The sequence below is a fragment of the Acinetobacter sp. SFB genome (assembly GCF_001647545.1).
In the GTDB taxonomy this organism is placed as follows: Bacteria; Pseudomonadota; Gammaproteobacteria; order Pseudomonadales; family Moraxellaceae; genus Acinetobacter.
On record NZ_LSZH01000004.1, the window covers coordinates 1 to 50,100 of the forward strand.

General features: G+C 40.8%; 46 protein-coding genes and 1 pseudogene. 22 read left to right on the forward strand and 25 right to left on the reverse strand.

Features of this window, described 5'->3' with window-relative positions:
• Window positions 1–255: 255 nt before the first annotated feature.
• Complete coding sequence (locus AY606_RS04025) at window positions 256–825, reverse strand: peptidylprolyl isomerase (protein WP_067865126.1); 570 nt, start codon at window positions 823–825, stop codon at window positions 256–258.
• Window positions 826–927: 102 nt separating this feature from the next.
• Between AY606_RS04025 and AY606_RS04030 the strand changes: the two genes are divergently transcribed.
• Window positions 928–1,596, forward strand: a complete 669-nt coding sequence (locus AY606_RS04030) for an acetoacetate decarboxylase family protein (RefSeq protein WP_067865129.1) — start codon at window positions 928–930, stop codon at window positions 1,594–1,596.
• Between the two features lie 55 nt (window positions 1,597–1,651).
• On the opposite strand, the gene AY606_RS04035 is transcribed toward AY606_RS04030, so the two are convergent.
• A complete protein-coding gene (locus AY606_RS04035) occupies window positions 1,652–2,722 on the reverse strand; it encodes an alpha/beta hydrolase (protein WP_067865132.1) in 1,071 nt (356 codons plus the stop codon).
• Between the two features lie 202 nt (window positions 2,723–2,924).
• Between AY606_RS04035 and AY606_RS04040 the strand changes: the two genes are divergently transcribed.
• Window positions 2,925–3,395 (forward strand): hypothetical protein, encoded by a 471-nt coding sequence (locus AY606_RS04040; protein ID WP_067865135.1) that lies wholly within the window; start codon window positions 2,925–2,927, stop codon window positions 3,393–3,395.
• 326 nt (window positions 3,396–3,721) lie between these two features.
• Here AY606_RS04040 and AY606_RS04045 read toward each other — a convergent pair whose 3' ends face one another.
• On the reverse strand, window positions 3,722–3,943 hold the full coding sequence (locus AY606_RS04045; protein ID WP_067865141.1) for a hypothetical protein: 222 nt from the start codon (window positions 3,941–3,943) through the stop codon (window positions 3,722–3,724).
• A gap of 631 nt (window positions 3,944–4,574) precedes the next feature.
• Between AY606_RS04045 and grpE the strand changes: the two genes are divergently transcribed.
• The 4 genes from grpE (at window position 4,575) to AY606_RS04065 (ending at window position 8,720) form a co-directional block, all read left to right on the forward strand.
• Window positions 4,575–5,123, forward strand: coding sequence for a nucleotide exchange factor GrpE (gene grpE / locus AY606_RS04050; protein WP_067865143.1), 549 nt, complete (start codon window positions 4,575–4,577; stop codon window positions 5,121–5,123).
• Between the two features lie 122 nt (window positions 5,124–5,245).
• Window positions 5,246–7,189 carry a molecular chaperone DnaK gene (gene dnaK / locus AY606_RS04055; protein ID WP_067865146.1) on the forward strand — a complete coding sequence of 648 codons (1,944 nt, stop codon included), beginning with the start codon at window positions 5,246–5,248 and terminating at the stop codon, window positions 7,187–7,189.
• 121 nt (window positions 7,190–7,310) lie between these two features.
• On the forward strand, window positions 7,311–8,222 hold the full coding sequence (locus tag AY606_RS04060; protein ID WP_067865149.1) for a matrixin family metalloprotease: 912 nt from the start codon (window positions 7,311–7,313) through the stop codon (window positions 8,220–8,222).
• Between the two features lie 120 nt (window positions 8,223–8,342).
• Window positions 8,343–8,720, forward strand: coding sequence for a hypothetical protein (locus AY606_RS04065; RefSeq protein ID WP_155858119.1), 378 nt, complete (start codon window positions 8,343–8,345; stop codon window positions 8,718–8,720).
• A 94-nt stretch (window positions 8,721–8,814) separates the two neighbouring features.
• Here AY606_RS04065 and erpA read toward each other — a convergent pair whose 3' ends face one another.
• The 4 genes from erpA to AY606_RS04085 all read right to left on the reverse strand — a co-directional run bounded on the left by erpA (window position 8,815) and on the right by AY606_RS04085 (window position 12,767).
• Complete coding sequence (gene erpA / locus AY606_RS04070) at window positions 8,815–9,150, reverse strand: iron-sulfur cluster insertion protein ErpA (RefSeq protein ID WP_067865154.1); 336 nt, start codon at window positions 9,148–9,150, stop codon at window positions 8,815–8,817.
• A 117-nt stretch (window positions 9,151–9,267) separates the two neighbouring features.
• The gene (locus AY606_RS04075; protein ID WP_165494327.1) at window positions 9,268–10,278 is read right to left on the reverse strand and encodes a putative solute-binding protein; all 1,011 of its coding nucleotides are present in this window, start codon (window positions 10,276–10,278) and stop codon (window positions 9,268–9,270) included.
• A gap of 238 nt (window positions 10,279–10,516) precedes the next feature.
• Window positions 10,517–11,527, reverse strand: a complete 1,011-nt coding sequence (locus AY606_RS04080; RefSeq protein WP_067865166.1) for a putative solute-binding protein — start codon at window positions 11,525–11,527, stop codon at window positions 10,517–10,519.
• Between the two features lie 232 nt (window positions 11,528–11,759).
• Window positions 11,760–12,767: a putative solute-binding protein gene (locus tag AY606_RS04085; RefSeq protein ID WP_067865167.1), complete on the reverse strand. Its 1,008-nt coding sequence runs from the start codon at window positions 12,765–12,767 to the stop codon at window positions 11,760–11,762.
• A gap of 239 nt (window positions 12,768–13,006) precedes the next feature.
• Between AY606_RS04085 and AY606_RS04090 the strand changes: the two genes are divergently transcribed.
• On the forward strand, window positions 13,007–14,941 hold the full coding sequence (locus tag AY606_RS04090; protein WP_067865169.1) for an ATP-binding cassette domain-containing protein: 1,935 nt from the start codon (window positions 13,007–13,009) through the stop codon (window positions 14,939–14,941).
• A 321-nt stretch (window positions 14,942–15,262) separates the two neighbouring features.
• Here AY606_RS04090 and AY606_RS04095 read toward each other — a convergent pair whose 3' ends face one another.
• The 5 genes from AY606_RS04095 to dnaA all read right to left on the reverse strand — a co-directional run bounded on the left by AY606_RS04095 (window position 15,263) and on the right by dnaA (window position 22,073).
• Entirely contained in the window at window positions 15,263–15,628 is a 366-nt protein-coding gene (locus tag AY606_RS04095) for a hypothetical protein (protein WP_067865172.1), read from the reverse strand.
• 173 nt (window positions 15,629–15,801) lie between these two features.
• Window positions 15,802–18,273: a DNA topoisomerase (ATP-hydrolyzing) subunit B gene (gene gyrB, locus AY606_RS04100; protein WP_067865175.1), complete on the reverse strand. Its 2,472-nt coding sequence runs from the start codon at window positions 18,271–18,273 to the stop codon at window positions 15,802–15,804.
• Window positions 18,274–18,327: 54 nt separating this feature from the next.
• The gene (gene recF, locus AY606_RS04105; RefSeq protein ID WP_067865177.1) at window positions 18,328–19,410 is read right to left on the reverse strand and encodes a DNA replication/repair protein RecF; all 1,083 of its coding nucleotides are present in this window, start codon (window positions 19,408–19,410) and stop codon (window positions 18,328–18,330) included.
• Window positions 19,411–19,437: 27 nt separating this feature from the next.
• Window positions 19,438–20,583 carry a DNA polymerase III subunit beta gene (gene dnaN / locus AY606_RS04110; RefSeq protein WP_067865179.1) on the reverse strand — a complete coding sequence of 382 codons (1,146 nt, stop codon included), beginning with the start codon at window positions 20,581–20,583 and terminating at the stop codon, window positions 19,438–19,440.
• A gap of 110 nt (window positions 20,584–20,693) precedes the next feature.
• Window positions 20,694–22,073, reverse strand: a complete 1,380-nt coding sequence (dnaA, locus tag AY606_RS04115) for a chromosomal replication initiator protein DnaA (RefSeq protein WP_067865181.1) — start codon at window positions 22,071–22,073, stop codon at window positions 20,694–20,696.
• A gap of 661 nt (window positions 22,074–22,734) precedes the next feature.
• On the opposite strand from dnaA, the gene rpmH reads away from it, so the two are divergent.
• From rpmH to mnmE, 5 genes are all read left to right on the forward strand, one after another.
• The gene (gene rpmH, locus AY606_RS04120; protein WP_067865183.1) at window positions 22,735–22,869 is read left to right on the forward strand and encodes a 50S ribosomal protein L34; all 135 of its coding nucleotides are present in this window, start codon (window positions 22,735–22,737) and stop codon (window positions 22,867–22,869) included.
• A 29-nt stretch (window positions 22,870–22,898) separates the two neighbouring features.
• Window positions 22,899–23,288, forward strand: a complete 390-nt coding sequence (gene rnpA / locus AY606_RS04125) for a ribonuclease P protein component (protein WP_067865185.1) — start codon at window positions 22,899–22,901, stop codon at window positions 23,286–23,288.
• 9 nt (window positions 23,289–23,297) lie between these two features.
• Entirely contained in the window at window positions 23,298–23,618 is a 321-nt protein-coding gene (yidD, locus tag AY606_RS04130; RefSeq protein WP_067865188.1) for a membrane protein insertion efficiency factor YidD, read from the forward strand.
• Window positions 23,619–23,623: 5 nt separating this feature from the next.
• Complete coding sequence (gene yidC / locus AY606_RS04135; RefSeq protein ID WP_067865191.1) at window positions 23,624–25,378, forward strand: membrane protein insertase YidC; 1,755 nt, start codon at window positions 23,624–23,626, stop codon at window positions 25,376–25,378.
• Window positions 25,379–25,477: 99 nt separating this feature from the next.
• Window positions 25,478–26,833, forward strand: coding sequence for a tRNA uridine-5-carboxymethylaminomethyl(34) synthesis GTPase MnmE (gene mnmE / locus AY606_RS04140; RefSeq protein ID WP_067865194.1), 1,356 nt, complete (start codon window positions 25,478–25,480; stop codon window positions 26,831–26,833).
• Window positions 26,834–26,877: 44 nt separating this feature from the next.
• Here mnmE and AY606_RS04145 read toward each other — a convergent pair whose 3' ends face one another.
• Together AY606_RS04145 and AY606_RS04150 are read right to left on the reverse strand one after the other, a co-directional pair.
• On the reverse strand, window positions 26,878–28,050 hold the full coding sequence (locus tag AY606_RS04145; protein WP_502692106.1) for an MFS transporter: 1,173 nt from the start codon (window positions 28,048–28,050) through the stop codon (window positions 26,878–26,880).
• A gap of 120 nt (window positions 28,051–28,170) precedes the next feature.
• A complete protein-coding gene (locus AY606_RS04150; RefSeq protein ID WP_067865200.1) occupies window positions 28,171–28,437 on the reverse strand; it encodes a metal/formaldehyde-sensitive transcriptional repressor in 267 nt (88 codons plus the stop codon).
• A gap of 55 nt (window positions 28,438–28,492) precedes the next feature.
• Between AY606_RS04150 and dmeF the strand changes: the two are divergent.
• Together dmeF and AY606_RS04160 are read left to right on the forward strand one after the other, a co-directional pair.
• A pseudogene (dmeF, locus tag AY606_RS04155) lies at window positions 28,493–29,457 on the forward strand (CDF family Co(II)/Ni(II) efflux transporter DmeF).
• A 109-nt stretch (window positions 29,458–29,566) separates the two neighbouring features.
• Window positions 29,567–30,268 (forward strand): DsbC family protein, encoded by a 702-nt coding sequence (locus AY606_RS04160; protein ID WP_067865203.1) that lies wholly within the window; start codon window positions 29,567–29,569, stop codon window positions 30,266–30,268.
• 87 nt (window positions 30,269–30,355) lie between these two features.
• Here the strand turns inward: AY606_RS04160 and AY606_RS04165 are convergent, their stop codons facing one another.
• The 5 genes from AY606_RS04165 to AY606_RS04190 form a co-directional block, all read right to left on the reverse strand.
• Complete coding sequence (locus AY606_RS04165; RefSeq protein WP_067865206.1) at window positions 30,356–30,613, reverse strand: GlsB/YeaQ/YmgE family stress response membrane protein; 258 nt, start codon at window positions 30,611–30,613, stop codon at window positions 30,356–30,358.
• A gap of 179 nt (window positions 30,614–30,792) precedes the next feature.
• Window positions 30,793–31,320 carry a hypoxanthine phosphoribosyltransferase gene (hpt, locus tag AY606_RS04170; protein WP_067865208.1) on the reverse strand — a complete coding sequence of 176 codons (528 nt, stop codon included), beginning with the start codon at window positions 31,318–31,320 and terminating at the stop codon, window positions 30,793–30,795.
• A 200-nt stretch (window positions 31,321–31,520) separates the two neighbouring features.
• On the reverse strand, window positions 31,521–32,858 hold the full coding sequence (gene guaD, locus AY606_RS04180) for a guanine deaminase (protein WP_067865211.1): 1,338 nt from the start codon (window positions 32,856–32,858) through the stop codon (window positions 31,521–31,523).
• 204 nt (window positions 32,859–33,062) lie between these two features.
• Window positions 33,063–34,019: a TerC family protein gene (locus tag AY606_RS04185; RefSeq protein WP_067865213.1), complete on the reverse strand. Its 957-nt coding sequence runs from the start codon at window positions 34,017–34,019 to the stop codon at window positions 33,063–33,065.
• Between the two features lie 315 nt (window positions 34,020–34,334).
• Complete coding sequence (locus AY606_RS04190) at window positions 34,335–35,525, reverse strand: sugar transporter (RefSeq protein ID WP_067865217.1); 1,191 nt, start codon at window positions 35,523–35,525, stop codon at window positions 34,335–34,337.
• Window positions 35,526–35,699: 174 nt separating this feature from the next.
• On the opposite strand from AY606_RS04190, the gene AY606_RS04195 reads away from it, so the two are divergent.
• Together AY606_RS04195 and AY606_RS04200 are read left to right on the forward strand one after the other, a co-directional pair.
• Window positions 35,700–35,984, forward strand: coding sequence for a GNAT family N-acetyltransferase (locus AY606_RS04195; RefSeq protein ID WP_081408356.1), 285 nt, complete (start codon window positions 35,700–35,702; stop codon window positions 35,982–35,984).
• A 65-nt stretch (window positions 35,985–36,049) separates the two neighbouring features.
• A complete protein-coding gene (locus AY606_RS04200) occupies window positions 36,050–36,334 on the forward strand; it encodes a GNAT family N-acetyltransferase (protein ID WP_067865219.1) in 285 nt (94 codons plus the stop codon).
• 54 nt (window positions 36,335–36,388) lie between these two features.
• Here the strand turns inward: AY606_RS04200 and AY606_RS04205 are convergent, their stop codons facing one another.
• Together AY606_RS04205 and AY606_RS04210 are read right to left on the reverse strand one after the other, a co-directional pair.
• Window positions 36,389–37,471: a zinc-dependent alcohol dehydrogenase family protein gene (locus tag AY606_RS04205; RefSeq protein WP_067865223.1), complete on the reverse strand. Its 1,083-nt coding sequence runs from the start codon at window positions 37,469–37,471 to the stop codon at window positions 36,389–36,391.
• 483 nt (window positions 37,472–37,954) lie between these two features.
• The gene (locus tag AY606_RS04210) at window positions 37,955–38,272 is read right to left on the reverse strand and encodes a hypothetical protein (RefSeq protein ID WP_067865227.1); all 318 of its coding nucleotides are present in this window, start codon (window positions 38,270–38,272) and stop codon (window positions 37,955–37,957) included.
• 218 nt (window positions 38,273–38,490) lie between these two features.
• On the opposite strand from AY606_RS04210, the gene AY606_RS04215 reads away from it, so the two are divergent.
• Window positions 38,491–38,964 (forward strand): BLUF domain-containing protein, encoded by a 474-nt coding sequence (locus AY606_RS04215; protein WP_067865230.1) that lies wholly within the window; start codon window positions 38,491–38,493, stop codon window positions 38,962–38,964.
• 43 nt (window positions 38,965–39,007) lie between these two features.
• On the opposite strand, the gene mpl is transcribed toward AY606_RS04215, so the two are convergent.
• Window positions 39,008–40,372 (reverse strand): UDP-N-acetylmuramate:L-alanyl-gamma-D-glutamyl-meso-diaminopimelate ligase, encoded by a 1,365-nt coding sequence (gene mpl / locus AY606_RS04220; RefSeq protein WP_067865232.1) that lies wholly within the window; start codon window positions 40,370–40,372, stop codon window positions 39,008–39,010.
• Window positions 40,373–40,625: 253 nt separating this feature from the next.
• On the opposite strand from mpl, the gene AY606_RS04225 reads away from it, so the two are divergent.
• From AY606_RS04225 to AY606_RS04240, 4 genes are all read left to right on the forward strand, one after another.
• Entirely contained in the window at window positions 40,626–40,964 is a 339-nt protein-coding gene (locus AY606_RS04225) for a DMT family protein (RefSeq protein ID WP_067865258.1), read from the forward strand.
• Between the two features lie 218 nt (window positions 40,965–41,182).
• Window positions 41,183–41,695, forward strand: a complete 513-nt coding sequence (gene purE / locus AY606_RS04230; protein ID WP_067865235.1) for a 5-(carboxyamino)imidazole ribonucleotide mutase — start codon at window positions 41,183–41,185, stop codon at window positions 41,693–41,695.
• A gap of 27 nt (window positions 41,696–41,722) precedes the next feature.
• Window positions 41,723–42,844, forward strand: a complete 1,122-nt coding sequence (locus tag AY606_RS04235; protein ID WP_067865238.1) for a 5-(carboxyamino)imidazole ribonucleotide synthase — start codon at window positions 41,723–41,725, stop codon at window positions 42,842–42,844.
• Between the two features lie 656 nt (window positions 42,845–43,500).
• Window positions 43,501–44,787, forward strand: a complete 1,287-nt coding sequence (locus tag AY606_RS04240; RefSeq protein WP_067865241.1) for a lytic murein transglycosylase — start codon at window positions 43,501–43,503, stop codon at window positions 44,785–44,787.
• A gap of 69 nt (window positions 44,788–44,856) precedes the next feature.
• Here AY606_RS04240 and AY606_RS04245 read toward each other — a convergent pair whose 3' ends face one another.
• Window positions 44,857–45,984: an anhydro-N-acetylmuramic acid kinase gene (locus AY606_RS04245; RefSeq protein WP_067865244.1), complete on the reverse strand. Its 1,128-nt coding sequence runs from the start codon at window positions 45,982–45,984 to the stop codon at window positions 44,857–44,859.
• Window positions 45,985–46,064: 80 nt separating this feature from the next.
• Here AY606_RS04245 and tyrS point away from each other — a divergent pair, with 80 nt between their 5' ends.
• On the forward strand, window positions 46,065–47,279 hold the full coding sequence (gene tyrS / locus AY606_RS04250; RefSeq protein ID WP_067865248.1) for a tyrosine--tRNA ligase: 1,215 nt from the start codon (window positions 46,065–46,067) through the stop codon (window positions 47,277–47,279).
• Between the two features lie 639 nt (window positions 47,280–47,918).
• Here the strand turns inward: tyrS and AY606_RS16745 are convergent.
• Window positions 47,919–48,041 (reverse strand): hypothetical protein, encoded by a 123-nt coding sequence (locus tag AY606_RS16745; protein WP_283234611.1) that lies wholly within the window; start codon window positions 48,039–48,041, stop codon window positions 47,919–47,921.
• 476 nt (window positions 48,042–48,517) lie between these two features.
• Window positions 48,518–49,147: an SOUL family heme-binding protein gene (locus AY606_RS04260; protein ID WP_067865254.1), complete on the reverse strand. Its 630-nt coding sequence runs from the start codon at window positions 49,145–49,147 to the stop codon at window positions 48,518–48,520.
• Window positions 49,148–50,100 lie beyond the last annotated feature (953 nt).

Below are 50,100 nucleotides of genomic sequence, written 5' to 3' on the forward strand. Positions count from 1 at the left end.
TTGCTCTTCGTCAGAGACAAGAAACAACAAGATAATCTCAACAACTCAGCGCTTCGCGCTTCGTTCGTTTCAACATATCTCGTTGGTATGCGCCCATTATAGGGCAATTTCTTACACGTGCAAGCGCTTTTGACTGCTTGCTTTATCGAGTGTGTTTTTTTTATGCACCAAATTGGGTCAATTTTATACAAAACAACTATAAGATATTGTTTTAAAGCAAAAATATTAATTTTTATATTTCTGCTTTAGTTTGTATTAATTTTTCTCGGGTGCTGCTTTAACAGTCACACTCACGATTTTTACTGCTTGCTTGGGTACATTTTGATGCATGCCAAAGTTTGCAGTCGGTACTTGAGTAATTTTATCGACCACATCCATACCTTTGGTCACTTTACCAAACACGGCATAGCCTGCATTCATCTGGCTTTTATTTAGGAAGTCATTATCTACAGTATTAATAAAGAATTGGCTGCTTGCAGAATTTGGATTATTGGTACGCGCCATCGCTAAAGTGCCACGTATATTTTTCAAACCATTATACGATTCATTTTGAATGGGAGCTTTGGTTTGCTTCTCTACCATGTTGGCATCCATTCCTCCCCCCTGGATCATGAAGCCTGGAATCACGCGATGAAAAATGGTGCCGTTATAAAAGTTATCCTTTATATAGCCTTCAAAATTTTTCGCTGAAATAGGTGCTTTATCATTAAAGAGCTCTATTTCAATATTCCCCATAGATGTTTTCATTTCTACAATCGAGTTTGCCGCGATTGCTTGTCCACTCATAAAAATAGCAGCAACAGCGAATAAGGTTGGTTTTAACATTTCTTTACTCTTCTACTTCAAGTTGTAATTGTGAATATCTATATATTAATCGTTCACTATAAATAAAACAGCATCTCTTTTTGAGAACAAACGAGAATAAAAATGAGTGAAGAATTAACCACTACAACTTTGCGTCACCACCCACCTTGGCATTTGCAGGGTGATGCCTTTATTTTAAATTATTGGTTAACGCCGAATTTTATTAAATGCAATCAGACTTTCCAACTTGCTCCCTCTCCCTTGGGTCGATTAGTTCAGGTGATGTTGGTTCGTTATCAAGAATCCCCGGTAGGTCCTTATGATGAACTGTTGATTCTAGATCATCCTTTAATGAGCAAAAGACGCTTGTCTTCAATTCCCAAAATTTATGTATCTACCGAAGCCTCTATGCTACATGGTCAACATTTTTGGGGAATCCCGAAACAGTTGGCTCAATTTGAATGGTTGATGAAAGATAATGTGGTGTATTGCAATATTTCATTTGGGCAGCAAGACATGAGCTTATGCCTACAGAAGTATAAGCACAGCAAGGATTTTTACATTAATAGCCATCATATACCCGCGCGGCTGCTCGGTATCCATCAGACCTGGCAAGGTTTGCATTATCAGTTCAGCCCTCAATTTCGTGGCAAACTATCCAAGCTCAAACAGGCTTCGTGGAAAAACACGTTGGAGATCTTTCCAGATTTTTCCCAAGCCAAATATTTACAGAGCTTTTATGTTCCAGAATTTAGACTTATTCTGCCTACCGCCAAAATTGAGAACAAATAAAAGGTGTTTCACGTGAAACACCTTAGAACTACAGAGTCGAATTTGTTAAAAAGGCTTAAGCGTGTTTATCCCAAAACTTTCTATAGTTCTTACTAATTTCAATGAAGTACTTTTTGGCTCGATAAGAAACCGGGGTAAGATTCACGAAACCATGCGCTTGATCACTATATTCCTGATAATGCACTTTCACGCCACGATGGCGTAACTTGTAGGCATAAATTTCCCCTTCATCATGCAACACATCATGACCCGCTGTAATCACAAAGGCAGGCGCTAATTTGTCATGTTGGCCGTAAGTCGGGGAAATAATCGGATCATCCAGTTTAACTTGATGTGTATCTGCATAATATTGCGTTACAAAATCGATATCAGTACCGGTCAGAACCAAACCTTCTTTATATGCATGGAACGATGGATGACGACTTTTAAAATCGACCGCAGGATAAAGCAATAATTGGGCTTGCGGTGCATAAACTTTATTGACACTACGCTGAGCAACCACTGCACTAATATTGCCGCCCGCACTATCCCCGGCTACCGAAATTCTGTTCTTTAAAATTTTAAGCTGTTTTCTATTTTGATATACCCATGCCAGTGCATCTTCACAGGTTTGGATCAGTTTTGTCGGGCTGGTTTCAGGCGCTAGAGGATAATCGATGCTCAGCACCTGAACCTTTGCATGCACTGCAAGTAAGCGACACACCTCATCATGAGAGTCCAGACTCCCCACCACAAAACCACCACCATGATAGAACACCACCAGCGGAAGTTTTTTATTCGGTGCAGGATGATAATGCCGCGCGAAAATGGTGCCGCTATGTAAAGGAAGCCGTATATCTTCAACTCGCTTTACGGGCGTGGACTTGCTCTTAATTGCCTGCATTTGTAAATCAAAAGTTTTACGCGCGTGGACAACATCTTCGCCGATGAAACCGCTATTGCCCTGTTTTAACTGGGCCGCCATCATGCATTGAATTAAAGGATCCAGTTCAGGATATTGATGTGGATATCTTAAAATTTTAACTAAAGACTTTTGTGCAAAACTCGGCAATCGATCCAAGGTACGTGCTGCCGTGCCTTGCCCTTTTTCTATCATTGTCTGTAGCGTTCGATTAAAAGCAACCATTAATATCCCTTCCTTTTATTATATTCTTCACATTTTCTACATGATCAGCAAATAAGTGACCATACTCTTATATAAGTCTAATCATCTGTATACACAGTAAAAACATTCATACGCTAATCTTCTTATAATAACTTGTCATTGACAATTTTCATGTATATTTCGGAGTTTTTTGCTACTCCTTAAAAGAAGAAGGGTGCAAACCATGACTAAAAAACTGATTATACTCTGTTTAGCGACTACATTTTTAGCTGTAGGTTGTGTGGCATTTCCAGAAGATGGCGGTTATTACAATGGGGGTTATGATAATCGCTATGACCGTCGTTATGACCGAGATTACGACAATCGATATGACCAAGAACGCAATCGTCAACGTTGGGAATATCAACAGCGTCAAAACCGAATTGAACTAGAACGTAAAAAACGTGAGCTTGAGCGTCGTCAGTGGGAACAAAATCGGCAAAAACAGTCTGATTGGGAGCGTAAAAAACGTGAACAGCAACACCAATTAGAACAGCGTAAAAGATCTGCCGAAAAAAATCGAAATACCCAATCCGATTGGGATCGAAAAAAGCGTGAACTTGAACGCCAGCGCTCAGAACAACTGCGTAAAAAAGCTAATACGCAAAATGGTCAAAAAATGCAACAACAACGTAAGTCTCAAGCAAGAACGTAAGTCTCAAGCAAGCCGTTGGGATGAACATCGTCGCTCTAACGAGAAACATGATCGTCGGGACAACTGATCCGTTTACACTCGCTTCATTTTAATTAACTCAATGCCCTTTATTGAAAGGGCATTTTTATTGAATTAAAATAATCCAGCTCAGATCCCTATACCTTGTTACTGAAATGATGATTCAAGCCATCCCATATTTAATTTGCGATATCGCTTAAATAGAGGATAGAAGTCTCCTTGCTACCATCTAGGCTGAATCCTTCAGCTGAAGACACTGTTCTGAGCTTATAAATTATCTCATCCTTTAGCTCTCTATAATCTGGTAATTACTGCACGGCTTGCGAACTTTGATGAGTAGAACCAGAGTGGGTAGCATCTGCTTGGACCGAAGTATCTGCCTGAACACCACTACCGCCTAGTTGCACTTGAGTTGAAACGCCTAGATCTGTAGTAATTTTAACAATCTCAGGATTTTGTGTCGTTTCATTAGAAGTACAACCTAGTAAAAATAGCAGGAATAATTCATTTAACCCTCCTTTACCTTTCATTGCTCTCTAAAAATTCTTGCTCAACAGATTCATAAATTCTATTCATGCTGGATTTGGCAAATTTAAGGCAAAAAAAAGCTTACCCAGAGGTTGGATAAGCTTAGAAAACAAATTTCAAAATACCAAGAAGAAACTACAGCGATAGAATCTAGATGAAATAATAATCAATCTAATTTATTTTGTAAAATACATAATTCATTCAATATTGATCGTTTTTAAGTCTAAGTTTGATATTACAGCTCACAACATTCATCGCCTTTGCATTTTTCTTCCTCATCCGCCCTAATTCATTACTCGATACACACTGAGCTAGAACAAAAAAACTTGATTATTCCAGCAACTGATGCGCAAGTTTTCATATCAGCCGCTTTGTTGTTTTATCTATTCGCTCACTATTGACTACAAAGAACCTTACAATTTTTGCCTAAATGTTCCAAAAAGCAGAATTTTTGCTGATTTTGATTAAATTAAACAGATTTAATTGATTGTCTCGCTTGAATTTTTATCGCCTGCCCCGACCTTTGTACTAATCATGAATTTTATCACTCATGGCAGTTCAGAATTAACCCAGTTAACACTGAAGCCAAAAGGACTGTACATGTTTAAGAACCCATTTAAACGGAGTAAATCTATGGCGGCTGAGCAAAACGAACAAGCTCAAGATCTAGGGCAAGAGCAAGCTGATCAACAAACAGCACAAACTCAAGCTGAAACTGAGCAGGCTGAAGTTTCAGTTGAAGATTTACAGGCACAGATTACAAATCTGGAAGAAAGTTTAAAGCTTGAAAAAGCACGTACCGCCAATGCGGTATATGAAGCGCAAAAAAGTGTGGAACGCATTCAACGTGATGCTGAAAAGCATAAAGAAATTGTGATTGAAAAATTCGCCAAAGAATTACTCGACACCGTCGATAATTTAGAACGCGCCATTCAAGCTGCTGGTGATACGGAATCTCCATTGCTTGAAGGTGTACAACTTACATTGAAATCACTACTTACCACACTAGAAAAATTCGGTGTAGTCGAAGTGAATATGAATAACGGTTTCAATGCAGACTTGCATCAAGCAGTGGGTATCGCACCTGATGCTAAAGCAGGTGAAATTGGTACTGTACTGCAAAAAGGTTATACCTTGTCGAACCGTTTGCTTCGTCCAGCAATGGTCTTAGTCGGTCAATAAGGTAAAGAAATTCGAGAGTTTTTCACTTTTTTTGATGAAATAAACTTGAAAAAATTTGAATGGCTCTCATATCGGATAACAAGCAAAAGCATTGCAAAAAATAATTTTGAGGAAGCATCCAAATGGCTAAAATCATTGGTATTGATTTAGGTACTACAAACTCTTGCGTAGCAGTACTTGAAGGCGACAAAGTTAAAGTTATCGACAACGCTGAAGGCGCTCGTACAACTCCATCAATTATTGCTTATAAAGATGGCGAAATTTTGGTGGGTCAATCTGCTAAACGTCAAGCGGTAACCAACCCTAAAAATACATTATTCGCGATCAAACGTTTGATCGGTCGTAAGTATCAAGACCAAGCGGTTCAAAAAGATATCGGTCTGGTACCTTACAAAATCATTCAGGCAGACAATGGTGATGCTTGGGTTGATGTAAACGATAAAAAATTGGCACCACAACAAGTTTCTGCTGAAATCTTGAAAAAGATGAAAAAAACTGCAGAAGATTATTTGGGTGAAACTGTTACAGAAGCGGTGATTACCGTTCCTGCTTACTTTAATGATGCACAACGTCAAGCCACTAAAGATGCAGGCCGAATTGCCGGTCTTGATGTTAAACGTATCATCAACGAACCAACTGCTGCGGCTCTTGCGTTCGGTATGGACAAAAAAGAAGGCGATCGTAAAATCGCGGTTTACGACTTGGGTGGTGGTACTTTCGACGTATCCATCATTGAAATTGCTGACCTAGATGGCGACCAGCAAATTGAAGTATTGTCGACCAACGGTGATACTTTCCTAGGCGGTGAAGACTTCGATAACGCAATCATTGAATACTTGGTTGAAGAGTTCAAGAAAGAACAAGGCTTTAACTTAAAACAAGATCCACTTGCGTTACAACGTTTGAAAGAAGCTGCGGAAAAAGCAAAAATCGAGCTTTCTTCTTCTAACGCAACTGAAATCAACCTTCCGTACATCACAGCTGATGCGACTGGTCCTAAACACTTGGTGATCAACGTAACTCGCTCAAAACTTGAAGGTTTAGTTGCTGATTTAGTTGCGCGTACCATTGAGCCTTGCCGTATTGCACTAAAAGATGCTGGTCTTTCGACTTCAGACATCTCTGACGTAATCTTGGTAGGTGGTCAATCACGTATGCCAATGGTTCAACAAAAAGTTCAAGAATTTTTCGGTAAAGAGCCACGTAAAGATGTGAATCCTGACGAAGCAGTTGCGATGGGTGCGGCGATTCAAGGTGCAGTATTGTCTGGTGACAAAACTGACGTATTGCTTCTAGACGTAACGCCGTTGACCCTTGGTATTGAAACCATGGGCGGCGTGTTAACAGCAATCATCGAGAAAAACACCACGATTCCTGCGAAGAAATCTCAAGTGTTCTCAACTGCTGCTGACAACCAACCTGCTGTAGACATTTCTGTGTTCCAGGGTGAACGTAAAATGGCGCAGCAAAACAAATTGTTGGGTAACTTCCAATTGGGCGACATTCCACCTGCTCCACGTGGTGTGCCACAAATTGAAGTATCTTTCGACATCAATGCGGATGGTATTTTGAAAGTGTCTGCCAAAGACAAGAGCACGGGTAAAGAACAATCCATTCAAATTAAAGCAAACTCAGGTTTGAGCGATGCTGAAATTGAAGCGATGATTAAAGATGCTGAAGCGAATGCTGAAGAAGATCGTAAGTTCGAAGAACTTGCTAAAGCACGTAACGAAGCAGATGCTCTTGTTGCTAGCGCGCAAAAAGCAGTGAAAGATCTTGGCGAACAAGTCACTGCAGACGAAAAAACTGCAATCGAAACTGCGGTTTCTGAGCTTGAAGCTTCAACGAAAGAAAATGATGTTGAAGAAATCAAAGCGAAAACTGAAGCGCTGCAAAACATCATCATGCCGATTAGCCAACGTGCTTATGAAGCTGCGCAAGGCGCTCAAGGTGGCGCTGAAGGTTTTGACCCGAGTGCCTTCCAAGGTGATGCAGGTCAATCTCAAAAAGCGGACGACGGCGTTGTAGATGCTGAGTTCACTGAAGTTAAAGATGACAAAAAATAATTTGTCGCTTTAATTTGATTTGAAAAAGTTAAAAAAGACCGCGCGAAAGCGCGGTTTTTTTATTTCTACAATTCGAATAAATGTTATACAGTAATTAAAATAAATAACTTTTTAAGCCCTTATGCGCTTGGTTGTGCTCTGCCTTTTGGTCATGTTCTTTTTGCTCATGACTTATCAAACTCGAAACCATCCACAAACTCGGCACAATAATCTGTTGGACCGTATTCAGCATCCATTCGATACACGGCTGCGTTATCGTATTGCAGAAGTCGATCCGCGTTTTGGCTTAACTGAAAATGAAGTGCAGCTCATTAGCCAACAAGCCACGGATATTTGGAAACAAGGTACAGGCAAAGATTATTTTGTCTATGATCCGGATGCCACACTGGCGATTCATTTAATTTATGATCAACGTCAAGATGAATCGAATCAACGCCGCCAACAGCTAGGCCATATCGAACAAGATCAGCAAATCTGGTCGAATAAGAATCAAAATCTCAAACAATTTAAACAAGAACTAAACCGTGCTAATGGTCTGCTGGAGGCTAAAAAAACCCAGCTTGATATGCAATTAGGTCAATATAATCAGAAAATTGCCATGATCAATCACAATGGGGGTGTAAATCCTGCGCAACGCGATCAGTTCATACAACAACATCATCAATTACAACAACAAATTTTTGCCCTAGAGCAGGAAATCAATTTGTATAACCAAAAAATTCAGCAACTGAATAGCCATGTGGATGAACTGAATCAAATTAACCATCAGTTAAATCAATCTGTCGAGCAATTTAATCAGCGCTTTCAACCGCATTTATTTGATAAAGGCTTATTTAATGGTAAGCAAATTAATATTTATGAATTCGAGTCAGCAGACGATTTACGTCTAACCCTAGCACATGAATTTGGACATGCACTCGGCTTAGAACACAATCAAGATCCTCAAGCGCTGATGTATCCGGTAATGAAAGATCAACAGATGCAAAATTTTAGATTATCGGCAGCGGATTTAGCCTTATTACGGGCACGTTAAGATTAAACTCGGATACAATGCAAAAATCCCTTACTTTTTATAAGCATATACAGGGCAATAGATCGGAAATCAGGCTCATTTCATGCTATTGTGATGTCAATAAATGACAACATAAAATCTCTGGAGACGCGTGTGAGTTACTACCATATTCTGATTGAAATGAATGATCACATTAGTACAATTGAGCAAACTCGTGAGATTGAAATCTTTGATATTATTGAGATTCAACCCTACCTCCATTCTATTTTATTGCCATTTTTAAACGAACAACTGATTGAACTGGAAGATGAAAATCTTGAGTTCAAAGATATTCTGCATTTAGAAATAAAACAGACCTTATTACCCATTCAGCAGTTGATTGAAGAAGAACAACGCTTACTGCCAAGTGATACAGATGTGACCATTACGGCGCATGAAATTTTTAACAATCGTGATTTAAGCCAAGATGTGACGACGGTTATTTTTGATATTTTGCAAGCCGCAAAACTAGAAGCATAATTTTTTAATGATGTTTTCACACTAGCTTACTTAATTTCTGTTTTTAATGAAAAAAAGCCCTCTCAATAAGACGGGCTTTTTTTTAAATTTTTTATTAAAGTGAGAAAGAAGAACCACACCCACAAGTTGTAGTTGCATTTGGGTTTTGAACCACAAAACGTGATCCTTCTAAACCTTCAATATAATCGACTTCTGAACCGACAAGATATTGGTAACTCAAAGAATCGACCAGCATTTTCACATCGCCATTGATAAATTCGGCATCATCTTCATTCATGCTTTCAGCGAAATTAAAGCCATAAGAGAAACCAGAACAGCCACCACCTGTAACATAAACGCGTAACATTAATTCTTGGTTGCCTTCACTATCACGCAATTGGCGTACTTTATTCGCAGCATTGTCGGTCAGCACCAGAGCTTGGGCATTCATGTTGGATTCCTCTGTTCAATTCAGTTGTCTTTAAAAGATAAAGACCATATTTCAAGTATAGCATACCCAATATATGGTCAGTCTCTACAGATTTAAAGTCAAATCCGAGTATTTTTATCAAGATTGTTTGTAGTTCTCATCTTGAAGACTACATTCAAAATTTTTCGGGTCTTCTTTACAACGGAATTGCCATAACAATTTCATCATCCGTTTATCATAAATACCACGTTTGGTTAAATCGACACGTGATTCGCGCATCATTTTTTGATAGCCCGGCTTATCCGCTGCAGGAATTTGCATCCAATATTTTTGTGGAATATCCGCTTTCATTTTCCCCAAAATACCAAATGCACGCGGTAGCTGACCTCTCACCCATTCACGTGATTTTTGGCCATAACCTTCCGGGAATTTATCTGGACGGATAATAATATTACCGGTCACCTGTAAAATTGGATAATTTACAATCGCACCTTTATTACCCAAACCTTTATGCAATTCTAGCGGTTTAAATACAGCAGCCGGTGCGCCAATAATATCGACCTGACCATTATTAAATTTGGCCCCAAAATTGGTAACATCGGCACTGATCGCCTGTGCCCCAATTTGCTGAACCATAATTTTTTGTGCTTCATCATAATCCAAGACTGCAATTTTTTTACCCGCTGCTTTAGCAATCGTGTTAATGCTACGGTCATTGACCATTAAAAATGCATCCCCCACTGGAATGACACCCACCACTTCATATTTTCCCCGCAGCATATGTTTGGCAAAAGTCGGGCTGGCTAAACCTTGCATTACTTTAACCGCAAGTTTTAAATCAGGGATCGCACCAATGGCATCTAAAGATCCGGTAAAATCGTTAAACTGGCGCCCACGCATACCTGTAACACTAATCGCATCACATTTACCTGCTTTAAAATCTTCAGCAATGACCGCTTCATTCTGGCCGACACGTAACTCAATATCCGCACCCCAATTTTTGGCTGCTAACTGATAATCTTTCATCAGGGTAAAAACATCACCACTTTTACCGACCAAATCGAATACACACATCACCTGTTTTGCTTGACTCATACCGGTTACAGCACACAGACCTATACCCAGTAGCAACGCTTTAGACCATTGCATCATAACTTTTTCTTCCTTGTTTTTTGTTTTTATTCAGTTTTAGACTGAATCTTTTGAGTTTTTATTCATCATGAATTACAAGCTTTTTATACTTGCTTTCATGTTTATGATAAAAAAAATTTATATCATTATTTTTTAAGATTACGCGTTTTTTGACCAACAACAATGGCGAAAATGACATATTTAACTCGATAAAAAAGCCTAGAAATAATCTAGGCTTTCTTTTTAAAAATCAAAGTTATTCACCACCAAGTGAACATTCAAAATTCGCTTTATCAACAGAACAGCGTGCTTTTTTCAATACCGTCATCATGCTGGCATCATAAACCCCACGTTTAGTCATATCCATACGGCCTTCGCGTAACATTTTTTGATATTTAGTTTTATCTTCTGCAGTTAGGTTCATTTTAAACTTGGCAGGAATACTGGCTTCAAGACGATTAATCATCGCAAAACTTTTTGGCAAGTTTTTCACAAACCAGTCACGCGATTTTTGCCCAAAACCCGCTGGGAACTGGTCAGGACGGATAACAAAATCTGACGTCACTTGAAGTACAGGGAAATTAAACATTGCACCATTGCTACCTAAACCTTTATAGATTTCTAGAGGCTTGTACGCATAAGCAGGTGCACCCACCATATCCACCTGACCATTATTAAATTTCGCCACAAAGTTCGATACATCCGAGATTACAGCTTGTGCACCTACACGTTGCACCATAATTTTTTGCGCATCGTCATAGCCCAATACTGCAAATTTTTTACCTGCTGCTTTTTCTATTGAATCAATACTCTTATCACGTACAAAAATAAAAGCTGAACCTAACGGTGCAATACCCGCAACTTCATATTTTTTTCCGCTTAAATTACTGACCATTTTCGGAGCATTACGTTTATCCAGTGCAAATGTAATCGCACGTTGAGCAATGGCATTGCTGGGTGCGCCACCCAAAGCATCAATTGAACCTACAAATTTATTGTATTGACGTGCACGCATCGCTGTCATAAAAACGCCGTCACATTTGCCAGCTTTAAAATCATTATCAGCCACAGCTTCGTCTTGACGTGGAATTAAATTAATATCAGCGCCCCAGCCTTTGGCAGCCAGCGCCCATTCCTGCGCCATTTGATAAGACTCACCAGATTTGCCCAGTAAATCAAATACGCAAACATCCACTTTTGCTGCTTGTGCTGTGGTCGCTAAACCAATAGTAGCCAATGCAGCTACTGCCAGAATCGTTTTTTTCATTAGAGTGGTCCTTTCAGAATCTTGTTGTTTGACGAGTTTCCATCCATGGCACAAATATTATGCAAGTTTATTAAAAAAAAATAGAGTATTTACTCCATTTTTTTCCGACTTAAATGTCAGTTGATTTATATTTTTTAAAGTTAATAATAAAATCATATAGTTAATAAATAATATTTTTATGGGTCATTTAGAAAACTGTAGATATTTTACAAATTACTACACAACACTCGAATTATTCACCACTTAAAGAGCACTCAAAATTGGTTCGCTCCACGGTACAACGGGCTTTTTTCAATACCGTCATCATGGCCGGCTCATAAATTCCTTGTTTGGTTAAATCAATTCGTCCTTCACGCAGAATTTTTTGATATTTTACTTGGTCTTCTTTGCTTAAATTCATGCGGTATTTTGCCGGTATTTCAGCTTCCATACGTTTAACCATGGCAAAGCTTTTGGGTAATTGTTTTACGAACCAACTACGCGATTGCATGCCAAAGCCTTCGGGAAATTTATTTTTACGTATAATCAAATCAGCAGTGACATTCACCACCGGAAAATTGATCATCGCTCCTTGGGTACCTAAACCTTTATAAATTTCTAGCGGTTTAAAGGCATAAGCGGGTGCAGCAACAATCTCAACTTCAGCTTGATTAAATTTTTTGATAAAATTTGAAATCTCAGACATTACGGGAACAGCGCCAACACGCGTTACCATAATTTTTTGAGCATAATCATAATGTAATACAGCGAATTTTTTACCTTCTGCGCGGGCTAAAGAATTAATCGAACGATCACGGACAAAAATATAGGCCGAACCAATTTGTCCAATCCCGACCACTTCAAAGGTTTCTTTACCCATGGTATTGATCAGACGTTTTTCATTACGTTTATCGAGCACATAGCTAATGGATTTTTGCGCAATATCATTACTGGGTACGCCACCAATCGCATCAATCGAACCAGCAAATTTATTGTAGGCACGCGCACGCATTGAGGTCATATAAAAGGCATCACATTGCCCCGATTTAAAATCTTGTTCAACTTTGGCTTCATCTTGATAAGCTATTAAATTGGCATCTACACCCCAGTTTTTACTGGCCAATGCCCACTCTTCAATCAATTTATAAGATTCCCCGGCTTTTCCCAACAGATCAAATACACATATATTATGTTTTGCCTGAGCAAAACTTGAAAAACTGAACAACAGTCCGGTTGATAAAATTAAAATCCTTTTTTTCATGAGAGCGCCTAATTCTTATTCACATATTCCTTTATAAACTGACTATAGATTTGTTTTCATAGTAAAAATAGAGATTTAATTCTGTTTCTGATGAAAGGCTATTTTTTGTATAACTTGTCACATTTTTATTTATTTACTTAAAGCCCATCTTTTATCCAAATAATAATGTCTCAGTCTTTTTCTTTTCTCCGCCACTTCCTTTAGAATACGCACACCATTCTTCTCATTTAGATATTTTAATGATTCAGTTAGATCAACTTTCTATACGTCGCAGTGGACGTGTTTTATTTCAAAAAGCATCCATGCAACTCCATCCAGGCTGGAAAATTGGTTTAACTGGTGTAAATGGTGCAGGAAAATCCACGCTATTTTCTGCACTGCTCGGTGGTATGGAATCGGATGGGGGGTCTTTAACTCGCCCTGCAGTTTGGACTGTTGCTCATATGGCACAGGAAATCAAAGCTTTAGATATGAAAGCCATTGATTTCGTCTTGTCTGGTGATGAAGAGTTTTGGGAAATTCAAAATAAATTAGATCAGCCAGAAAGCTTAAGCGATGATGAGCTTGCACATTTATACGGTCGTTTTGACGAAATTAATGGCTATTCTGCACCGTCTAAAGCATCACAATTGATGGCAGGTTTAGGCTTCTTTGAACACCAATCACAACTTGATGTTTCAAGCTTTTCCGGTGGTTGGCGTATGCGTCTGAACCTTGCGCGTACCTTGATGAGCCGTTCAGACCTGTTGTTACTTGATGAACCGACCAACCATTTAGACTTGGATGCCATTTTATGGCTAGAAGACTGGTTAAAAGCCTATGAAGGCACCCTGATTCTGATTTCGCATGACCGTGATTTCCTCGATGCAATTACCGATCATATTTTACATATTGAAAATCAAGAACTTGTTCTGTATACCGGGAACTACTCTACTTTCGAGCGTACCCGTAGCGAACGTTTGGCGCAGCAACAACAGGCTTATGAAAAGCAATTAGAAACACGCGCACATTTGCAGAAATATATTGATCGCTTTAAAGCACAAGCCACCAAAGCCAAACAAGCGCAAAGCCGGATTAAGCAGCTTGAACGTATGCAAGAATTGTCTGCTGCGCATGTCGATACACCGTTTACCTTCTCCTTCCGTGAACCGACTAAAATGAGTTCACCGCTGCTTGAACTTGAGCATGCGGATATTGGTTATGGTGACAAACTGATTGTGACCAATGTGAGTTTACAAATCACGCCTAGCAGTCGTATTGGCTTACTCGGGATGAATGGTGCAGGTAAATCGACACTGATTAAATCATTGGTCGGTGACTTACAACTGCTGCAAGGGACGCGTAAAGATTCTGAACTGCTCAATATCGGTTACTTTGCACAGCATCAAATGGATGCTTTGGATGGTAATGCCAGTCCAATGCTGCAATTGTCGCGTATTGCCGATAAAAAAATCAGTGAAGCAAGCTTGCGTTCTTTCCTCGGCAGTTTTGGCTTTAGTGGCGAACGCATGGATACCCCAAGTGAAAGTTTCTCGGGGGGTGAACGTGCCCGTCTAGCGCTTGCACTGATTGTATGGCAACGTCCAAATGTCTTGATTCTAGATGAACCGACCAACCATTTAGACTTGGACATGCGTCATGCATTGACCATGGCATTACAAGATTTTGAAGGTGCTGTGGTGCTGGTATCGCATGAACGTCAACTGATTGCCAGTGTGTGTGATGAATTGATTTTGGTTCATGGTGGTCAAAGCCGTGAGTTTGATGGTGATTTGACTGCATATGCAGACTGGTTACGCCAAGCCCGTATTGAGATGATGAAGTCCGGTCAACAACCTGCTGCACCGGTGAAATCTCAAGTGGAAGTTAAACCGACGATTTCTAAACTGGATAAAGAGGCACAACGTAAAGAAGCTGCACGTCGTCGTGAACTCAGCCGTCCTGTTCGCAAGAATATTGAAAAAATTGAAGCTCAGATTGCCAAAACGCAACCTCGCTTAGCGGAGATCGAAACATTACTCGGTGACAGTGCATTATATGAAGCAAATCATAAAGATGATTTGTTGAAGCTGATGAACGAACAAACCGAGTTAAAAGTGAAATTGGTTCAAGCTGAAGAACAAATGTTAGAGCTGATGATGGAGTTGGAAGAACTGGAAGGTGCTTTCGAATAAGCCAATCCACCACTCTTAAGCAAAACTAAACTGATGCTTATTTTATGATCGCAGTACAATTTAAAACCTGTACTGCGATTTTTTAATTTTTCTACACAACACTTTTACAGCGATATTACTCATAAAAATAACAGTGTCTTTAAATTTAAAAAATCACGATCTATCAAGTTTAAATTCAAAACGTACTTTTAATTTTAAAAATGCTTATCCACAATAGAAATAAAACCAAGATTGAATTTAAAATAAAATCGCCATTTAAACTGTGGATAAATTAATTTCCATATTTTCATTCAATAAAATAAACTTATCCACAGTGGTATTTTATTCGTCCTGCTGTAGTTTTTGACGTTTTAAAAACCTCAGTTCAACAATTTTCCAAGCACCTTCATTGACCCATAATTCCTGAATTTTTCTTTGATCTTCTAAACCAATTAAAACCTTACAGCGCTTCAAATCTCGATCAAAATCAAACTCTTCAAATTCTATCAATGGTTGTTGCGGTTTCCATACACCATTTTTCACTGCATGAGCAATACGTTCATAGCGGGTAAAATTGCTCTCAACTCGACCTTCCTGCTCATAAACCACCTTAAACTGTTCATGTTCATACTGAGCTAACACCTCAAAATTACCGGTAAAAAATGCATTGCTCCAAATGTCGCGGATCTGTTCCAGTTGATTATCCATTGTGCTAACCTCGTAATATTGCATGATGATATTCCGTATATATGATTCATCATGACAGAGGAATAAGTCATTTTTATAAAACAAAGATGGCTAAAAGTTAATCGTATTTAAATAAAAATAGCATAAAAAAAGCACCCCGAAGGGTGCTTTTTACAATTTAACTTATCAATACACTAAGCGTCGATATCTGCATTTAATGCGTTTTCTTCAATAAAGGCACGACGTGGTTCTACATCGTCACCCATTAAGCAAGAGAACATACGATCGGCTTCAATCGCGTCATTAATGGTGACTTGTAACATGTTACGGTTTTCAGGATCCATGGTGGTTTCCCAAAGCTGGTCCGCATTCATCTCACCCAAACCTTTATAGCGCTGGATCATCATGCCGCGACGTGAATCAGCTAAAATATGCTGCCATACTTGATGGAAAGTTATGACATTAATTTTACGCTCACCTTTCTGCAAATACGCACCATCTTCAAGCAAACTAAACCAGCTCTTCGAATTTTGCAGTAAACGCTTATATTCACCAGAAGCCAATAGTCCAGAATCAAGTAAATAGGAGTGCGGCAAGTTATGTACATAGATGGTCACACGTGGCCAGAAATGTGCCACCTTAGAACCATCAGCATGTTCTTTCTCAAACACTTCCAAACTGATTTCAGGACGTAAACTTGGCTGATATTTTTCAATCGCAGCACGTAACTGTTCAGACCATTGTTTCACATAATCTTCATCATGATTTTGATCAAGTTTGAATGCATCGAGACCCAGTAAACCATCCAGCAAACTTGCAGGATAGCGTACGGTTAAACGGTTCAAACTTTTCTGTGAAACCTGGTAATCTTCAATCACTTTTGCCAGTGCTTGACCGGTAATTGCAGGAGATTCAGCACTGATATGCAAAGATAAATCATCAATCGCATTTGAAATCAGGAAGGTTTCCAGAGCATCATTATCTTTAAGATATTGCTCCTGCTTGCCTTTTTTCAATTTATACAACGGTGGCTGTGCAATATAGATATAACCGCGCTCCACAAGCTCAGGCATTTGACGGAAGAAGAAAGTCAACAGCAGCGTACGAATATGCGAACCGTCGACGTCAGCATCGGTCATGATGATGATTTTGTGATAGCGTAATTTATCGGGATTATATTCTTCACGACCAATACCACAACCGAGTGCAGTAATCAGCGTACCGACTTCTTGCGAAGAAATCATTTTGTCAAAACGCGCACGTTCCACATTCAGGATTTTACCTTTTAGTGGCAGAATCGCTTGCATCTTACGGTTACGACCCTGTTTTGCAGAACCGCCCGCAGAGTCACCTTCGACCAAGTACAATTCAGACAATGCCGGATCTTTTTCTTGGCAATCGGCCAATTTACCTGGAAGACCTGCAATATCAAGTGCACTCTTACGACGCGTCATTTCACGTGCTTTACGTGCCGCATCACGTGCACGTGCCGCATCAATGATTTTACCGGCAATTGATTTTGCCGCTTGTGGATTTTCTAATAAATAGGCAGAAAATTCCTTGTTCATCGCCTGCTCAACAGCAGGTTTAACTTCACTTGAAACCAGTTTTTCTTTGGTTTGTGAAGAGAATTTTGGATCTGGCACTTTTACTGAAACAATCGCAGTTAAGCCTTCACGTGCATCATCCCCAGTCACCGCGACTTTTTCTTTTTTCAGAATATTTTCGCTATCCAGATACTGGTTTAAACCACGGGTTAATGCTGCACGGAAACCGGCTAAATGCGCACCACCATCTTTTTGCGGAATATTGTTGGTAAAGCAGCGCACGTTTTCTTGATAGGTATCATTCCACTGTAAAGCGACTTCAACAGTAATCCCTGTTTCCGGCACTTGGCTGGTGAAATGAAAAATATCATTCAAATGGGTTTTACCCTGATTGATATATTTTACGAATTCAGACAGACCGCCTGCATAATCAAACACATGTTCAGCATTAATGCGTTCATCACGCAATACAATACGAACACCCGCATTCAAGAATGAAAGTTCACGCAAACGACGCGCTAAAATATCAACATTGAAAATGGTTTGGGTGAAGGTTTGCGTACTTGGATAGAAACGAACCGTTGTTCCTGTTTCATCAGTATCCCCAATGGCACGCAAGGGATAGACCGGATCGCCATGAGAATATTCTTGTTCGTACACTTTACCGGCACGACGAATATTCAGTAATAATTTACTCGACAAGGCATTTACAACAGAAACACCTACCCCATGTAAACCACCGGATACTTTATAGCTATTATCGTCAAACTTACCGCCGGCATGAAGAATGGTTAAAATAACTTCAGCGGCAGATACGCCTTCTTCCGGGTGAATATCAGTTGGAATACCACGACCGTTATCTGAAACACTTACCGATTCATCCTCATGGATGATGACTAGGATTTCATCACAGTGACCCGCCAAGGCTTCATCAATTGCATTATCGACAACCTCAAACACCATGTGATGTAAACCTGAACCATCGTCAGTATCACCAATATACATGCCTGGACGCTTACGAACAGCATCGAGGCCACGTAATACCTTGATACTAGAGGAATCATAAGCCTTTTCATTGGTTGGTTCTGTTTGAGAAGCAGCTTGATCTTCTGAACTCATGGTTTCTCCCTAGTGAAATATAGGTCTATCCAAAGATGGGTAAAATCTAAAAAACTATTGCACAACAACTTGAACTTGACCGTTTTCAACATTGAATAATTGATATGAAATAGACAAATCATGTAAATGTTTTTTTACTGATTCATACTCTAAAGTGGTAATAAAAACTTGACTACCCAGTTGGCTCAATCGCTCAATTAATCGTCGCTGTGCAGTTAAATCTAATTCTGCTGTCACATCATCTAATAATACCACAGTTTCCTTGTTACAGGCATGCAGCATTGCAATCTGTGACAGTTTCAAGGCTACAATCAGCAGCTTTTTCTGACCGCGTGAAAGCACCACATCAGCATCGCCCAGTGTTGTTTTTAAACGTAAATCTGCACGGTGCGGACCATACTCGGTATAGCGTCTATCCAGGTCTTTTTGATGGTGTACAGTGAGGTCATGCAGCAAGCCAAGCTCGCTATGAAAACCGGGAACATATTCCATCTGAATCTCCAGATGGGGCAATAAATGTTTTAAATCCTGCTCAAAATAGATCTTCCACTGCTCCACAATTCCACTGCGCTGTGAATGCAGTATCTCGCCATATTCGGCCAGCATTTTATTCCATGGCTCTAAATCATTCAGATTAAGATTTCGTCTCGATTTCAACAAACTGTTGCGTTGTTTTAAGGCGCGTGAATAATACTGCCAAGCATGATAAAAATCTGGTTCCACGTGGAACATCAGCCAGTCTATCAATTGGCGCCGTGGTTTGGCTCCGTAGTCAATAATGTCGGTACTTTGTGGATCGATATGCTGCAAAGGCAAAATTTTAGCCAACTGCCCCTGAGTTGCAATATTATCCCCATTGACTTTGATCAGTTGCTCGCCTGACAACAGTTTTTGCATGCCAATTTTTTCAGTCGCAGATTGCGCAAAAACAATTGCATCACTGGTTTCATTTTGAATATAGTTTTTTGGAATATGGGTTCGAAAAGAACGTCCGGTCGCCAGCAAATGAATGGCCTCTAGAATTGAGGTTTTGCCTGAACCATTTTGGCCATAAAAGACATTAAACGGCTGCAACTCTTGGAGTGCAACCGCGTTTAAATTTCGAACACGTTCTATATTTAAACGCGTAATAAACATAATTTGATCTGCGAATAAAGCTGCAAATTAAACCCGCATTGGCATGACCACATAGGTTTGATCTTGTTGCGCTGGATCGTGTACCAATACCGATTGGTTGGCTTCAGTCATGGTCATATAGACATCATCACCATCCAACGCACCGAGTACATCCAGTAAATATTGCGCATTGAACGACATTTCCATCGGTGCATCCGCATATTGAATGGCTAGATCTTCAATCGCTTCATCTTGCTCGGGGTTATTGGCGCGAAGCTGCAAAGTGTCAGCATTGAAATTCAGGAAGACACCGCGCAATTTTTCATTACTTAAAATTGCGACACGCTGCAAGGACTGTTTAAATACATCATGAGCAATCGATACGTTTTTATCGCCACCACGTGGAATCACACGACGGTAATCCGGGAATTTGCCATCAATTAATTTGGTGGTGAAACGAACCGTGATATTGCCCTGTTCTTTGTCGCGGCTTGGCGCACTAATGGTCACGTTCAATAATTCGCGGCCAATGATTAGCGACAATTGCTCATCTTCAATGCTGAGCAGACGTTGTAACTCCGCGACTGCTTTGCGTGGCACAATCGCTTGAATGGCCTGAGTTGCCGTGGATGTGGCTGTGGTTTCACATAAAGCCAAGCGGTGACCGTCAGTAGTCACGGCACGCAGCTGATCTTGATCAATTTCAAGTAAAGTACCGGTTAAATAAAAGCGCACATCTTGCACAGCCATGGCGAACGCAGTTTTTTCAAACAGGCGTTTTAACTCGCGCTGCGTTACCGTCACTTGCGTACCCTGCGCATTTTCAGTGCTCAATAACGGATAGTCTTCAGCAGGTAATGTACCCAACACAAAACGGCTATTACCCGATTTCAAAATGCAACGATCTTCAGTAATTTGCAGGTCAATCAATGCCGCAGTCGGTAATGATTTACAGATATCCATCAGCTTGCGTGCAGGCACAGTGGTTTCGCCCACTTGCAAGCATGCACCTTCAGCCAAGGTCGTACTGGCCACCAATTCCACTTCCAAATCCGAACCGGTGATGGTTAAGGATTCGTTGCTAACTTGAATTTTGACATTAGACAGAATGTTTAAAGTATGGCGACGTTCAACCGCTCCTACGACATGTGACAGAACATTAAGTAAGCTTTCTTTCGCGATTTTCAAACGCACGGTACATTCCTCTAACTACTGAAGATAAATAATAAATAAATGTGTTTTTTAGCAGTGTACTATGCGGCAGAATATGCCGCATTGCAAGAATAGAATTTGATCAAATTCGATCAACTTTGCAACAAACGTTGCAGGTTTTTATAGTCTTCATTAAAGATCGGATCTTGTTCGCGAAGGCTCAAAACTTTCTCACAGGCATGCATCACGGTACTGTGATCGCGTCCCCCAAATGCCATGCCAATTTCCGGAAAACTATCGCCGGTCAATTCACGCGCCAACCCCATCGCAAGCTGACGAGGACGTGCATAAATACGGGTACGTTTCGGACCGACAATTTCTTTTAGCGGAATACGGAAATATTCACTGACCACTCGCTGAATATTTTCAGTACTGATGGTTCGGGCACGAATCGCGAGGACATCCTTTAACGATTCCCGGACGACTTCCAAATCAATCGCGGTGCCTTTAAAACGTGAAATAGCCACGACTTTATTGAGTGCACCTTCAAGTTCACGTACATTGGCAACAACCTGTTGTGCCACAAATAAAGCACAATTGCGCGGCAACTCCACCCCGATGTTTTCGGCTTTTTTCAGCAAGATTTCGATACGGGTTTCTATGTCCGGCGGTTCCACCCCCACAGACAAGCCCCAAGAAAAACGCGAAACCAGACGTGCATCCAGTTCAGTCAGTTCTTTAGGATAACGATCCGAAGTTAAAATGATTTGCTTCGATTCATCCAGCAAGGCATTAAACGTATAGAAAAACTCCACCAAACTGGCTTCTTTGCCGGCCAGCAAATGAATATCATCGACCAGCAACAAATCCAGCGAGCGACAATTTTTCTTAAATTCTTCAACCTTGCCCTGTTGCAATGAGCTGACAAAATCTTGCACAAAACTTTCGGCAGTCATATACATCACGCGCGCATTGGGTTTGGCTTGTAATAAAGCATTCCCCACTGCTTGCATTAAATGGGTTTTACCCAGACCTGTCGGGCCATATAAAAATAAAGGGTTATGTTGCGAAGCACCCAATTGGGTTAAAACTTTACGGCAGGTTTCCGCTGCCATCTGGTTCGAGCGACCTTCAACAAATAACGAAAAAGTAAATAGGGGATTCAATAAGCGCTTACGGCTATTTTTTGCGACGGATTCTTCTTTTTCCTTTCGCGGTCTAGCCATGGGTGTGGCAACGGATTGTAAAGCAGCAGTAGTGGTTGCAGGTTGTTCATTTGCAGACAGAATGGCACCAGGTCGGGAATCCACCAAAATTTCGACTTTACGCACCCGACCTTCAGACATTTGCTCTGCCAAGATCGTGATCAGCTCAAGATGATGTTCTTGAATATAACGGGTCCAATACGGATTCGGTGCATAAAGTTTTAATGTGTCGTTAAGCTCTTCGGCAACCAATGGGCGAATCCACATTGTAAAGACATTACCCGAAAGCTCTTGTCGCAAACGAGTTAAACAGTCTGTCCAAAGCATGTAAAACCCCTATTTATTCCATTAATTATAAAAAATCACTTTGAGCCCGACCAAGCGGGTCGCCATTCTATCGAAGTTATCCACATCTGTCATGGCAAAATTAAAGAAATATCACTTAAAAAAGCAAAATTCAGTCTAACTTTAAATTTAAATCATGATGTGGATAACCTTATCCGCAAGCTGTGGATAAAATATATCATAAAGTTATCCACAAATTAACCAGCTTATAAAAACATGGATATCCACAAGTTAACTTTATGTTTATAAAAATTAAAAATAGCTTTTCCACAGGAAAACGACTCCCTAATAGTAATAACTTTAAATTTATAAATTTGAATTTAATTATAAGAACCCTTGTGAATGGGGATAACTTTAAATATTTTTAAATTTAAATTCAAAAACCAGGAAAATAATCTTATCAACATTAAGTTGTGGATAATATTGTGAATATTTCTGTTTATAACTTATGTTGTATTATTAATCAACAACTTATATTGTGTGTAAAATTAAAACAATTTTTAGTGTAATAAAAAAACTCTATCTTCATCATTTTTTGAAAAAAAGCCCTTATTTTGAAAGAAAGTTTGTTTTTGATTGACAGCTCACTGAATGACCACTAAAATCGCGAACCTTCATAGAAGATCATTTTTGGAGTTTCAATATGAAACGTACATTCCAACCATCAGAATTAAAGCGTAAGCGTGTTCATGGTTTCCGTGCTCGTATGGCTACTAAAGCTGGTCGTCAAGTATTAGCTCGTCGTCGTGCAAAAGGTCGTCGTGACTTAACTGTTTAATTAGTTAAGTTATTACGATTTTGGGTGTCATGACACTTTATGGCTTCAGCACGGACGTACGTATACGCTGTGCTGCCGATTATAAAAGTGTGTTTGATGGTGCACTTTTTAAAGTGCACCAACCCCACTTCTTATTTTTGGCAAAAAATTCCGAGCAGCCTTCAAGCCGTTTGGGTATTGTTGTTGCCAAGAAAAAAGTGCGTCGCGCACATGAAAGAAATAGAGTAAAACGTCTTGCTCGCGAAAGTTTTCGCCTACATCAACAGCAATTAAATTTATTAGATATTGTGGTCATGCCTAAAGTCGGCATTGAAGCAATCCCTAATGCAGAATTGCAACAGCAATTACAATTTGCTTGGCAGAAATTGCAGCGCCTTGCCAATAAGCATAAAAAGATAGCTCCCTCCCCACAAAAGTAGAGAAGGCCAATGGTACGTTTACTGCATTGGTTGATTCGATTCTATCAGATCGCGATTAGTCCTTTATTGGGACCCCGCTGTCGTTATATTCCAACATGTTCTCAATATTCTTTAGAGGCAGTCCATCGTTATGGTGCTGTGCGTGGTGCGTGGTTAGCTACTAAACGTATTTGTCGTTGTCATCCTTGGGGTGGCTCGGGTTATGACCCTGTTCCCCCAAAAGCAATTCGTTTTATTTCATTTCAGCAAATGGATTCTCAAACGCTTCACGTTGCTGTACCCTTTCGTGATCGTTTATTGAACCGAAATCACTCTAACTACTTGGGATAATAGATATGCAACAATGGGCCAGGTTTGCAATTCTAGGGGCTATGTTTGTCGTCGCATATTTGCTTATTTTGGCTTGGCAAAAAGATTATGGTCATGCAGAGACTAAACCGCAGCAAGATGCTGCCGTAGTTTCGCATGAAGTATCTGCAGATTTGCCAAATGCTCAAACAGCTCCGGCAGCGTCTGACATGCCTCAAGCAAATATTGCCACTCAGCAAACTACAACAGATGCCACTGCACCTGTAAGTCAACAGCTTATTTCAGTACAAACTGACCTTTATCATCTGTGGATTAATCCTAAAGGTGGTGACATTGTTCGTATTGAATTGCTCAATCATGACAAAAATAAAGACAGCGATGAACCGTTTGTCATGCTGGAAAGTGATGCAAAACGTACTTACGTTGCTCAGTCTGGCTTGATTGGTTTAAATGGCCCGGACAGCAATCGTAATGGTCGTCCGGTGTATGAAGTTGAAAAAGCAAATTATACTTTGGCCGATGCTAAAGCTGAAGCAACCAAAAATGGTAAAGCGATTAAAGTTTTATCAGTACCTATGGTTTATAAAACGCCGGATGGTGTAGAAATCATCAAAACATTTACCTTTAAACAAGGTGAATACCCGATTATTGTGAACCATAAAGTTGTGAACCGTAGTGCTCAGAACTGGCAAGGTCAAATGTTTGGTCAAATCAAACGTGACAATTCGGATGATCCGGGTAAATCAGACCAAGGTATTTTCACACTCGGTACATTCTTGGGTGGGGCTTGGGGTACACCTGACGAACATTACAACAAGCTTAAATTTGCCAACTTCAATGAAGAAAAATTGAATGTTGAAGCGAAAGGCGGCTGGGTTGGTATTGTTCAACATTATTTCGTCAGTGCCTGGATTCCAGGAGATCTTAAACTGACGCAAGCCAATGGTCAGCCGTATAGTGCGAAACTGGAATCGCGTCAATCTACTGATAATATGAATATTATCGGTTTCACTTCACCGATGATCAATGTGCCTGCCGGAACTGCAGCTGAAGTGGATGCAACCTTCTATTCAGGTCCTAAAGTTCAGTCTGAACTGAAAGATCTGGCAATTGGTTTAAATCAAACTGTAGATTATGGCTGGTTATGGCCGATTGCTAAATTATTGTTCGTTGGCTTAGAGTTCTTCCACGGATTAGTGGGTAACTGGGGCTGGGCAATTATTTTATTGACTATCTTGGTGAAGTTAATTCTTTGGCCATTATCTGCTAAGAGCTACCGCTCTATGGCAAAAATGCGTGTCATTGCACCTGAAATGCAGCGTATGAAAGAAGAATTCGGTGAAGACCGTATGCGTTTCTCGCAAGAAATGATGGCACTGTACAAACGTGAACAAGTCAATCCGCTTGCAGGTTGTTTGCCACTGTTGATGCAAATGCCGATTTTTCTTGCACTGTACTGGGTATTGATGGAGTCAGTGGAACTGCGTCATGCACCGTGGTTAGGCTGGATTCAAGATTTATCTGCAATGGATCCTTGGTTTATCCTGCCGTTATTGATGGGCTTGACCATGTTTATCCAACAGTCTCTAAATCCGCAACCGGCTGATCCGATGCAGGCGAAAGTCTTCAAAATCATGCCGATTATCTTCACCGTATTTATGTTGTTCTTCCCTGCGGGCTTGGTAATGTACTGGATTGTCAACAACAGTATTACTATTTTGCAGCAAAGTTTGATCAACAAAGGTGTGGCGAAAGAACGCGAAAAACGTGACGTTGTTTAAGTAACGACTGATTGCGAAGAGCTGAATAAATCCGCTTAAGATGGTAATCTTAGGCGGATTTTTATTTGGCTGTGATTTGGGATTTTTTAGGTGAATTTTATGCAAAACCGAACAACGATTGCTGCAATTGCAACTCCGCCCGGCCGTGGTGGTGTGGGGGTGATTCGTCTGTCAGGTCCAAAATCCTATGCCATTGCAGAAGCCTTGACGCAAAAGGCTTTACCCAAAGCCCGCTTTGCCGGCTTTCGTCAGTTTTATGATGCAGCGGGTGAAGTCATGGATGAAGGTCTGGCGATTTGCTTTCCCAACCCCCACTCCTTTACCGGTGAAGATGTGGTGGAATTGCAGGGTCATGGTGGACCTGTGATTCAAAATGCCTTGCTGGGCCGTTTACTGGAACTGGGTGCAATTTCGGCCAAGGCGGGTGAGTTTTCCATGCGTGCCTTTGAAAATGGCAAGCTGGATCTGGTGCAAGCGGAAGCGATTGCCGATTTGATTGATGCAACCTCACAAGCAGCGGCACGTTCAGCAGTACGATCTTTGCAAGGGGCGTTCTCGACCCGAGTAAATAGCGTTTTAGAGAAACTGATTCATCTACGTTTGCATGTGGAAGCGGCGATTGATTTCCCGGAAGAGGAAATTGATTTTTTGGCGGATGGCAAAATTTTGGCTTTGCTTGAAGATGTGCAAAGCTCGGTGACTGAAGTTCAAAAGTCTGCCCGCCAAGGCCAGTTGTTGCGTGAAGGATTACAGGTGGTGATTGCCGGTAAACCGAATGCAGGTAAATCGTCCTTGTTGAATACTTTGGCCGGAAATGAGCGCGCCATCGTGACCGATATTGCCGGTACCACCCGTGATGTGCTACATGAAAAAATTATCTTAAATGGCTTGCCGATTACCCTGACCGATACCGCGGGTTTGCGTGAAACCGGCGATATTGTCGAGAAAGAAGGCATTCGCCGCGCGATTAAAGAAATTGAACAAGCCGATTTGTTGCTGTTGGTCTATGACTTAAGCCAAGGTGAAGATCCGTTACAACTGGCCCAAAACTATTTTCCAGATCATCTGGAACCCCGCCGTCTAATGCTGATTGCCAACAAGTGTGATTTAACTGGTGCAGCTGCGGAAATTGGCGATTATCAGGGTTTCCGTCACATTACCGTCTCTGCCAAGCAGGAAACTGGTGTTCAGTCGCTTATAGATGCGATTACAGCGCATGCAGGCTTTCAGCCAGAAGAAGATACCTTTATTGCCCGTACTCGTCATTTGGACGCAATGAAGCGTACACAGGTATATTTGGCAGAAGCGCATGAGCAGTTGGTGGTGTATCAAGCGGGCGAGTTAGTGGCGGAGTCTTTACGTCTGGCCCAAAATGCCTTGTCCGAGATTACCGGTGAATTTAGTGCGGATGATTTGTTAGGAAAAATTTTCGGATCGTTCTGTATTGGAAAATAATTTCAATTAATTTTAAAAAACCGCCTTCAAAGAAAGGCGGTTTTTTATGATGAAATTTTCTGACGCCAGAATAATAGCGCAAGACAGAGTAAACCCACGCCTATACAAAATCCTAAAACACCAAGAGTTAGACCAAAATGATCGGCTAAATAACCTACTGCAATAATCGGTACAATCGTGCCTAAGTAACCAATAAATAAATAGGTCGACATCACTGCCGCACGATTATCTGTCGTGGTCATCTGGTGAATTAGACCGAATGCTCCCATCAAGCCAAATCCATGTCCTACACCGACCAAGATATCGCTGATAAAGAACAAAATGCTCCACTGCATACTCATACATAAGCCGAGTAAAATAAAGCTTAGTACGAGCGTTATCAGTCCTAAATTCAGGCTTTTGCCAGCAGGAAGATTTTTAGCAAGAAATTGTACTAGGGCGGAAACCATTAAAATACTGGCAATGGCTGAACCACTGACCAAAGGCCCATGCCAGGGGATCAGGTCTTTCACAAAAGAGGGTGAAAGCGAGGCAAATAAACTAAAGGCCCCAAAAGCACTAAATGCAGTGAAACCGGCAATAAAGAACAAGGCTTGATGTTGCGCTGCTGGCATTTCTAAATGCGGTGCGATTGAAAAAGGTTGGACTTTAAATTGCCGAACTTTAACCAGAAATAAACCAAAAAAACATAAAATCGCAGCGGCAATAATCGGTAAATAAGGGGTAACTAAAGGCTGGCTAGAGAATTGGGCAATCAGCCCACCAATAAACGGCCCCAGTCCAAAACCAATCACGGTAATGATAGAACTTAATTGGGGTGCATTTTGCTTATGACTGTCTGGAATAGTGGTGATTAACCCAAGCATTGCAGAGGTGCTGATCAGTCCAGAGGCAATGCCAATCACAAAGCGACCTAATCCCAGCCAAAGTGCATTCGATGCAACAGATGAAAGCGCTAAACCCAATATGACAAACAGGATACCGGTTTGTAATGTACGTATAAAACCAAAACTGTTGCTGGTTCGACCTAAAAATAATAAGGTCGCCAGACAGCCGAACATATAGGCGACAAAGATATAAGTAATATGGCTGGGTAATAGATGCCACAGCTCTTGATAGATCGGATATAAGGGGCTAGCAAGCGCGGTTCCAATGGTTCCAATACAAAGTGCCAGGCTGACCATGAAAAAGGGTTGCCATGATTGTTGAGTCGTCATGTAGGGTCACAGAAACAGCCGCTAGATGATGTGGCAAATAGCGAATATTTACAGAAAAAAAGAAGAACTATAGATTAATTCTTATCAGGCTCAGAGGTCAATTTAGAAGATGTAAATCATTTAACTATAACGCTTTAATAATTTTAAAAATTCATCCAGTTGCTGCTCATTAATTTCAGTCTGTTCACCAAGCACATGATGTCGCAAATGTGATTCAACTAATTCATTCATCAGACCATTCACTGCGCCTTTAATGGCAGCGACTTGCTGTAATACCGTAATACATGAATGTTCAGGGCTGTTTAAAGCTTGCTCTACGGCGTTAATTTGCCCTTGTAAGCGTTTGACTCGATTCTGAATTTTCTTGTCTTGATGTAAATGACCCACCACTCTACTCCAAAAATAAATATACTATGGGGGAGTATATTTAAATATTAAGATTATGCAAAAGTCCGCATTGACCAGAACACACGCTCATTAGTTTGATGAAGGTAATCCCCTCGCCCAAAAACGTATTCTATGGGCCACTATTCTAACGGCAGTGATGATGCTATTAGAAGTGATTGGGGGATGGATTTACAACTCTATGGCATTGCTTGCAGATGGATGGCATATGAGTTCGCATATGCTGGCTTTGGGACTGGCTTATTTTGCCTATCGTTCTGCGCGCCATTATGCACACGATAGCCGTTTTAGTTTTGGCACCTGGAAAATTGAAATTTTAGCCGGATATAGCAGCGCGATCTTATTGATGGTGGTGGCGATATTTATGGCATTCCAATCAATAGAACGACTAATAAATCCCATAGATATTCACTATAACCAGGCCATTCCAATTGCAATTTTAGGCCTGGTAATTAATTTAATCTGCGCGTGGTTGCTGCATGATGACCATGACCATGACCATGACCATGACCATAACCATCACGAACATGAAAATGAGCACGCTCATGCACATCATGACTTAAACCAGAAAGCGGCATTTCTGCATGTTGTGGCAGATGCAGTGACTTCAGTATTTGCCATTATTGCGCTGTTTGCTGCAAAGTATTTAGATTGGCGTTTTCTGGATGCGCTGTTGGGGATTATCGGTTCAATTCTGGTGGCAAAATGGGCGATTGGCCTGATCAAGGAGACAGGAAAGACTTTACTCGATGCAGAGATGGATCATCCAGTCGTAGAAGAAATTCGGGAAGTGATTGCTGAATTTTCTCGGGTTGAAATTACCGACCTGCATGTCTGGAAAGTGGGTAAAGGAAAATTTTCCTGCATTTTGGCTTTAGCCACCGATTCTAATTTGACTGCAGATCAGGTTCGTGAAGCCTTATCCATTCATGATGAAATTGTGCATGTCTCGGTCGAAATAAATCCGCTATAAATCTGGTTAATGTTCCACGTGAAACTTAGATGAGTGAATATGTGTGCTTTGCGTAAAGGCATCTAAAATTTTAAGATTATCTGGCTGGTTTTTGAGTAGAATCAGCGGGAAAGATTTTTGAAGCAATGAGCAAAACAGATGATTAAAAAAACATTGGCATTCGCCTTGGTCAGTTTTATTTCCAGCTTAACTTTGGCAAATGTTGATACGGTTAAAATTAACCTGACCAAGCAACATCCTAAATTGAAGATAGAAAACATTCAAAACACCGAGATGAAAGGTATTTACAGCGGTTCAATGGATGGTCAAGTGGTGTATCTGGGGGAAGATGCGCAACACATTCTGGTGGGTTCCATGTACCGCTTAAGTGATCAGAAAAATTTGACCCAAGATTTAGTGCTTGAACAAAATAGTATTGACTGGAAAAAACTGCCCTTGCAGGATGCGGTAAAAAGTGTGCGAGGTAATGGTAAACGCCAGATCGCAATCTTTTCTGACCCAAATTGCCCGTATTGCAAACAACTTGAGGCTGAAATAAACAAGTTAAATGATGTCACCCTTTATACCTTTATTTATCCAATCAAAACCCAGTCTATTGCTGTTTCCAAACAGGTATTTTGTGAGAGAGATCCAGCTTTGGCCTGGTCAAATCTGATCAGCAAGGGGATTCAGCCGAGTTCTAAAAATACCTGTGCTAATCCGATTGAGCGTAATTTGAGTTTGGGCAAATCTTTAGGTTTAAATGGAACTCCCGCAATTGTTTTCTCTAGCGGTTTTAAAGTGATGGGTGTTCGTTCTGCGCAAGAAATTCAACAAATTTGGAAAGAATTAGGTTTATAAACCTAGTGCTTTTTCAATCGAAGCATAAAAAAAGCACCTGATGAGGTGCTTTTTTTAACGGTAACATTGATTATTTTAAAGCAACATTTAAAGGCGTGATTTTTTAGTTACCATGTTGTATATGAACAAAATAATGAGGGCACCGATTACGGATGCAATAAAGCCTGCTGCTGAGTTTTCATCATAGAGTCCGAGTAAACGTCCACCGTAAGTTGCCAATAAAGAACCGGCGATACCCAGCAAGGTGGTCACAATAAATCCTGACTTATCATTTCCAGGGTGAATAGCACGCGCAATTAAGCCTGCAATAAAACCTACTACGATGGCAACTATAAGTGTCCACATATGTCTTCTCCATTTATCGTTTATTTATATCTTTTCATTACGCTTTCATTTTTATAATTAATCATTTATGCAACATTCACCAGATGAGTCCTGCTAAAAACTGTTGCTTTTTTGTTTAGACACAAATACAGCGTATAAAAAAAGTGGCCTGTAGCCACTTTAAATATTAACGCTTTATATTAAAGACCAATTTCACCAATAAAGGGAATGTGACGATATTTCTGGTCATAGTCTAAGCCGTAACCGACAATAAACTTATCTTCTACTTCAAAGCCTAAAAATTTCACTTCAAGCTCAATTTCACGGCGTGAAGGTTTGCTGATTAAAGTACACAGTTCAATGGAATTCGGATTACGGGTGGTTAAAATTTCCAGAACTTTGCTGAGGGTATTGCCGGAGTCAATAATATCTTCAATAATGAGCACGTCTTTACCGCGAATTTCGCCGTCCAGATCTTTTAAAATTTTCACATCACGCGTTGAAACCGTACCGCCACCGTAACTTGATACCGTCATAAAGTCGAGTTCATGCGGTTTAGTAATTTCACGACATAAATCCGCCATAAAAATGATTGAACCACGCAGTAAACCAATTAGAACAAGTTCTTTGTCACTATTGGCATAGTGAGCATTAATTTTTGCACCAAGCTCTTTGACTTTAGCTTGAATGTCTTCAGCTGAGATCATTACGCTCATATGAACGGTCATGGGTAGATACCTAAAAGCAAATCAAAAAATAAAAAAGGTGTTGACCAGCAACACCTCAAAAGATGTTTTAATTTTAATACATCTGCCCAATAGATGCATCTTTTTTGCGCCTGAAAATGTATCAAGGCTTGATCTGTGGGGTATCGTGCTTAAGCAACACCGCACACGCCACGCCTATTCCAAGCAGTAGGAAAATCTTTTTATTGGATATTTTCGTGGTCTTGTTGTTTGACATATACCGGTTCTCCATAAATATAAGTTGCCTGGATATTACGATCATCACCCATGGTCATCAGGGCAAATAAAGCGTCTTCTATACCTTTAGTGCGTTGTTGACGCAGTGCCTGCAGGGCTGTGGCTTTTAAATCCAGCACAATAAAATCGGCTTCTTTACCCAGATTAAAGTTACCCAGTTTATCGTTCAGATCCAAGGCTTTGGCTCCACCCAAGGTGGCATGATACAGAGACTCAAATGCAGAGAGTTTATCGCCCTGAAGCTGTTGCACTTTGTAGGCTTCATTTAAGGTTTGCAGCTGGTTAAATGAAGTGCCAGCACCAATATCAGTGCCCAAGCCGACTTTAACCTGCTTTTCCCAGGTTTTTTTCAACGGAAATAGCCCACTGCCCAAGAACAGATTTGAGGTTGGACAAAAGGCAATCGCCGAGTTGGTCTGATGCATACAGTCCCATTCGGCATCTTCCAGATGAACGCAATGCGCAAAGACCGAGCGCTGCCCTGTTAGGCCATAATGGTGATACACATCCAGATAGCCTTGTTGTTCTGGAAATAGTTCTTTCACCCAGGCAATTTCATTCTTGTTTTCACTTAAATGGGTGTGTACATAAACTTCAGGATATTCCGCTTTTAACTGCCCCGCTTTGGCAAGTTGGTCAGGTGTAGACGTCGGTGCAAAACGTGGAGTAATCGCATACAGGTTACGCCCTTTACCATGCCATTTTTCAATCAGTGCTTTAGAGTCGTGATAAGAACTTTCTGCTGTGTCACAAAGATCATCAGGAGCATGGCGGTCCATCATTACCTTGCCGGCAATCAAACGCATTTGATGCTGTTCTGCAGCTTCAAATAATGCATCGACCGATTCAGCATGGACGGTACAAAACACCAAGGCGGTCGTGGTGCCGTTTTTCAATAATTGCTGAACAAAGAATTGCGCGATTTTGTCTGCATAGGCTTTGTCTTTAAATTGCAATTCCGTGGGAAAGGTATAGCTATTGAGCCATTCTAGAAGTTGTTCCCCATAGGCACCAACCATCTCGGTTTGCGGGAAATGAATATGCGTATCGATGAATCCCGGTACAATCAGTTGCTCAGGATAATGTTCAAAGGGCATATCTTGATTCAACAAATTCTGCCCGTCTTGCCATGTCCCAAACCAGGTGATTTTTCCCGCCTGGGTGATGAGCAAACCATCTTCAAGATAACGAACCGCTTGAGCAATATCGGCGGCTTGGGAAACAGTGTGTTGAAGATCAAGAAAGCGACCACGAACGGCACGTTGAGTCTGAAGAGAAGACATGTAATAACCTTTTAATTTCTCATTTTTTCAATTGATTGTACCTGAAATCTGGGTTTTAGACCCTGATGCCTCAGTTTTAACTACTGCCCTGTTCTATAACTTCAGCAGGATATTTAGAGTTTAAAAAGCAGCCATAAATAAAATACCGGGCATAAAAAAGCCTCCCCTCTATACGATGGAAGGCTAGATCATTTTATTTAAAAATTACAGTTGCGCTTGCTTCTTGTTATAACGAATTGATAACCATGAGGTAATGGCTAAAGTTACGATAATAAAGCCAAGTGAGATCCAGATTGGCATATGGAACACATCAAGCATTAGCATTTTGAAACCAATAAATAGCAGGATAATCCCGAGGCCATAAGGCAAATAATGCATTTTAGATGCCGCACCTGCCAGTAAGAAGAACATGGCACGTAAGCCTAAAATGGCCATTAAGTTTGCGGTTAACACAATAAAGGGATCACTGGTCACTGCAAAAATAGCCGGAATAGAATCCACTGCGAAAATCACATCGGATGCTTCCACCAAAATCAACACCAAGAATAATGGCGTGGCCCATAACACACCGTTTTGACGCACAAAGAACTTATGCCCATCCAGTTGCGGGGTAATACGCATATGTTTGCGTAACCACTTCAGTAAGGCCATATCTTCAATATTGGGGTTATCTTCATGACCTTGAAGAAATTTAAAGCCGGTATAGACCAGAAAGGCACCGAAAATATAGAGGACCCAGGAGAATTCCTGAACGAACCACGCACCGATAAAAATAAAGATGGTACGCAATACAATAGCGCCCAGTACCCCATAGAGCAAAATTTTGCGCTGCAATGCGGGAGGAATGGCAAAAGCTGCAAAAATCATCAGCCAGACAAACACGTTATCAATGGCAAGTGATTTCTCTAACAGATAACCTGCAAAATATTCCATGGTCTTTTGATTGGCTAAAGCAACACCCGCCGTTTGCTGTAAATAAAGCCATAAACCGCCAGCAAACAGCATGGACACACTGACCCAGGCAATGCTCCAATAAGCGGCTGATTTAATTTTAACCGGCTGGTCTTCTTTGTGTTTGAAGCCAATGAAGTCGATGATGAGCATGACTGCCACCATCGCAAAAAATGCCAGATACAACCACGGGTTGCCGATAGATTCCATAATAAATCTCCACACCCGACAACTGGTCATAAAAAAACCTTGACCTGTTGCCAGATGATTTAAACATCTGTGTCAACATGATCAAGGTCTTGCCTACATCTAAATAGCAATATTGCGTAATTTCAGATGCTCAGATACCGACTTTTTGCAAAGTGTAATGACGATATTCTGACACGTCGGCTAGAATTACTTCTAAGGACGCTTGGAGGAGGCTACTCCCCTTGTTCAACTCAATTTTGTTTTTGGATCTAATAATCCAAATGTGGCTGAAGAATCGCATATTTATATGAATTGTGCAAATTTTATCTAGCTTGATTATACTTTAATGAAGTCACGGCGCTGCACCAAAATAAATGCCAATACTGTGCCCAAGACAGCAATCAAGCCCCCTACTATGCCAATCTGACTTAAGCCATAACGTGCCGTGACTATTCCGCCTAATAATGCGCCAGCGCCAATACCGACATTATAAAGACCTGAATAAATCGCCATGGCGACATCGGTTGCATCTGAAGCCAGATTCAGGGTTTTGGCTTGCAGCGCAAGACTAAAGCAAATGATGCTCATGCCCCAAAACAAGCTCAGAATACTCAAGCTGTTAAACCCTTGAGCCAGGGGCAAGAGTAGCAACATGGACATCGCCAATAAAGCACTGCTTAAAGGAATCGCAATTTTGGGATATTGATTACCAAATTTACCAAACAGATAAGAACCAATAAAACCTGCACCGCCGTAAATGAGCAATAAAGTCGTGGTTTGGCGAGAGCTAAACTGGGCAATATTCAGGGTGAAGGGTTCGATATAACTATAAGCGGTAAATTGTGCGCTAATGATGATAATGGTTAAGGCAAACACCAGCACCAGGCTTGGGCGTTTCAATAGCATACCAATACTTTTCAGCGAACCTGAATTGACACTGGGGAGTTTAGGTAAGGTCTTTGCCAAAGTCAGACAGACCATTACCGCACCAATGGCAATTAAGGCAAAAGTATTGCGCCAGCCATAGGCTTCACCAATCATGCGACCAAATGGAATGCCCAATACCATGGCTAAAGCTGTGCCTGTCGCCAGTAAACCCAGCGCCTGAAATTCTTTACCTTTCGGTGCAACACGTACTGCTAAAGAGGCTGTAATCGACCAAAACAGCGCATGTGAAAATGCTATTCCGATTCGACTGGCTAAAAGCACATTAAAATTCCAGGCGAAATAAGATAGGCCATGACTGATAATAAATACGACAAATAAAGCAATCAGTAGAAAACGGCGCTCAACATTACGTGTCAGCAGCATCAGCGGGAGTGATAGGGGTGCAACGACCCAGGCATAAAGAGTAATCATGATGCCGACATCAGTGGCAGGCATATTGAAACTGTGGCCAATATCGCTCAGCAATGCCACAGGAATAAATTCGGTGGTATTAAAAATAAAGGCAGCAAAGGCTAAAGTGATCACGCAAATCCATTGCCGTGTGGGATTAGGTAGAGACTCAGAAGATAAGGATGACATAGTCAAAGGATTTAAAAAATAGCATTAAAGTGTAGGCTGAATCATACCCCTTGTTAAGTTTAATCCTTAAGATGAAGTGTACTAAGCAGGGATAGAAACAACAAAAAAACTTAACACGATTGAGCAGTTCTTTATGGCATGTTTATTTATATTGACCTGAATGAGAGAATAAAAATGTTGGAAATCAAACATACAGATGATGGCAAAAAGGGTGAATTTTATATCGGTGACAATCATCAGCCTCTAGCGGAAATGGTCTATAGCTGGGCGGGTGAAAGTGTCTTTATTATTGAACATACCGATGTGGCCGATCCTCTGCGTGGACAAGGCGTAGGCAATAAATTGCTTGACCGGGCTGTTGCCATGGCACGAGAAAAAAATCTCAAGATTATTCCGCTCTGCCCTTTTGCCAAGTCCGTTTTTGATAAAGATCCATCTATTCATGATGTGTTGAAATAAGACGTTTTTAACGTATTCTAATATCAATTTCTAATATCAATCCAATTAAAAATTGAGGGCTAACTATGCAGTTTCAACATAAGGATAACGGTCAACAGGGTGAATTTTTTACTTTGAATGATGCAGGTCAACGGATTGCAGAAATCAGTTATGTCTGGACAGGTGAGCATAAAATTGTCGCCAATCATACCTGGGTGGATGATACTTTGCGTGGACATGGCGTAGCGCGCCAGTTGCTGGATGTTTTGGTCGAATTTGCACGTCAAAAGCGATTGAAAATTATCCCCACCTGTTCTTATGTCGATGTCATGTTTAAGCGCGATAAAAGTTTTGCCGATGTGAGAGCCTGAGTTGACCGTAAGATAAAAAAGCCCAAAAAATTGGGCTTTTGTTTTTTCAATTCATTAAGTCAGATCGATAATCACTTTCATTGCTTTCTCCTCTGAGGCATGTTTAAACACCTCATAGGCTTTCTCAAACTCCGCAAATTTAAAGTGATGGCTGGCTAACCGTTCCAAAGGGAGTTTTCCAGAACAACAGGTTTTCAGCAACATACCGGTGGTATTGGCATTGACCAGCCCTGTGGTGATGGTCAGGTTCTTAATCCAGAGTTTTTGCAGCTCAAAATTAACCGGCTTGCCATGCACACCCACATTGGCAATATGACCGCCTTCTTTTACGATATTTTGGCAAATATTCCAGGTCGCTTCTGCCCCTACTGCTTCCATAGCACAGTCAACCCCCCGCCCGTCAGTAATCTCGAGTACCCGCTGGATTGCATCTTCCTTGCCAGAATTGATGGTATGCGTTGCACCCAGTTCTTTAGCCAACGCTAAACGATGGTCATCCATATCAATGGCAATTATGGTTGCTGGTGAATAGAATTGGGCCGTAAGTAAGCAGCCCATGCCAATTGGCCCTGTGCCCACGATTGCAATGCTATCACCTGGCTTGACATCGCCATACTGCACGCCAATTTCATGCGATGTCGGCAATACATCCGATAAAAATACTGCGATATCCTCATTTAAACCTTCAGGTAAGGGATAAAGCGAGGTATCGGCAAAGGGCGTACGGACATATTCAGCATGGGTACCATCAATCATGTAACCCATAATCCAGCCTCCTCCGTTACGGCAATGCGCATAAAGTTGTTTCTGACAGTTTTCACACGTCCCGCAGCGACTGACGCAGGACATAATTACCCGATCGCCTTTTTTGACATTTTTGACCGCCGAGCCCACCTCTTCAACGATACCAATACCTTCATGACCTAAAATACGGCCGTTAAATTGACCGGTATGCTTCTTGGCCTGTTCCTGGATTTCGGGATTTTTACCTTTCCAGATGCCTAAGTCTGTACCGCAAATGGTGGTTTTCGTGACACGGATGACTGCATCCGTTGCATCAATAATCTGGGGAATGGGACGATCTTCAAAACGGATATCATTTTCGCCGTAGTAGACCATGGCTTTCATTGTTGTCATCAGCTTATTCCTTTTCTATTCCCTCTCTTGCATGCTATGGAGTAAATTTTCTCTTTAAAAAATTAAGTAAAAACATTTAAATAAAGAAAAATTAAACAAGGATGAGAGGAAAAAAATTGATCAGAGACTCTGCTGTATTGATAGAACCTTGAAGCATTGAGCATAAATACACAGAGCTTATCTATCTAAGCTATCAACACTCAGCGATGAAGTCATTAGGTGGACAGTTTTGCTTACAGAATGACCGGATTTAATGAGGATTGAACGGGTTTAAGACAATACATTGAGAGTTGCAGACTTTTATTTCAACTGGATTCTGTTCAGGTGATTTATGAGGGATAAGCTGATAAAAATAATAAAAACTATTTCTTGGTCTTGGCGAGGGCGTTTAAAAGAAAATGAGCTCTGCAGATGTCATGATTTAACATCTGCATGGTCTAATATTGTCTGGTATGCGATTAAAAGCGTCGCCCATACTTAGCGCTATGATAAGGATTGGGTTTTATTAAAGTGCAGGTTCTGGGATTGAATCAGCTGGGTTAAAACAACACCGAGCAATGAAGTCATCAGCATCATTTCCAGCATGGCATATTCTTTTACCCATAAAAAACATACAGCTAAGACACCCAAACTGCAAGCTAGATATAAAGTATTTTGAATCCAGATTTTAAGCGAAATACCAAGCAGGCCTGAACAAATAGCAATGTTCAGCAGCTCTTCAATCCCATTACGATGCAAGACGATAATTAGACATAAATAGCTACAAACTAATCCCATCGTGATGAAAAGATTTTTTAACATGCTTTTCCCCTGATCTTAGCTAATGATTTGTTTTAATTTGGCTAAATCCATTTTAATATACCAAAAGGTAAAAAATAAGTTGTTTTGACCCATAGGCTTTGTAAGAAAGAAATTACATTTGCTTAAAAAACAACCAAAATTAATGCTAAGCTTATAAGTCAGAAGATTAAGCAATAAAAAACTCTATTTCAAAGTTGCATGGCCAAAATGGGAATTTTATGTTGATTCAATTGTGTTATGTCAGTAGCCGGATAGAAGCTGAAAATGACCTCTTACAGGATTTAAGCGATATTTTGGTCACCGCCCGGTCTTTTAATCAGCCGCATGATATTTATGGGGTGCTTTATTATGCTGAAGGGATTTATTTCCAGTGTCTGGAGGGTGAAAAAAACCAGCTCGACGCTCTATTTTCACAGATCAGCCAGGACACTCGTCATCATCAGATTCAGCGTTTTCCTGACCATGCTGTTGAGCAGCTGCATTTTCAAAAATGGTCGATGAAATATGTCAATCAGCATGGAAAAGTCACCCGCCTTTTCAAGAAAATGGGTCTGGAAAAATTTCAGCCCCATCAATTGAATTTTGAGCAGATGAACCAGTTTCTCGATTTGCTGCTCAAAATGGAAGAAACCGAACATAAGCCAAAAGCCAAGGTCGGCATAAAAAACCGCGGCTATCAAAATTATTTTTAATTAAAAAAAACCCGCTGATACGGGTTTTTAAATCTTGAGTTATTTATGCTTTTAAAGCGGTAATTAACTTCTGATGTAAACCACCAAAACCGCCATTCGACATAATCACTACCGCATCGCCCTCACCTGCTTCACTGGCGACAGTATTAATGATGTCATCCAGTGTACGGACCACAATGGCTTTATTCGGTGCAGCCTCAATTACCGGTTGCAAATCCCAGTCCAGACCTTCCGGTTGATACCAGATTACTTCATCTGCCAAACGTGCTGAATGTGCCAACCCGTCTTTATGGCTTCCCATACGCATGGTGTTTGAGCGCGGTTCAATAATTGCCCAAAGTTTGCGTTCGCCTAAGCGTTTACGCGCGCCGTCTAAAGTGGTTTCAATTGCGGTGGGATGATGGGCAAAGTCGTCATACACTTCAATCCCTTTTACCGTATCCAGCAATTCCATACGGCGTTTCACGCCGCCAAAATTTGAAAGTGCCTCACATGCAGTTTCAATCGAAACACCGACATGTTCAGCCGCAGTAATGCTTGCCAAGGCATTGGCGACACTGTGCTGGCCGGTCATATTCCATTTAACGATGCCTTTAACTACACCATTTTCTAAGACTTTAAAGTGAGAGCCATCGCTAGATAATTGTTCCGCAGAAAGCGAGGCTTTTTCATTGGCATCTAACGAAGTACGAACTACAGGTGTCCAGCACCCCATGTCCAGCACTTCATCAATATTGCTTTCAGTAATCGGTGCAATAATGCGGCCTTCACTTGGAATAGTACGTACCAGATGATGGAATTGTTTTTGAATGGCAGCCAGATCATCAAAGATATCGGCATGGTCAAATTCAAGGTTATTTAGAATCGCGGTTTTAGGATGGTAATGCACAAACTTGGAACGCTTATCGAAGAATGCAGAATCGTATTCATCCGCTTCTACACAAAAGTATTTGCCGCCACCTAAACGTGCGCTTTCACTAAAACCGAGTGGTACGCCGCCAATCAAAAAACCCGGCTCTAACCCAGCTTGATCCAGTACCCAAGCCAGCATAGTCGTGGTCGTGGTTTTGCCATGTGTACCGGCAACGCCTAAAACATGTTTGCCTTGGAGTACATGGTCTGCCAAAAATTGCGGACCAGAAATATACGGTAGACCTGCATTTAACATATATTCCACAGCCTCAATGCCACGTTTCATGGCATTGCCGACAATCACCAAATCGGGGTGTGGTTGCAAATGGCTATGGTCATAGCCTTGCATTAAGGTAATGCCTGCATTTTCCAGTTGGGTCGACATGGGTGGATAGACGTTCGCATCCGAACCCGTCACCTTATGTCCTAAATCACGTGCTAATAATGCCAGCGAACCCATAAAGGTGCCACAGATACCCAAAATATGCAGATGCATTCGTTTTAACTCCACTGCTTTTTTGACACATCACTTTGGTCTGGGTGGTGTCATTATTGATTCAATTTGAAAGCAACGATATCAAGGGTTTCGCCGAAAAGATAGTCTTTCTTGTATCTATTCATAGGATTGCATGATGCGTTTTATATCGCTGTTATACGGCTATAGTTTGCTGGAAAAATCATAGATGAAATGACATGCTTTTTTAGTGGAAAAACGTAAAATATTCACGATTAATTTAGAAAAATTGACTATGTTCTTTCCGTTGCTGCTTTTAGTGATTTCTAACTGTTTTATGACCTTGGCTTGGTATGGTCATTTGAAGTTTTTACATGGCGCACCGCTTTGGCAAGCGATTTTATTTGGCTGGCTGATTGCGCTACTGGAATACAGTTTTATGATTCCGGCCACCCGATTGCTGGCACAACAAGGCTGGGCGGTTGGACAAATGAAAATTACCCAAGAAGTCATGACTTTACTGGTATTTGTGCCATTTATGATTTTTATGTTTAAGCAGCCTTTTAAGCTGGATTATTTATGGGCAGGATTGTGTCTTCTGGGTTGCGTATATTTTGTTTTTAGAAGTCAGTAAAACTTGATCATTTTATTTGGAATTTGAGTTACATCACTGCCCTTTCCTCAGTGATTTCTTTATTATTTATCTAAAAATAGCGGAAATATGGCAGTACAGTCTCTGTTAAATTTTGGTGAGATGAAAAATCAGTCTATAATGTCGGGCTTGTGATTCATTTAAAGCTTGGCACTTGTCGAGATTTATCCTTCCTTACATTTGTTTATGGAATATTTGCAATGAATGCTGCTGCTGCAGACACTCAACCTCTCGTTGGAATTATCATGGGGTCTCAATCTGATTGGGCAACTCTCGAAAACACTGCCAATATGCTTGAACAGCTTGGCGTCCCATTTGAAGCGGAAGTTGTTTCTGCGCATCGTACGCCAGATCGTTTATTTGAATATGCTGAAACAGCACGTGAGCGCGGTATTCAGGTGATTATTGCCGGTGCCGGTGGTGCAGCGCATTTACCCGGTATGTGTGCAGCAAAAACTGACCTACCAGTACTGGGCGTTCCGATAAAATCTTCCATCTTGAATGGCGTAGATTCATTGCTTTCAATTGTGCAAATGCCCGCTGGTATTGCAGTCGGTACATTGGCGATCGGTCCTGCTGGTGCCACCAATGCCGCGATTATGGCCGCACAAATTTTAGGTTTAACACGCCCTGAAATTGCAAAAAATGTTGCCCAATTCCGTGCTGCGCAAACTGAAAAAGTGGCGAGCAAAAATATTCCAGGTCAAATGTAAAGCCAAGCTTAAAACGGGACACACGTTATGGATAAAACCATCGGTATTTTTGGTGGTGGTCAACTCGGCCGTATGATGGCACAAGCTGCCCTACCGCTGAATATTCAATGCACCTTCTTTGAAGCCAGTACAGATTGCCCTTCCGCAGCGCTGGGTCAGGTGATCTCTAGCAAAGCTGAAAATGGCTTAAAACAGTTCATCGAAAGCGCAGATGTTTTCAGCCTTGAGTTTGAAAACACACCACTGGCAGATGTTGATGTTTTAACCCAGCAAAAAGAACTGCATCCGCCACGTCAGGCTTTGGCCACTGCGCAAAACCGTTTGCTGGAAAAAGCGTTGTTTGATCAACTCGAAATTCCTGTGGCGCCGTATAAAGCGGTCAATTCTTTACAGAGTTTAAAAGCTGCGGTTGCTGAACTCGGTTTACCGATTGTTTTAAAAACAGCCACTGGCGGTTATGACGGTAAAGGTCAATTCGTTCTTCGTACTGTAGATCAAATTGAACAAGCATGGGCGGAACTTGGCCCTGCAGGTTCCTTGATTGCTGAAAGCTTTGTGATGTTTTCGCGTGAAGTGTCGATTATTGCAGTTCGTGGTCAAAACGGCGAGGTGAAGACTTGGCCATTGGCTGAAAATCACCATCATAATGGCATTCTGTCGCATTCAATTGTTCCTGCGCCAAACAGTGCAGATTTACAACCTGTGGCACAAGACTACATCACTCGCCTGTTGAATCATTTGAATTATGTTGGTGTGTTGACGCTTGAATTATTTGTGACTGATAAAGGCTTATATGCCAATGAGATGGCACCGCGTGTGCATAACTCAGGTCATTGGTCTATTGAAGGCGCGGTATGCTCACAGTTTGAAAACCACATTCGTGCAGTTGCGGGTTTACCGCTGGGTTCAACTGAAGTGGTTCGTCCCACAGTGATGGTCAACATTATTGGCAAGCATCCGAAATCTGAAGATGTCTTGGCTTTAAATGGCGCGCATTTGCACCTATACAACAAAACTGAACGTACAGGCCGTAAAATTGGTCATATTACGCTGATGCCAAACGACAGCACTGAGTTAAGCACTTTATGCCGTCAATTGGCGAAAATTTTGCCTGAACCTCTGGCATTGACTCAAGATATGAGCATTTAATCCGTCGATTGAATGATAAAAAAGCGGTCATGCCAATGACCGCTTTTTTTATGCCTGAAGTTCGGGCATGATTGCGCCTCTTTCGAGCATATGCACCATTTATCGGAATAGAATAAGAAATAACTGTATGTAATTCATACAATCTATTATAAATATATTGCATAAAAAACAAACAAATAGAATTGTGCTGTATTTAAGTTTTGCTGCTGTAAAACGATAAAGAAAAAATGCAAAAAAATTTAAATTCAAAAGATAAAAAATAAATTCAAAATGATACGAGTTTAAATTCAAACTCGCATATTTGAATTTAAAAATTATGAATTTAAAGTTATATCTGGTGGTATGAATTTAAACTTTAAATTTAATAGCAGACTTTTGAATTTAAACTTTTATGATTTTAAGTCCATAAAACAAAAGAACTTAACTTATCCACAGGGTATTTGAATTTAAAAGGATAAATTTAAATTCATATTTTGGGTATTTTTGAATTTAAAGTTTTGAAAATAAGGATTGTGGATAACTTTTTAAATTTAAAAACAGCATATGAATTTAAAATAATGAAAAATGAATTTAAATTTACGATTTGATTCAGAAACTGCTAACCGATGATGGTATGGTAAAAACACAATTTAAATTCAAATACCATCAGGGATACTATGCGTCGCTTAGCTTTCGTTTTAGGTTCAGTTTTTTTTGCAATGACTCAAGCCAATGCTGAGCTGCTTATCAATGGTCAGCCTGTTACGACCGCTTCAATTCCATCATCCACGCCAGTTTTTAGCGCTCAAAATAATTTTCAGCAATGTATTGCAAATTTACGCAGCCAAGCCATGGCTTCGGGGGTGAGTGGGTCAACCTATGACCGCTACACGCAAAACTTAACGCCTGATTATTCTGTGATTGAAAAACTGAATTATCAGCCTGAATTTTCGACTCCGATCTGGGATTATTTATCCGGTCTGGTGGATGAAGAGCGTGTGCAACTGGGACGCCAAAAATTAGCCCAACACCGTGATGTACTCAACCGCGTTGCGGCCGCTTATGGGGTTCCGGCTGAAACTGTGGTGGCAGTTTGGGGGGTGGAAAGTAATTTTGGTGATATTGCCGGAAGTTATCCTTTATTACAGGCTTTGGGGACTTTAAGTTGCGAAGGTCGTCGTCAAAGTTATTTTCGTGGAGAATTCTTTACCACGATGCGAATTTTACAACGCGGTGATTTAACCGAGCAGCAAATGAAAGGTTCGTGGGCGGGGGCATTTGGTCATACTCAGTTTATGCCGTCCACCTATGAAGAGCTTGCGGTTGATTTTGATGGTGATGGTCGTCGCGATCTTGTTTCTAGCACCAGTGATGCTTTGGCTTCAACCGCAAATTTCTTGAAAAAACGTGGCTGGCAAACTGGCATGCCGTGGGGTTTCGAAGTTCGTATTCCTGAACGCATGTCAATCAGTGGTGAAGGGCGCCGGAATAAAAAGGCTTTAAGCAGCTGGGTGAGCCGTGGTGTGGTTCGTGCTGATGGCAGTCCTTTAATTCAGGGGAATTTATCTGACAGCAGTGCGGCGGGATTAATGGCGCCTGCAGGTGAAAATGGTCCGGTATTTTTAGTCTTTAAAAATTTCGATGCTATCTATAGTTATAATGCAGCGGAAAGTTATGCCTTAGCGATTGCACATTTATCCGATCGCCTGCAAGGTCAGGGTGGGTTTAGTAAAGCCTGGCCCACCGATGATGCCGGAACATCGCGTTCTGAACGACGTGAAATTCAGCAATTTTTATTGAATAAAGGTTACGATATTGGTACAGTTGATGGCTTAATTGGTGATAAAACCCGTCAAGCAATTCGCCAAGAACAAACACGTTTAGGTTTAAGCCCAACTGGTCGTGCAGGCCAACAGATTTTGCGTGCCTTTAGAAATGAAAATGCCAAAATGATGATGAACTAATCCTATTTTAGCTATAAAAAGGTCTGCTTAATGCAGACCTTTTTTATGGCTAACTGTTTAAACGGGTAGCTATATAGCAGTAATAGTACCTAAAACACGATAGCCTACAGCACCCGTAACGGTGGGTAGATTGCCACTTTGCTGATTCACAAAGCGCATCGCCAGCCAGGCAAAAGCAGTGGCTTCGACCCAGGTGGGCGCTAAACCAATTGCAGAAGTGGTTTGAACAGACCAATTATGTTTACGTAAACGCCAACGCAGTTGTTCCAGTAAATGTGAGTTAAAGGCACCCCCGCCACACACATAGACTTCACCGGTATCCATGTCAGAGCGGTAAATGGCTTTTTTAATCGCCCGTGTGGTGAGTTTTAATAAGGTCGCCTGCACATTTTCAGGAGTATCTTCCAGCTCATTATATTCCACATCATTATGCCAGTCGGCAATTTGTTCATCTAACCATTCCAGATTAAAGTCTTCACGACCGGTACTTTTGGGCGGTTCTTTAGAAAAATATTCATGACTTTGCAGGCGGTCGAGCAGACTGCGAATTGGTTGACCATAAGCTGCCCAGTTGCCATTTTCATCATAGGGTTGACCGGTATAACGATGACACCAGGCATCCATCAAAATATTGGCCGGTCCGGTATCAAAACCATACACTCCATCTGGGTTACCCGCAGGCAACATGCTGACATTGGCAATGCCACCCAAATTTAAAATGACCCGATGAATACTGGGATGCTGGAACAAGGCTTGATGAAATGCAGGAACCAGAGGGGCACCTTGACCACCCGCGGCCATATCACGACGCCTGAAATCTGAAATTACTGGAATTTTTGTCATTTCTGTAATGATATTGGGGTCACCAATTTGCAGGGTGAAACCATGTTCAGGACGGTGGCGAATGGTTTGTCCGTGTGAGCCAATGGCTTTAATCTGGCTACGATCTAAATTATTTTTTTCAATCAGCTGGTTAATGCCATGACCAATCATTTGTGCCAGCGCCACATCGGCTTTGCCCATGCGGTCAATTTCGTTGTCACCGGGTAAAGTCAGTGCCATGAGTTCGTCACGTAAGTCCAAATCAAAGGGCAAGGTGAGGGTCGCGTGAAGCTGCAATGGATCAAATGAAGCAGCCACAATGTCAACGCCATCCATGCTGGTGCCGGTCATTACGCCAATATAGATCGCTGTCATGATGATAGTTAAGCCTGCATTATGCTGAAAAAGTGTTAGTATATCGCACAAATTGTATAACTGATGTATTGGGTTTTGTGATGTCAAATTTCCTGCCGGCTGAAGAACAACTTGCCCTCATTCAACGAGGTACTCATGAGATTATTTCTGAAGAGGATCTGTTAAAGAAACTCAAGGAAAATCGTCCATTAAAAATTAAAGCGGGCTTTGACCCAACCGCACCTGATTTACATTTAGGTCATACTGTACTGATTAACAAGCTAAAAGTTTTTCAGGATTTGGGGCATGATGTTACATTTTTAATTGGTGACTACACTGCCATGATTGGCGACCCAACCGGTAAAAGTGCAACCCGTCCACCCTTGTCGCGTGAACAAGTGCTAGAAAATGCAAAAACTTATCAAGAGCAAGTGTTTAAGATTCTTGATCCAAATAAAACCAAAGTTCGTTTTAACTCTGAATGGTTTGCAGAAAAAACTGCAGCCGATCTGATTCAATTGGCATCTCAGCAAACTGTTGCACGTATGCTTGAACGTGATGACTTTACCAAGCGTTATAACAACCATCAGCCGATTGCGATTCACGAATTCTTGTATCCATTGGTACAGGGTTATGACTCAATTGCTTTGGAAGCGGATGTGGAGTTGGGTGGTACAGACCAGACTTTTAACTTGTTGATGGGTCGTACGCTACAAGGTCGTTTCGAGCAAGAAGCGCAGGTGTGTATTACCGTACCTATTCTGGAAGGTTTAGATGGCGTAAATAAAATGTCTAAATCTTTGGGGAACTATATTGGTGTATTTGATGCACCAGGTGCGATGTACCAAAAAGTACTTTCAATGCCAGACGCTTTGATCGAGCGTTATTTTGATCTGCTGAGCTTTAAATCACTGGATGAAATTGCAGTGTTATTGAAAGAAATGCAAGAAGGTCGTAATCCGCAAGAGATTAAAAAAATCCTTGCATTGGAGTTGGTAGAGCGTTTCCATGGGGCGGAAGCAGCTGAGCATGCGCATAAAGGTGCAGGTAATATCATTACTGAAGGCGAATTGCCTGAAGGCACCCCAGAAGTGACTATTTCACGTGCTGAATTTGGTGGTGAAATGTTTATTGCTTCTATTTTACGTACTGCCGGTTTAACTAAAAATGCCGCACAAGCCAAAGATGCTGTGGCACGTGGCGTGGTAAAAGTGGACTGGGAAGTGGTTGATGCAGGTTTCTCGGTAAATGAGAATAAAACTTACATCATTCAAGCAGGTAAAAAAGCGATTGCTAAAGTGACCTTCACAGACTAATAATTTCTTAAATTTATATTTAAGTTATTGAAATAAAAGCAGGCTTTGGTCTGCTTTTTTTTCATATCGTATATGAGAATTATGAATAAGCAAATTCAAAAAAACCTTATAAAAACAACAATTAAATTTTTCCAAACCAGTTGCATTATCTTTTACTTATGTATAGGATTTATCCATCTGGACATTGTGTAGAAAACATATCTAGAGGGTCGGTTTGTAACAAAAAGCTCCACAGTTTTAAGTCTCTTCCCCAAGAGGCTTTTTTTAAATTTTTACCGATAACTATAATAATGACATCATGGATCTGAATGTGATCTAACTCCAAGGAAGAGGTTTTGGGAGAGATCTCTTTCTTTTTTTTATCTAAAATTTAGCAGTGATGATTAATCTATTATTTATCTATATGAATTTTACTTTTTATGCGATCAAATAAATTCAGCTCAAATAAAAAAATTTCCTTAATTAGAAACTTATTATTTCATTTGGCTCAATGGGCTAGGAAAATATATGGGGAAATGGACTGTCTTTTATATGGGCTAAGTTGAGTGAAATACACCACATTTGCTCTCTAACCATTATTAAAATACGTGCATAACCAACTCATAACTCGTGTCTTGCGCGCTACAGGTTAATCTTTTCTCAGATTTTTAAGCCTGCTTTTGCAATCTGGATATTGTCACTGCTATGTTCTGCGGCCACGTTAATACGATCGAAGACCACACCATTCATATAAAGGGGAATGCAGCTATCCCTCATCAGCATATTTTCATCCAAATAGCGGATAGCGGGCAGAATGGTGCCATCTTGAATACTCTAAGCAATCATTGCTGTTTCTCTTTTTTGCGAATTTGCTGTGTAGGCTTTATTTTATGCCATTTCACCCGTTAATAATAAAATTAAGCTATTGCGCTCAGAGAGCATTTTTATCGGATCTATGGCTTTTGATGTGGATGTTCTGTGCGGTATTCGCAGAGGCTATTGAGGATATTGCTAAGACAATCAGTGCAGTAAAGATAAGTAGTTTTTTGATCTTAACTGCAGATCAAAATGACGTTAAAATTTTACTGTTTTTAGTTGCTCGGTAGATCGAAAAGCAGTACGTCCAACTTGATTAACTTAGATTGCAATGGCGTTTGGCGGTACAGCCATGCTTGTTTAATCCTATAGAGGCTAAGCCAAAACATTGCTGCAACCTGAATGCCTTGGATCTACTCGTCATAGCATAGAGTGATGTACCACTATGAATGAACCGGAATCATAACTTCATTACGTCTTAAGAACCATGGCGTAAAAGGTGGGTTGTAGCGTGCCCATACGGCATTTCCTGTGGGGGTGAGCCCCATTTTTTTCATCCATGCGACAAGTTCTAGTTCGTGGCTCAAATAATTCTTTTCACTCCACATTCCAGAATATCGAACCACCGCCATACGTTGTGCTGGAACTTGACGTAAAGTAATGCTGGCATCCTCCGGTTGTGGCAACGTGCTTAATGTATAGCTCTTTGGCATCATAAAGCTTACCAGCCATTTCTCATCAACACGTTGTTGTGCTGCTACAGGCGCAGTCATTGGTATTTTCTCGCCTATAGATTGTTGAGAAACCGGTGCCGTCATGGCCACTTTGCTGCGCGAAACGTTACTGCCAGAGATATAGCGAAACAGTTTCATAAAAGCCTTATTGCTGACATTCTCCATATTACCTTCAACCAAAGTTTCAGCAATTACGTGCGGTGTATATTCACGAATCTCAAAGGGCTTATCCTGGCTTATCACCACGTAACTTGCTTCTTCAACGGCCATAGCCTCTTGTATCCCGGTTGTGATTAATAGTGCTACAACAGTAATTCCCACCACTTTTTTAATCTTCATACCCACCTCGAATGCAGTGTCTGCCTAATCCCGCTGATGTCTTGCGATAAAAGATCCGATATTTTTTGCTTAAATGAATCTAATCACTTTTATGCTGTACTCAGTTCAAGCTAGCACTATGAAAATCATCTTTCAATGTGCATTTTGATGTCCAATGAATAGGACGAAATTCAGGATTGAGTTAGTTGGTTCATAGATTATGTCGGTTTTAAAGCCAGGAGCTATAACAGGTAGGTGAAAAGATAGATGGGTCAAATTCAAAAAAATTTAACCGATAATGTAAATGGTCGATTTGACTCTAGTGCGTATTGATAGCTAGAACACCTAAATCAGATAAGGATCTTATGCGTTTACTGTGGGAGGCCTATCTCCACTATATAAGCTGGCCTATAAAATAACTTGATTGATGCTATCTAGGGATATTCTGTACATAACAAAGATCATCTTGCAGTAATAGGCTATACAGAGTTTGTTATTTTAAAATTTGTTTCAGAATCCAGGTCTATTTAAATCCAGGTCTATTTATAAGATGCGCAGATTAAAAATCTATCCCTTGGAATGAACAACAAAACTTTAAAAAACTTCCAAAAACCAATTTTTTTATTAAAAAAATATAAAAAATGAGTAAAAAATACGGTTTTTTAATGTTTTTGTAGAAAAAACAGACATGCGTGATAAATATATCATTTTAGGGGTTGCGCGGATGCTGAAACTGTATAGAATACGCCGCATACCAACGAGATATGTTGAAACGAACGAAGCGCGAAGCGCTGAGTTGTTAAGATTATCTTGTTGTTTCTTGTCTCTGACGAAGAGCGAGATAAATCATTAAGAACTTATGAAGAACAACTTGTGTGGATTTTTACCGGTTGATCGATCGAAATTATTTTCATTGATTGATGGTAAAAATGACTCGAAGTTTATTTGAGAAATATTTGTCAGAAAATTGATGA

Bases quoted from the DNA above. Each gene is read 5' to 3' on its own strand.
- AY606_RS04025 (WP_067865126.1), bottom strand. From the start codon at position 825: ATGTTAAAACCAACCTTATTCGCTGTTGCTGCTATTTTTATGAGTGGA.
- AY606_RS04030 (WP_067865129.1), top strand. From the start codon at position 928: ATGAGTGAAGAATTAACCACTACAACTTTGCGTCACCACCCACCTTGG.
- AY606_RS04035 (WP_067865132.1), bottom strand. From the start codon at position 2,722: ATGGTTGCTTTTAATCGAACGCTACAGACAATGATAGAAAAAGGGCAA.
- AY606_RS04040 (WP_067865135.1), top strand. From the start codon at position 2,925: ATGACTAAAAAACTGATTATACTCTGTTTAGCGACTACATTTTTAGCT.
- AY606_RS04045 (WP_067865141.1), bottom strand. From the start codon at position 3,943: ATGAAAGGTAAAGGAGGGTTAAATGAATTATTCCTGCTATTTTTACTA.
- grpE (WP_067865143.1), top strand. From the start codon at position 4,575: ATGGCGGCTGAGCAAAACGAACAAGCTCAAGATCTAGGGCAAGAGCAA.
- dnaK (WP_067865146.1), top strand. From the start codon at position 5,246: ATGGCTAAAATCATTGGTATTGATTTAGGTACTACAAACTCTTGCGTA.
- AY606_RS04060 (WP_067865149.1), top strand. From the start codon at position 7,311: ATGCGCTTGGTTGTGCTCTGCCTTTTGGTCATGTTCTTTTTGCTCATG.
- erpA (WP_067865154.1), bottom strand. From the start codon at position 9,150: ATGAATGCCCAAGCTCTGGTGCTGACCGACAATGCTGCGAATAAAGTA.
- AY606_RS04075 (WP_165494327.1), bottom strand. From the start codon at position 10,278: ATGCAATGGTCTAAAGCGTTGCTACTGGGTATAGGTCTGTGTGCTGTA.
- AY606_RS04080 (WP_067865166.1), bottom strand. From the start codon at position 11,527: ATGAAAAAAACGATTCTGGCAGTAGCTGCATTGGCTACTATTGGTTTA.
- AY606_RS04085 (WP_067865167.1), bottom strand. From the start codon at position 12,767: ATGAAAAAAAGGATTTTAATTTTATCAACCGGACTGTTGTTCAGTTTT.
- AY606_RS04090 (WP_067865169.1), top strand. From the start codon at position 13,007: ATGATTCAGTTAGATCAACTTTCTATACGTCGCAGTGGACGTGTTTTA.
- AY606_RS04095 (WP_067865172.1), bottom strand. From the start codon at position 15,628: ATGGATAATCAACTGGAACAGATCCGCGACATTTGGAGCAATGCATTT.
- gyrB (WP_067865175.1), bottom strand. From the start codon at position 18,273: ATGAGTTCAGAAGATCAAGCTGCTTCTCAAACAGAACCAACCAATGAA.
- recF (WP_067865177.1), bottom strand. From the start codon at position 19,410: ATGTTTATTACGCGTTTAAATATAGAACGTGTTCGAAATTTAAACGCG.
- dnaA (WP_067865181.1), bottom strand. From the start codon at position 22,073: ATGCTTTGGACAGACTGTTTAACTCGTTTGCGACAAGAGCTTTCGGGT.
- rpmH (WP_067865183.1), top strand. From the start codon at position 22,735: ATGAAACGTACATTCCAACCATCAGAATTAAAGCGTAAGCGTGTTCAT.
- rnpA (WP_067865185.1), top strand. From the start codon at position 22,899: ATGACACTTTATGGCTTCAGCACGGACGTACGTATACGCTGTGCTGCC.
- yidD (WP_067865188.1), top strand. From the start codon at position 23,298: ATGGTACGTTTACTGCATTGGTTGATTCGATTCTATCAGATCGCGATT.
- yidC (WP_067865191.1), top strand. From the start codon at position 23,624: ATGCAACAATGGGCCAGGTTTGCAATTCTAGGGGCTATGTTTGTCGTC.
- mnmE (WP_067865194.1), top strand. From the start codon at position 25,478: ATGCAAAACCGAACAACGATTGCTGCAATTGCAACTCCGCCCGGCCGT.
- AY606_RS04145 (WP_502692106.1), bottom strand. From the start codon at position 28,050: ATGACGACTCAACAATCATGGCAACCCTTTTTCATGGTCAGCCTGGCA.
- AY606_RS04160 (WP_067865203.1), top strand. From the start codon at position 29,567: ATGATTAAAAAAACATTGGCATTCGCCTTGGTCAGTTTTATTTCCAGC.
- AY606_RS04165 (WP_067865206.1), bottom strand. From the start codon at position 30,613: ATGTGGACACTTATAGTTGCCATCGTAGTAGGTTTTATTGCAGGCTTA.
- hpt (WP_067865208.1), bottom strand. From the start codon at position 31,320: ATGACCGTTCATATGAGCGTAATGATCTCAGCTGAAGACATTCAAGCT.
- guaD (WP_067865211.1), bottom strand. From the start codon at position 32,858: ATGTCTTCTCTTCAGACTCAACGTGCCGTTCGTGGTCGCTTTCTTGAT.
- AY606_RS04185 (WP_067865213.1), bottom strand. From the start codon at position 34,019: ATGGAATCTATCGGCAACCCGTGGTTGTATCTGGCATTTTTTGCGATG.
- AY606_RS04190 (WP_067865217.1), bottom strand. From the start codon at position 35,525: ATGTCATCCTTATCTTCTGAGTCTCTACCTAATCCCACACGGCAATGG.
- AY606_RS04195 (WP_081408356.1), top strand. From the start codon at position 35,700: ATGTTGGAAATCAAACATACAGATGATGGCAAAAAGGGTGAATTTTAT.
- AY606_RS04200 (WP_067865219.1), top strand. From the start codon at position 36,050: ATGCAGTTTCAACATAAGGATAACGGTCAACAGGGTGAATTTTTTACT.
- AY606_RS04205 (WP_067865223.1), bottom strand. From the start codon at position 37,471: ATGACAACAATGAAAGCCATGGTCTACTACGGCGAAAATGATATCCGT.
- AY606_RS04210 (WP_067865227.1), bottom strand. From the start codon at position 38,272: ATGTTAAAAAATCTTTTCATCACGATGGGATTAGTTTGTAGCTATTTA.
- AY606_RS04215 (WP_067865230.1), top strand. From the start codon at position 38,491: ATGTTGATTCAATTGTGTTATGTCAGTAGCCGGATAGAAGCTGAAAAT.
- mpl (WP_067865232.1), bottom strand. From the start codon at position 40,372: ATGCATCTGCATATTTTGGGTATCTGTGGCACCTTTATGGGTTCGCTG.
- AY606_RS04225 (WP_067865258.1), top strand. From the start codon at position 40,626: ATGTTCTTTCCGTTGCTGCTTTTAGTGATTTCTAACTGTTTTATGACC.
- purE (WP_067865235.1), top strand. From the start codon at position 41,183: ATGAATGCTGCTGCTGCAGACACTCAACCTCTCGTTGGAATTATCATG.
- AY606_RS04235 (WP_067865238.1), top strand. From the start codon at position 41,723: ATGGATAAAACCATCGGTATTTTTGGTGGTGGTCAACTCGGCCGTATG.
- AY606_RS04240 (WP_067865241.1), top strand. From the start codon at position 43,501: ATGCGTCGCTTAGCTTTCGTTTTAGGTTCAGTTTTTTTTGCAATGACT.
- AY606_RS04245 (WP_067865244.1), bottom strand. From the start codon at position 45,984: ATGACAGCGATCTATATTGGCGTAATGACCGGCACCAGCATGGATGGC.
- tyrS (WP_067865248.1), top strand. From the start codon at position 46,065: ATGTCAAATTTCCTGCCGGCTGAAGAACAACTTGCCCTCATTCAACGA.
- AY606_RS16745 (WP_283234611.1), bottom strand. From the start codon at position 48,041: ATGCTGATGAGGGATAGCTGCATTCCCCTTTATATGAATGGTGTGGTC.
- AY606_RS04260 (WP_067865254.1), bottom strand. From the start codon at position 49,147: ATGAAGATTAAAAAAGTGGTGGGAATTACTGTTGTAGCACTATTAATC.